We start from the raw sequence: 57,671 nt of genomic DNA, 5'->3' as shown, positions 1-57,671 counted from the left end.
ATCGTGATGCACGCCCAGGGGATCTCCGCCAACTTGCTGTCATTAGGCGGCATCGCCATCGCCATTGGTGCGATGGTCGATGCAGCGGTGGTGATGATCGAAAACGCACACAAGCACCTGGAGCACTGGCGGGAGGCGCACGGCCGGGAACCTCAGGGTGAGGAGCGCTGGCAGTTGATGGCCCGCTCGGCGGCCGAGGTCGGACCGGCCCTGTTCGCCAGCTTACTGGTCATCACCCTGTCTTTCGTGCCGGTTTTTGCCCTGCAGGCGCAAGAAGGGCGATTGTTCTCGCCCTTGGCCTACACCAAGACCTACGCGATGGCCGCCGCAGCAGGGTTGTCGGTGACCTTGATCCCGGTCTTGATGGGCTACCTGATCCGCGGCCACATCCGCCCGGAACAGCAGAACCCGATCAATCGCATCCTGATCGCTGGCTATCGGCCCATCCTGCTGTGGGTCCTCAAACATCCCGGTGTCACCTTGCTGCTCAGCGGCCTGCTGCTAGTGCTCACCTTGATCCCCTTTAGCCGGTTGGGCAGTGAGTTCATGCCGCCCTTGGAAGAAGGCAGCCTGTTGTACATGCCCACGGCCCTGCCCGGCCTGTCCGCCGACAAGGCCCGTCAGTTGCTCCAGCTCTCGGGCCGGATGATAAAGACCGTACCGGAGGTTGAGCATGTGTTCGGCAAGGCGGGCCGTGCCGAAAGTGCGACCGATCCGGCACCGATCGAAATGTTTGAGACCACCGTGACCTTCAAGCCGCGGGATCAATGGCGCCCGGGCATGACCCCCCAGAAGCTACGCCAGGAGTTGGACGCAGCGGTCAAGATTCCCGGTCTGACCAACCTATGGGTCCCGCCCATTCGCAATCGCATCGATATGTTGGCCACCGGCATCAAGAGCCCGATTGGGATCAAGGTCTCCGGACCGGATGTGGAGCAGATCGAGCGTCTGAGCCAGCAGATCGAGCAGGTGGCCAAGACCGTGCCCGGCGTGAGTTCGGCACTGGCCGAACGCGTCACGGGTGGGCGCTATGTCGATGTACAGGTGCGCCCGGAAATCGCTGCACGTTATGGATTCACTCAAGGCCAACTCCAGCGACTGATTGCCACGGTCGTTGGCGGCGATCCAATCGGGGAAACGATCGAGGGGCGCGAACGCTATCCCATCGTCTTGCGCTACCCCCGTGACCAGCGTGACTCGTTGCAGGCCTTGCAGGATCTGCCGCTGATCGCGCCAGGCGGTGTGCAACTGACCTTGAGCCAGGTGGCGGAGCTGTCAATCAGCCCAGGCCCGCCGATGCTCAAGAGCGATAACGGCCGGTTGGTGGGCTACATCTACGTGGATGTGGCCGATCGCGACTTGGGATCGGTGGTCCAGGACCTGCAAGCCGCGGTACAGACCCAGGTGAGTTTGCCTGCCGGCTATGGTCTGGCGTGGTCGGGGCAGTACGAGTATCTGCAACGGGCATTGGCACGCCTGCAATGGGTGGTGCCCGCGGCGTTGGCGATCATCTTCCTGGTCATCTGGATGGTGTTTCGCCGGCTTAGCGATGTATCCATCATCCTGCTCAGCTTGCCCTTGGCGTTGGTGGGCGGTTTCTGGTTGATCTGGGGGCTGGGCCATGCGATTTCGGTGGCCAGCATGATCGGATTCATCGCCCTGGGCGGCGTTGCGGCTGAGTTCGGCGTCATCATGCTGCTGTACCTGCGTCATGCCTGGGAGCAGCGCTTGGCCAGCGGTGCGCCGGAAGATGTGTCTACCCTGCAAGAGGCTATCTACGAAGGCGCCGTGCAACGGGTGCGCCCGAAGGCGATGACGGTAGCCGTCATCCTGGCCGGGTTGTTTCCCCTTTTCGTCGGTGCCGGTGCCGGCTCGGAGGTCATGCAACGTATCGCCGCGCCGATGCTGGGTGGCATGCTCACCGCACCGGTGCTCTCTATGGTGGTGATTCCCGCAGCGTTCTATCTGGTGCGGCGACGTGGATTGCGCGCGGCGCGGGGCGACCAATGAGAGACAGACTGAGCACTTGAGGTAAGTCCCCTCAAAAAGACGCCAGTCATGGAAGAAGTCATGACTGGCGTCAAAGGGGAGAGTACCGCCTACATGCTTACTTATCAGTGCCCGGCGTGCGGGGAAATCTCAAAGCTCAGCGACGCCCGATCCGACACAAAATCCAAACCCTTTTGTGTAGAGGGCACCATGTGATTGGTGTGGATGTACCAGGTCTTGGCGGTGGTCACCTGGAAACTGGCTTGGCCTTGGGCATCGGTGCGCAGGAGCGTAGCGCTACCGTGCCCACCCTTGACCGGTGCGTCAGCACGATGACCGACGTACACGCGTAGGTTGGGCACTGGCGTGCCCTGCTGCAGCACCTGGAACGACAGCTGTTCGCCGACCTTCACGCTTCCAGGATTGCGGGCCAAGCGGATCTCCAACGGATAGCCCAGCGAGGCAGCGAAGTCGTCGGTCAGTTTCGTGCCCACCTGTCCAATGGCACGGGCATGCTTGGTATAGCTATAGGTGACCCCTTTGGGAAACTTGCTCGCATCATAGGTGGCCAGCGTATCTGGCAAGTCTTCCAACTCCAGGTACTTACCGAACTCGCTGGCCGTACGGGTGCTGGTGGAAGCCATCGTCGAGACCCCCAGCAGATAGGTGCCCTCGCCCGCCGGATGCACGGTGAGCTGGCTCTGCTTGCCGACCTCTTTCCAACTGGCCAAGTCCGGGGCAGCCTTAGCGCCGCCCTGACTCAGCGAAACGTCCTGTAGACGCGCTCGGGTGACTGCACCTGCACTTTCATCGAAGGTGCCATTGTTCACCAACGCGGTGTTCGCCTCGCCCGCTGCGGTGCCGGGCTTGGAGAAAGCGACAAACAGGTCGTGCGCGCCGGCGCTGCCGGCCACCGCGAACAGCAGTAGTGCGGCGGATAGTTGCGTGTTTCTCATGATGTGTAGCTCCTTGGGATCGTGGCTTACCAGTGGTAACCAAAGCGGACATTCCAGCGACGACCCAGCAAGTCGTACGTCATGGTGTCGGTGTTGGCGTTGGGGTTGTTCTGCACGAACGGCGCCTTCTTATCGAGCACGTTTTCAACGCCGGCGGAGATGTCCCATTTCTTCTTTATGCCGTAGCTCAGTTGCAGGTTGTGGTACACCACGCTGGACACATGCGAGCCGATCGTGCCGGGCACGGCGATGATGTCGTCCGCGCTGCCGATGTACTGCGCCGAATAGACGCCGGTCCAACGGTTTTTGCCCATGCGCAGTGAGCCCAAGCCACGCCACTGGGTGTAGCTACCCAAGCCGCTGGTGATCTTGCCGGCGTACTCAATGGTGGTGGCACCGGCGAAGGGAGTGACGTCGTAACGCTCAAGATACGAGGCGTCCAGACTCGCGCTGGCCTGCCAGCCGGCCACATCGAACTGATACAGCACGCCGATATCCACGCCTTCGGATTCCTCGCTGGCCGCATTGACCTGCTGGGACGAGAGGTAGTTGACCTCACCGGTGACCGGATCACGGGTAAAGTTGGCCGGCGAGCAGAACGGATGGGCCAGGTTCGGTGTGGTGTAGCACGCACGCAGCTTGACCGAGCCTTCAATGCTACGGATCGCATTCTCGATGCGGATACGGTAGTAATCGGCCGTGAGCGTCAGCCCCGGCGCAAACCCTGGGGTCCACACAAAGCCTGCCGTGAAGGTCCGCGCATCTTCAGGCTTGAGGTCGGGATTGCCGCCGGTCGTGGTGAGGATGGTGTTGCCCAACTGACGAAAGTTGGTCGGCACGCCCGCGGCTTGGCAGTTGGCCCGAATGACCGAGTCGGCCGGTAACGTGCTCCAGTTGCTGCACGGATCCAGCGTAGTCAAGCTGCCTTGGCCGATGCCACCGAACAACTCCGGAATGCTGGGGATGCGAAAAGCCGTGGCGTAGTTGAGACGGATCTTGAGGGGTTCGGCCACCTGCCAATCCAACCCCACCTTGTAGTTGGTGTCGCTGCCGAACAGGTCGTAGTCCGAATAGCGGCCGGCCAGGTTCAAGGTGGCGTAGTCCACCAGCGGAATGTCCTGCAACAGCGGGACAGCGAACTCCACGAACGCTTCCTTGGCCGAGTACTCGCCTTCGATCGGATCTTGACGCACGATGTTGGCGCTGCCGTTGACCACCAGCGGGTCCGGATACAGCCAACCGCGTTCCTTGCGAAACTCCACGCCCGAGGCGAAGGCGACGCTGCCGGCGGGCAGATCGAACAGGGCGCCGGAAATGGTGCCGCTAAAGCCCTGCTGGCTGTTGCCACCCGAGCCACGCTGGGTAAACAGAATGTAGTCCAGCACTTCAGGCGTCAGATTGCCGTAGCCCAGATAGTTGCCGCAAGGAATGGCCGCGCCTGGGGTATTGCTGCACAGACTGGTATTGAGAGTGTTTTCCACCCGGTCCAGGTTGGCAATGTTGGTCGAGCTGTCGGTGGCCGAACTGCGCCCCCAGTTCAACGCCACATTCCATGCCCAGTTATCGCCCCACTGCCCTTCCAGCCCTAGCACGGTGCGGAACGTGTCTACCTCTTGCTCGGTGATGCGCGCTCCAGCCTCTTCCAGCCGACGGCGCTCCAAGGTCAGGTTTTGGCCGGTGGGGTTGGTCGGATTGGTGGCAGCAATCCGGATCGTGCGATAGACGCCCAGGGTGTTGGGCGAGGCACGCTGGTTGGACTGGCGATTGGTCGCCATCAGCTCGGTGAAAAGGCGCGTGTTCTCAGTCAGGTCGAACTGGCCAAAGCCACTAAGACCAATGCGCTTGATCGGGCTGACGGCATTGAGCAGCAGGTTGTAGTTGTAGTTGTGCTTGGCGGGATCGTAGAGCTCGTAAGAGCGCGGATCTCCATTGGGATCCTGATTGAAGTTGACTACCCGGCCATCGGCCAAGCGTGCACGACCGCCGATGGTGGATGAGTTGCCCACGCACTGCAGCGTGCCCGCCACTACGCCTAGCGGGCACGGCGCGCGCGAGGCCATCGTGATGGTGCCACTTTCGGCATAGGTCAGCGCACCGGACATCGAACTGCGCTCGCCTGTGGTGCCGAAGGCCAAGTTGAACGAGCCGATCTCGCCATCACCTTTGAAGGTTTGACCATAGCGGGTGGACAGCTCAACGCCATCCATTTCCTTGCGCGTGATGATGTTCACCACGCCGGCTACGGCATCGGCGCCGTAGATGGCCGATGCACCATCCTTCAGGATTTCGATGCGATCTACCAGGGCAAGCGGCACTACGTTCAGATCCACCGAATTGTTGGCGCCGGTGCCACCATTGACTACGCGCCGGCCGTTGAGCAGCACCAATGTGCGGTTTACGCCCAAGCCACGCAGGTTGATCTGGGTGGTGCCGTTACCGTTACCGGTCCAGAAGTTGTTGGATTGCGAGCCGGCCGCGCCGGCCGATGCAGGCAAGCGCTGCAACAGTGTTTCCACGGACACGGCGCCGGAGCTCTGGATAGTCTCGGCATCGATGACCGTGGTGGGTCCCACGCCGGACATCTGGGCACGCTTGATATGGCTGCCGGTTACTTGGACCGCATCAAAGGTGGTGGGTGCAGTGGTCGACGTCGTGGAGGCGTCGGCGCCGCCGGAGACGGTGGAGGTGTACGTGTCGGAGCCGGCTTGCCCTAGGCTGGAAGATGGTGTGCTGCGGATACTGGGCGCCGGTGCATTTGCCGCCTCGCGGACGATGGCCAATGCGCCACTTTGATCCCGCTTGACGGTCAACCCAGTGCCCGCCAGCAGACGGTTCAGCGCCGCGTCCTGGGACATGTCACCGCGCGCCCCGGAGGTGCGCCGATCGCGCACGTCTTCGCTCAGGTAGACCAGACGAACGCCCGACTGCCTGGCATAGGCCTCCAGCGCGACCTTCAGATCCCCTTCTGGAATATCAAAGGTGCTTGTTTGTGCTGCGGCCGAGGCCGCGATGACCAGACCACACATGACAGCCAACGCTGTCCTCGCCACTTTCGTACGTGCCATGCATTTTCCCCAGGTCGGCGCAAATCGGCCTTATGTCTGAGACGAGATGGCGACGCAGTTCCGGTATGAAATATTTCAGATTGATGTCTGTAGGCGATTCAATGCGGTTGCGAGACACGAATCTGATCGCCGTGTGTCTCTACGCGCAGATTGAAGCCCGTGGCCAGCAGTCGCGCGAAGGCATCCACCCCGGCAGCATCGAAGCTGCCACCCACGCGCATGTGGGCGGTTTCCGGATCCATCAGCACCAGCTGCTTTTCGTTGTAGCGATTGAACTGGGCTGCCACATCGGCCAAGGTGGATTGATCGAACTCCAACGTGCCATGGCGCCAGCTCAGGGATCGCCGCACCTTGTCCTGCGCATTCACCGCTACGAGCGTGCCGGCCGGTTTGCTGTACAGCAAACCGCCGCCCTGTACGATCACGGGCGGGCGGCCGGGCTTGGCCACCATCGGCTCGACGCGCACCTTGCCTTCCAGCACCGCCACTTCCAGGCGCTCGCGTTCTTGCCTGACGGAGAACTTCGTTCCCAAAACCACCACCTTGTGGTCGCCGGCATGGATCACAAACGGATGCGCAGGGTCTGGCTTTACGTCGAAGAAGGCTTCGCCTTTGTCCAGCCATACATGGCGCAGCGAGGGATCCACCTGCGCGCGGAGCTCGGTGTGCGTATTCAATTCCACCCGCGAACCGTCCGACAAGGCCACGACTTCCCGCCCCCCAACCTCGGTGGTGTAGCGGGTACCCGGCCCCCACCAGGGCATGTTCAGCAGTACGGCCAGCATTGCCACCGCCGCGGCCGCTGACCAACGCACCGGTGAGGCCCAACGCCGCGTGCGAGGTGATTGCACGCCGCGCACGGCCGCCAGTCGATCGGCTCGATCCCAGACCGACTTCAAACGAAGCCAGGCCACACGATGGGCCGTATCCTGCCCCAACCAAGCATCAAGCTGCCTCTGGTCCTGCGCGGTCCACTGCGAAGATTCGGCGCGATTGATCCACTGCGCAGCAACTTGTTCGATGTCGTTGTGCGGGCTCATGGGTGCGAACGTTCCTTGTTGAAGCGCCGGGCCGGGCGCTGAATCTTGCCGGTACCGCCAAGCATAAAGTCCGCCAATGCGCGCATGCCCAACAACGTCTGGCGCTCCACCGTATCTTCGGCAATGCCCAGGCGGCTGGCCACTTCGCGTTGGCTCAAGCCGTAGATCTTGCGAAGCTCGACGATCTGCCGGCATTTGGCGGGCAGTTTCTGCAGGCCTTGCTGGAGGCGCCGCAACTCATCGCGTGCGCCCAGATGCCTCTCCGGCGTCACCTCATCACTCTGCAGCACCGCCTGCTCGACATCGGCCATGGCTTCAATGGACACGATGCGTGAGCGGCGGATGCGATCAATGAGCAGGTTGCGTACGGTGGTCATGACAAAAGGTTTGGCCTGCGACGGCAGACCCCGACGCGCGGCTTCGTATATGCGTGTGTAAGCCTCCTGCCGAAGATCAGGAATCTCGCTGTCCTCATGCCCATGCCGGCGCAGAAAGGCGTGGATCAGGCCTTCCAGCGGCAAGACATGGGCGATGAACCACTCATCCAGTGCGGTGGTCACCAGGGTACTCGCTGATTCATCGGGCAGGCTCAGGCACGTCCATTCACTGGGACGAGCGCGGTCAGGAAATCCGGTACACCGCGGCGCCCGCCGGCCTGCTTGGCCGGCGGGCGCTGGGATCAGATCTTGAAGTCGTCGTACGCCACCTGGCTGTCGGGTACCCCCAGCCTGCTCAGTAGCTCTCGGGTGGCCTTGAGCATGGCCGGCGGTCCGCACAGGTAAAACTCGCAATCAGCCAGGGCCTGATGGGCTTTGAGCAGACGATCGTGGGCCACTTCGTGAACCAGACCCCTCAAGAGCGCATCGTCGTTCTGCGCTTCATCTGACAGCACCAAGTGCCAGCTGAAGTTCTCGTGCTGCTGGGCCAGGCGCTCCATCTCCTCGATGTACGGTGCCTCCTTAAGGCTGCGTGCGCCATACCAGAAGTGGATCCGCTCACCGCCCTGCCCCGCCAAGAGCGTCCGAATCATCGCGCGCAGCGGCGCCATGCCAGCGCCGCCGCCGATGAACACTTTCTCCCGCCCGTGGGGTTTGAGCGCGAAGTCGCCGAAGGGGCCGCTGAAAGAAACCCGATCCCCCGGCGAGAGCGTGTACAGGTAGGTCGATCCCCTGCCCGGCGGTTGCCGCTTCTTGTCCGATCTGCCGGGACTGAAGCGCGCCAGCAACGTCAGACGACCCTGCGCCTGATCAATGGGCAAGGCCAAGGAATAGGCCCGGCGTACCGGCTCGCGATTGATCAGCTTTTCCGGCAGATCCACGCCGGCCCAATCCTGATGGTGGTGTTCGGGTCGCACCAACTTGTGAACAGGCACGTCGTAATCGGGCACGTGCACCTGCAGGTAAGCACCGGGCTGATACTCCGGTCCGGCAGCCTCGTCGGGCTTGAGCACGATCTCGCGCAGGAACGGGGTCACTGCCGTAACCTGCTCCACGGTGGCCGCATACTCGGTCCACAGGCTGGCCCCGCCGGCCACCTCGACATCGGTGTCCTCGGTCACGGCCAGGTTGCAGGCCAGGCGATAGCCCATCTTGACCTTGCTGGCGCCCAGGTGGGCGCGATCGGCCGCGGTGGCTTTGGGCGCCGCGCCGCGGAAGCGCACCTCGCACAGACCACAGCTCTGCCCTCCTCCACAGTTGGATGGCAGTTGCACGCCCTCGCGTGCCAGCGAGACGTAGACGTTGTCGCCTGCCGACGCCCGTACGGTGCGCAGCCGTGTCCCGTCCGGACCGAATACCGACAACTCGCGGGCCGGACGCCAGCGGCGCGGCACGAACTCGCTCCAGTGGAAGCTGGCAAACAGCAGCCAGATCCCGGTCAGGGCCAACCACAGACCGCCGATCGCGGCAGTGACCACCAACGGGTTGTTGAAGTTCTTGCGCCCGGTGTAGTCCATGATGTGCAACATCCAGAACACATCGAATAGACGCCAGGTCTTGTTGCGGTGGTAGAGCACTTCGCCCGTCTGGGCAGACAGGTACACCGTGGTGTCCTGCGTGTCATCGGTGTCCACACGCCACAGACGCCCCTCGTGATCGCGCACCTCCCCGCTCCACTCCAACAGGCGCGGCGCTTTCAGCGTGCCCGGTCCGGTGTAGGAGGCCTGAGCCAGGCGGGTGGCCCAGGCCGAATCCAAGGGGATCGGCTGGCCCGTAACGGCGTTGGCCAAGGTGACACCTTGCGCATCGGCCAATTGGTACACCGGCGTGTCCAACAGCCAGCCAGAACTCACGCGGCTGATCTTCTTGTTGCCACCCAGAAAGCTGGCCGGCGATCGGGCGTTGGCGGGCCAGTCATGCGCGGCATGCGCGTGGGCCTGGAACTGATGGCCCTGCACCTGATCGTGATCCAACCAGCTCATCATCACGCCACTGGCCATCCAAAGCAGCAACTGCAGGCCGATGATCAAGCCGACCCATTTGTGCAGCGTTCTCATCCAGGGCGTCATGCTGCGGCCCTCCTGCGGAAGCTGTAGAACAACAGCCAGGCGCCACTGAGCACGAACACCAGTCCGACCGCCGAGGCCACGCGCAACAGAGTGTTGTTGACGTCCGAGCGCGCCTCGTAGTCCATGATGTGGAACATCCACAGGAAATCGAACCAACGCCACAGGCTGTGCCGGCGCGCGAGCAACTCGCCGCTATAGGGCGAGAAGTACAACGTCGTTTCACCGGCATCGGCGTAGTGCACGGCCCACATGGGAACCGGGCGGGTGGCGACTTCCTGCGGCGCCTGCGTCACCCATTCGACCCGGGCTACCGGCGCTTGGCCCTGGTACACCGCCTTGGCCAGCGCGATCGCCATCTGCTGATCGCCCGGCGAGAGCACCTGGCCGGTCGTAGCGTCGAGCAGGTAGATCTTGTCGCGGGCATGGATCTCATAGACATCCCGCTCTAGCAGGCGCTTGAGCTTGACCTGGGTCATGCCCGGGTAGCGGCGCTGCAGCTCCTCACCTGACAAGTGCGTGGGTGCGACCAGCGGTTGCTGATGCGCATGGGCCAGGTGATCGCCATGGATGATGTCCAAGGAAATGACCGTCATGTACACGCCGCTGATCATCCACAGCAGCGCTTGCACGCCGATGATCAGGCCAATCCATTTGTGGGCCTTACGCGCCCAGAAAGCCGATTTCATAGTGATCTCGTTCGACAGGAAGACGACACCTGCCCCCGTCACACGGACGGGGACAGGTGAAGCGGGCCTTACCAGTGGTAACCGACGCGTGCATACCAACGACGACCCAGCAGGTCATACGTCATCGTGTCGGTATTGGCATCGGTGTAGCTCTGGATGAACGGGGCTTTCTTGTCGTACAGGTTGTCGATGCCGAAGGACACATCGAAGGTCTTGTTCGGTGCGTACTTGAGCTGGACATTGTGGTAGGTCACGCTGGGGGCATGATCGCCAATGTCGCCGGGGCTGGCGTTGATGTCATCCGCCTTGCCGATGTACTGCAAGCTGTAAGAGCCGGACCAGGCTTCGCGCTCCATCGTCAGCGAGGTCAAGGCGCGCCAGTGAGTAAAGCTGCCACGGCCACCGGTGATCTTGCCGGCGTACTCGATCACCTCCGCGCCCGGGAACGGCCGCACGTCGTACTGGTCCAGATAGGACACATCCACACTCAAAGTCGAATCGAACCCAGCGACCGCGAACTCGTACAGACCACCCAGGTCGATGCCCCGTACCCGCTCGTTGGCCGCATTGACCGGCTGGGACGACAGGAAGTCCACTTCACCGGTGATCGGGTTGCGGGTGAAGTTGTCATTGCCGCAGAACGGATGCGCCAAGCCCGGGGTGTTGTAGCAGATCGACAGCTTGGTTGAGCCATCGATACGCTGGATGGCGTTGTCGATCTTGATGTTGAAGTAGTCCACCGTCAGCGTCAGCCCTGGCAGGAAGCGCGGGGTCCAGACCGCGCCCACGGTCAAGGATTTGGCATCTTCCGGCTCCAGGTCAGGATTACCGCCGGAGGTGGTCAGGATCGTGTTGCCCGGCTGCACGTAGCCCGCCGGTACGCCGTACGCCTGGCAGTTCTGACGCACTACCGAATCAGCCGGCAAGCTGCTCCAGCCGCTACAGGGATCGGTCGTGGTCAGGTTGCCCTCGGCCACGCCACCAAACAGCTCGGGGATGTTGGGGATGCGGAAAGCCGTGGCGTAGTTGGCGCGCACCTTCAAGGACGGCACGATCTGCCAATCCAGGCCCACCTTGTAGTTCACGTCTTCGCCGAACAGATCGTAGTCGGAGTAACGCACCGCGGCATTGAGCGTCAGGCTCTCGGCGATCACGCTGTCCTGCAACAGCGGCACGGCAAACTCGGCGAAGGCTTCCTTGGCCGTGTACTCACCGGCGATCGGATCCTGTTGGTTCGTGTTGGCAATGCCCAGCACCGTCAGCGGATCGGGATCGCGCCAACCACGCTCCTTGCGAACCTCGATGCCGGAGGCAAAGCCCACCCAACCGGCCGGCATCTCGAATAGCTGGCCGCTGATGTTGGCGGTGAAGCTTTTCTGGTCGTTGCCGCCGTTGTCGCGCGTCCTGTACAGAATGTAGTTGAGCACCTCGGGGGTCAGGTCGCCGTAGCCGAGATAGTCACCGCAGGGGATCGCCGCGCCGGGCGTGTTGCTGCACAGCGCGGTGTTGAGCGTGTCATCCACCCGGTCCAGGTTGGCCACATTGGTCGAGCCATCCACACCGGTGTTGCGCCCCCAGTTCAGCGCGGCCGACCAGTCCCAGTTCATGCCCAACTGGCCTTCAATGCCCGCGACCACGCGGAAGGTATTGGTTTCCTGGAAGAACTCGCGCGGGCCGGCCTCTTCCAGACGGCGGCGCTGCAGCAGCAGGTCCTGGCCGGTCGGGTTGGTCGGGTGGCTGGCCGCGATGTTGATCGGGCGATAGACACCCAGGCTGCCGGGCGTGGCCAGCTGATCGGACTGCCGGTTGGTGAACATCAACTCGGTGAACACGCGCGTGGTTTCATTCACCGTGCTGTCGCCGAACAGGCTGAAGCTCAAACGCTTGATCGGATTGACGGCATTGAGATAGGGATTGCCGTTGTAGTTATGTTTGGCCGCCGAATACGGTTCATAGAAATCCCCGTCACCATTGGGATCCTGATTGAAGTTCACGCGCGAGCCGTCGGCTAGCAATGCGCGACCACCGATGGTGGCCGAACTGCCCACACATTCGAGTTGCCCGTCGACCTCACCCAAGCCGCACGGTGCGCGTGAGGCCATGTTGACCGTGCCGGTCTCCGAGTAGTTGATGCCGGCCATCAGCGAACCGCGGTCTGACGTAATACCCCAAGCGAAATCGAACGACTTTTCTTCGCCATCGCTTTCGAAGGTCTGTCCGTATCGCACCGCCGCCTCGGCACCGTCGTAGTTCTTCTTGGTGATGATGTTCACCACGCCCGCCACGGCATCGGCACCGTAGATAGCGGAGGCACCGTCCTTGAGGACCTCGATCCGCTCGATCAGCGCTACCGGGATGATGTTCAGGTCCACCGAGCTGTTGGCACCGGTGCCACCATTGACCACACGACGACCATTGAGCAGAACCAGCGTGCGGTTAATGCCCAGGCCGCGCAGATTGACCTGAGTAGTGCCGTAGCCGTTCTCGGCCCAGTAGGCATTGGACTGGCTGCCCGCAAAGCCGGCCGAGGCCGGCAGGCGCTGCAGCAGCGTCTCCACCGAAGTGGCGCCGGAGCGCTCGATGGCTTCGGCATCCACCACGCTGACCGGACCAACACCGGAGAGCTGCAGTCGCTTGATATGGCTGCCGGTGACCTGGACGGTGTCCAGCGTCTTGGCCGACTCGCTCGTGGCGCCCTGTTCAGCCTGCTGAGCCAGAGCCACCGTGGAAAAACCGGCGCACAGAAGGGCACCGACGGATACCGCCAAAGGATTGCGCTTGAAGTACATGGGTTCTCTCTCCCCCGAAGGGCAATGCATGCGTATGACCCTGGTGCCCCAGACGTGGGGGCCTATGCGACATCAGGGCGTGCGTAGACGTCGCCAATCAATGGCGACCAAGCAGCATTAGCCGATGGGAGGCCGGAACAGCCGGGACACCTGTCGTCGCAGCGGCGGCAACTCAGGCGTAGGTAGGTAGGTGCTCGTCAGGGCGTGCTGGGCGGCAAAGATGACCGGCACACGCCCGGCGAAGAAGGTGAGCACACAGCTGCAGTCGCAGGAGGTGGTGCTGCAGTCGCACTGATGATCGTTCTGATCACCCTGCCCGGCTTGCTTGCCACCGGGACGAATTTTGTTGCAATCGTTACTAATCTTGGCGCGTTCATTGACACGCGCGCCGCCGTGCACCGAGTGGGTGCCATTCACCGCACCTGGGGGAGGAATATGCCGCACGGCCATCCGCGTGGTGGCCTGCGCGCTCAGGATCCCATCCGCGCAGAGCACGAGGATCAGGAACATACGCAGTAGCACGCGAAGCGACGGCATGAGCGTGTGGCGAACCCGCAGGTTGTCTATACCACAGCAATAGCACGAGGAATTTCTTAGTGTCAACTGCTTGTGCAGCACAGCATCGAAAGTGGTTGGACTGGTTGTATAGACATGTAATGCTTGGGCCATGGACGAACCCAAGCCGCACTACCAGAAGCTCAAGCACTTCATCCTGCGTCACATCACCAACGGCGACTGGCCCGCGCGCAGTCGCGTCCCCAGCGAGAACGAACTGACGGCCAAGTTCGGCTTGTCTCGCATGACAGTGAATCGAGCGCTGCGCGAGTTGACCGACGCCGGCGTGCTGACCCGAGTGCAAGGCGTGGGCACGTTCGTCGCCGGGCCAAAGGCCGAATCGGCGATGTTCGAGGTGCGCAACATTCGCGAAGAGATTCAGTCCCGCGGCCAGACACACTCGGTCCAGGTATTGATCTGCGAGACGGTCGAGGCGCGCTCCAGTGTGACGACCAACTTCGGCCTGACACCGGGCACGGAGCTGTTCCACAGCCGCCTGCTCCACCACAGCGATGACAAGCCCGTGCAGTTGGAGGATCGCTTTGTGCAACCCAGCGTGGCGCCGGATTACCTGGACATCGATTTCCACACCGAGATTCCGCATCAGTACTTGATGCGCGTTGCGCCGCTGGAGCGCGCCGAACATGTGATTGAAGCCGAGACGGCCAGCAAGCGTCTGGCTGCGCAACTGAAGATCAACGAAGGCGATCCGTTGCTGGTGCTGACCCGACGTACGTGGTCGCGCGGACAGGTGGCCAGCTTTGTGCGGCTGATTCACCCGGCATCTCGTTACCGCTTTGTGGGCACCTTCCAGGTTGGCGCCCCCCTGACCCCTTGAGGATTTGATGGATACCTTGGAACGCTCCGCTTCCCCTGCGCGCACCGTTCGCGCTCCGATCGGCACCCAGCTGCACTGCAAGAGCTGGCTGACTGAAGCGGCCTACCGCATGATCCAGAACAATCTGGACCCCGATGTTGCCGAGCGCCCGGAAGACCTGGTGGTCTACGGCGGCATCGGTCGTGCTGCGCGCGACTGGAAAAGCTTTGACCGCATCTTGGAAACGTTGCGATCGCTTGAGAACGATGAGTCCTTGCTGGTCCAGTCGGGCAAGCCCGTCGGTGTTTTCCGCACACACCCCGATGCGCCACGCGTGCTGATCGCCAACTCCAACCTCGTCCCCCATTGGGCGACGTGGGAGCACTTCAACGAGCTCGATAAGAAGGGCTTGATGATGTACGGCCAGATGACGGCCGGCAGTTGGATCTACATCGGCAGCCAGGGCATCGTCCAGGGCACGTACGAGACCTTCGTGGAGTTGGGGCGCCAGCACTACGGTGGCAACTGGCAGAACAAGTGGATCCTTACCGCCGGCTTGGGCGGTATGGGTGGTGCGCAGGCGTTGGCGGCGACCTTGGCCGGGGCCAGCAGCATCGTGATCGAGTGCCAGGAGTCGCGAATCGATTTTCGCATTCGCACGCGCTATGTCGATCACAAGGCAACCTCCATCGAGCAGGCCTTGCAGATCATTGAAAGTAGTCCAGTCCCCGTGTCGGTGGGATTGCTGGGCAATGCGGCCGAACTGCTGCCGCAGTTCGTCGCGCGCGCGCGCAATGGAGGTCCGCGTCCTCACGCCGTGACCGATCAGACCTCAGCGCACGACCTGATCAATGGCTATCTGCCCGCCGGATGGACCCTCTCACAGTGGGAACAGGCGCGCGGCGGTGACGATGGTCAGCGACGCGAGCTGGCGCAGGCTGCTGCGGCCTCGTGTGCCACGCATGTGCGCGCGATGCTCGATTTCCACGCCATGGGCGTGCCGACGATCGATTACGGCAACAACATCCGCCAGGTGGCGCTGGATCAGGGCGTGGACAACGCCTTTGCCTTCCCCGGCTTCGTGCCCGCCTGTATCCGTCCGCTGTTCTGCCGCGGCATGGGCCCGTTCCGATGGGTGGCCCTGAGCGGGGATCCAGAAGACATCTACAAGACCGATGCCAAGGTCAAAGAACTGTTTCCTGACAACACGCATCTTCACCACTGGCTGGACCAGGCCCGCAAGCGCATTGCCTTCCAAGGTCTGCCCGCACGGATCTGCTGGTTGGGCTTGGGCGAGCGCCACAAGGCCGCGCTGGCCTTCAACGAAATGGTGCGCAATGGCGAGCTCAAGGCACCGATCGTTATCGGACGCGATCACTTGGACTGCGGCTCGGTAGCCAGCCCCAACCGTGAAACCGAAGGCATGCGCGATGACTCCGATGCGGTCTCGGACTGGCCGCTGCTCAACGCGCTGCTGGCCACCAGTGGCGGGGCGACCTGGGTGAGCCTGCATCACGGAGGCGGTGTCGGGATGGGCTTCTCGCAACACTCGGGCGTGGTCATCGTGTGCGATGGCACCGAGCAAGCCGATCGCCGGCTGGCGCGTGTGCTGTGGAACGACCCGGCCACGGGCGTGATGCGCCACGCCGATGCGGGTTACGAGCAGGCACTGGCCTGTGCCCGTGAGCATGACCTGACCCTGCCGGCCATTCTGGAGTGAATCGCATGCTTACCCTGACACCGGGCCAGCTGACGTTGGCCCAGCTGCGGCAGATCGCGCAAGGGGCTGATCCCATCGCCCTGGACGCAGATTGCTGGGACAACGTCCGGGCCTCTTCGCAGACCGTGCAGGCGATCGTGGCCGCCGGCGAACCGGCCTATGGCATCAACACCGGCTTCGGCAAACTGGCCAAAGTCCATATCCCGCGCGAGCAACTGGAGCAGCTGCAAACCAACTTGGTGCGCTCGCACGCCGTGGGCATGGGATCATTGCTTGACGATGCCTGCGTGCGCCTGATCTTCGCTACCAAGATTGCGTCCCTGGCGCGCGGCTACTCGGGGGTACGCGAGCAGACGCTGGCTACGCTAGTGGCTATCTACAACGCACAGATCTGGCCCTGCATTCCTGCCCAAGGCTCGGTAGGCGCCTCGGGCGATCTGGCACCGTTGGCGCACCTGACGTTGGCAGCCATGGGCGAAGGCCACGTCCGGGTTGACGGACAGGTACTGCCCGCCAGCCAGGCGCTGGAACACGCGGGCATTATCCCGATCCGGCTGGCGGCCAAGGAGGGTCTGGCCCTGCTCAACGGCACGCAGGTATCCACCGGCATTGCATTGATGGCGCTGTTCGCGGCGGAGCAGATTTACTCGGCTGCCGTGTTGAGCGGCGCGATGAGCGTGGACTCCGCCTGCGGCTCTGATGCGCCATTCGATCCGCGGATCCATGCCGTGCGTGGCCAGCCTGGCCAGATCGCCGTGGCCGAGCACTACCTGCGCCTACTGGCCGGTAGCGCGATCCGTGAGTCGCATCGTCAGAACGACACGCGCGTGCAGGATCCTTACAGTCTCAGGTGCCAGCCTCAGGTGATGGGGGCCATACGCGACGTGATGCAACACGTGGCACAAGTGCTGCGGACAGAGGCCAATGCGGTGTCTGACAACCCCCTGGTCTTCACCGATACCGGCGAGGTGATCTCGGGTGGCAACTTCCACGCCGAGCCCGTGGCCTTTGCGGCGGATCAACTGACCATGGCAGTGTCCGAGATTGGCGCACTGTCGGAACGGCGCATCGCCTTACTCATCGATGCCACGATCTCCGGGTTGCCCGCCTTCCTGGTGGCCAACCCCGGCGTCAATTCAGGTTTCATGATCGCCCACGTGACCGCCGCTGCGCTGGCCAGCGAGAACAAAACCCTCTCCCATCCTGCCAGCGTGGATTCGTTGCCAACTTCAGCCAACCAGGAAGACCATGTCAGCATGGCGACCTTCGCCGCGCGCAAGTCGCGCGAGGTGGCCGATAACGTGCGTCGCATCGTGGCCATCGAAATGCTGGCCGCCTGCCAAGGCATTGAGTTCCGACGGCCGCTGCAGTCTTCGCAGGCTTTGGAATCGGTACACGCTCAGGTCCGGGCCCTGGTACCTCGCTACGACGAGGACCGCTATCTGGCCCCTGAAATGCAGGCCATCGAGGCCTTCATCCAACGTGGGGGCCTACAACCGTTCCTGGACTGGCCATTGCAGGAAACGCGCAGGTGAATCCCGCATGGTCTGGGCGCGTGGATCTGCCATTGTCGGCCGATACCCAGCGCTGGCATCAGGTAGTGTCGCCGGACACGGATCTTGGCGCTCCCGGCATTGCCCTGCTGGGCTTCGCCAGCGATGAAGGCATTCGTCGCAATGCCGGACGCCCTGGTGCTGCCCAGGGACCCGATGCACTTCGCAGGACGTTGGCCAACCTGCCCGTGCTACACGCGCGCCCTCTTTACGACGCAGGTAATATCGTCTGCGAGGATCGGGCCTTGGAGTTAGCACAGGCCCACTACTCCCAACGCGCGCAACAACTCTTGGATAGCGGGCATTGGGTCGTCGGCTTAGGCGGAGGTCATGAAATTAGCTATGCCAGCTATGCGGCGCTTTGCGGTCACCTCGGACCATCATCATCGCGAATTGGCATTTTCAACTTCGATGCTCATTTCGATTTGCGCGAGCAGGGGTGTGCGAGTTCCGGCACGCCCTTCCTTCAGGCATTGGAGCACGCCCACAGAAGCGGCAAGCCTCTCCACTACCACTGCATTGGCGTCAGTCGCTCCAGCAATACACCGCGCTTGTTCGCTACCGCAGAACGTGAGGGCGCCCACTACATCACCGATGACGCCCTAAGGGCGTGGAACTGGCACGCCCAAACGGAGCTGGTGAAACTCTGGTGCGATGCGGTAGATGTGATCTATCTGACTCTCTGCCTGGACGTGTTGCCGCAAAGTATCGCTCCTGGCGTCAGCGCTCCCAATCCAGGAGGTGTGAGCCTGGAGGTTGTAGAAGCATTGCTGGACCAGGTCATGGCGTCAGGCAAAGTGCGTTTGATGGATGTGGCTGAGTTGTGCCCTCCCCTGGACTTGGATCAAACAACCGCACGCGTGGCGGCTCGCCTAATTCACCGCGCCGTTGGTGCGGTAGGGACCAGCTCTGATCAAACGCAGCCACTCAGTGTTAGCGCCTGAGCGTTAGCGTGTGGCACTGGATAACCGGTCGAGCGCGGGGCAAGTACCACCCGCGGTCGCGCGGCATTCGCTCACCCACTGTTTCAAGCCGGCTTCCAGTAGCTGCAACTCTTCAATACGCTGTCGAACTTCGCTCAGTTTCTGCTCGGTAAGCAAGCGTGTTTGCTCACATGCGCTCCGACCGTTGACCTGCAGCAACCCCTCGATCTCGTCCAGACGGAACCCAGCAGCCTGTGCCCGCCGAATGAATCGAAGTCGGCTGATATCGGCCTCCCCATAACGCCGCACCCCGCCCTGCGGGCGTTCGGGCTCCGGGACCAACCCACGTCGTTGGTAATAGCGAATCGTCTCCACATGCACGTCCGCAGCGGCTGCTAGCCGACCGATCGTCATCGCATTGTTGATCACAGCTTGACTCCGTACCTAGATACGGAGAATACCATGCCGCCATGAGTAAGCAGTTTCCACCTAAATCCTCGCTGCCCGCTATTTGGGGGGCGGCAGCTGCCGCCGTCGGGGCGTCGGTCTGTTGCGTACTGCCCTTGGTGCTGGTTCTGATGGGGATCAGTGGAGCGTGGATTGCCAATCTCACCGCATTGGACGCTTGGCGCCCTTGGCTAAGCGCTCTCACCGTGCTCTGCCTGGGCTGGGCGTTCTGGACACTATATCGCTCAGATGCGCAGCGTTGCAGCACCGAAGGCGCGTGTATGGATCCAGTATTGCTGAGGCGCCGCCGTCGTTGGTTCTGGATCGCCTCAGGTGTGATCGTGTTGCTGCTGCTCTTCCCCTATTACATAGGCTGGATTTTGTAAGGAGTGCCGTATGCGCGCGATGATTTTTGGTCTACTTATGACAGTGTGGATGGCATGGGCGTCGGCCGCCACCCCACAGCAGGTCATCCTGCATGTGGAGAATCTGACGTGCCCAGCGTGCAGCATCACAATCGAAAAGGCGCTAGAGAAAGTGCCGGGGGTGACGGCTACACACGTAGATACACGTGCCGGCACGGTATCCGTTACCTATGATGCCAAACGCACAGATTCAGCAGCGATCGCAAAAGCCATCACTGACGCGGGCTTCCCCGCAACTGCAAAGACGGGACAGAAAAGTGGCTGACACACAACTAGCCAGCGAATTGACGTGCCCTGCTTGTGGACACCGAACCACAGAGACCATGCCCACGACCTCGTGCCAGTTCTTCTATGAGTGTCTGGAATGCAGCACTTTGATTCAGCCAAAATCAGGTGATTGCTGCGTGTTCTGTTCGTACGGCACAGTGCCTTGCCCTCCTATCCAACAGCAAAGTTCCTGCTGTGTTGGCGCAGGTTAGCTGGCCAGCGAAATGAGTTGGAGACAACTTGCGTTCGCGACTTTCGGTAGTTCCTGTTCAAGCGGCGACAGAGATTCGAATGCGAGCCGTGTATGCGCAGGATAAATATTTATCCAGATCAGCTTTATTGCGATCAACACAGAGAGATCCTGCGTCTAATCCTATAGCGGACGCAAAGGACTGCCGGGCGTTAGCGGGACCGCTCGGCGAGAAGCTGCTTCATTTTGGCGATCTCTTGTGTCTGCGAAGTGATGATGTCTTGGCAGAGCTTGACTAGCTCAGGATCCTTCAGGCGGTTTTCCTCGCACATCAGAATGGCGCCAGCATGATGAGGAATCATGGAGCGGATGAACTGCCGATCGGTCACCGCAGCCTGCGTGCGGATTCCCCACCAGCAGAACAGCATGAACGCCACGGTCACGCAGGCCAGGATCAGATTACGCCGACGATCAGGGTACATGTTGGACATGAGCCAAAGCTCAATCAACAGCATCGGCGCGACCATCAGCCCTGCCATGTAGAACTGATTGACGTTGTGATAGACGTTTGCCAACTGATCGACCATGGCATACATCAGTGCGTACATGGCTACGAACGACAAGACCATCATTAGCAGTAGGCGACCGTAGTGGCCTTGATGCGCCTGACCCGAACTTCCGTGCGGGGCGTTTTGCCCTGAATGCTGCGTGTGCGTGTTTTCATGCTTACCGTGCGAAGAAGACATGTCGATCTCCGTGGGAATGACAAAACATCGCCGAATCCCGGGGGCCAAGGACCCAGCCCCCGGGGAGATAGCAATTACATACCCTTGCCGGCAGCGAATTCCTGCGGGCTCAGCTTGCCGTCCTTGTTGGCATCAAGCATGCCGAAGTGCGGCGCAAGCTTGTGCTTGGCCAGTTCTTCCTTGGACAGCGCGCCATCCTTGTTGGTATCGAGCTTGGTGAAATCCGCATTGGCCGCGGCCGGCTTGTGCTGACCATGCTCCTGCTTCTTGTGATCCATCGGCTTGTGCTGACCGTGGTCGGTGGTGGGCGTAGTGGTCTGGCCGCCGGCGAAGGCCGCACCCGCGATCAGGAACAGGGCCATCATCGAGAGGGAGGTATAACGCTTCATTGCAGTACTCCTTGTGGGATATGAGCCATCAGTGACAGGAATGGCCGCGCGCAGGCTCATCGGCGCGGTCAGGGTGGGAGGTGGCAACAACGGTGGAGCCGGACAAACGCAAGGCATTGGTGACCACTGAAACCGAGCTCAGGCTCATGGCCAGGGCCGCCATCATCGGACTGAGCAAAACGCCGAAGCTGGGGTACAGCAGGCCGGCGGCGATAGGCACGCCGATGGCGTTGTAGACAAACGCGAAACCCAGGTTCTGCTTCATGTTGGCCACCGTCGAAGACGAGATGGCACGGGCTTGCACGATGCGCCTCAGATCACCCTTGACCAGGGTGAGCTGGGCGCTGGACATGGCCACATCCGTGCCCGTCCCCATCGCGATGCCCACATCGGCTGCCGCCAGGGCCGGCGCATCGTTGATGCCATCGCCGGCCATGGCCACACGACGCCCTTGGGCTTTGAGTTGCTGGACAAGTTCGGCCTTGTCCTGAGGTTTGACGCCGCCACGCACATCGTCGATGCCCAGCGTGCGCCCCACGGCCTCGGCCGTCGCCTGTGCGTCACCGGAGGCCATCACGACGTGCAGGCCATCGGCACGTAGCAGGTTCAAGGCAGGCAAGGTCGTGGCTTTGATGGGATCAGCCACCGCAATGGCGCCGGCCAAGCGCCGATTGACCGCCAAGAACATCACGCTAGCGCCTTCCTTGCGCAGACGCTCGGCGCTGCTCTGCAAGGGCGCAACATCAGCCCCTATCGATGCCATCAAGCTTTGGTTGCCAAGTACAACATCCTGATCAGCCACGCGTCCGCGGACACCTTGGCCAGTGAGCGAATCAAAATCCTGGGCGGCCGTCAGGCTCAAGCTACGTCGTTGGGCTTCAGCCACGATGGCCTCGGCCAAGGGGTGCTCACTGCCCTGCTCCAGGCTGCCGGCCAAACGAAGGATCTGATCGGCGTCGAAACCGGCGTAGGAGAGCGTGTCGCGAAAGGCTGGACGCCCCTCGGTCAAGGTACCGGTTTTGTCCACAATCAACGTGTCGATCAAACGTAGCTGTTCGATCGCCTGAGCATCGCGGAACAGGACCCCAACCTGTGCAGCGCGGCCGGTGGCGACCATGATCGACATGGGGGTAGCCAACCCCAGGGCACACGGGCACGCAATGATCAGGACCGATACGGCATTGAGGACGGCAAAGGTCCAGGACGGTTCGGGTCCAAACAGGCCCCATCCGAAGAACGTGAGCACCGCCGTGACCAGCACTGCCAGAACGAACCAGTACGCCACCTTGTCTGCCATACGCTGCATCGGCGCGCGAGAGCGCTGGGCTTGGGCCACCAACTGCACAATCTGCGCCAGTACCGTCCCGGATCCGACTTTGTCCGCCCGGATGACCAGGGCGCCCGTCCCGTTAAGCGTGGCGCCTATGACGTGATCACCGACAGTCTTCTCCACCGGAATGGGTTCACCGGTCAGCATCGACTCATCGACACTGGTGCGACCTTCGATGACTTCCCCATCGACCGGCACCTTCTCGCCCGGTCGTACGCGAAGTAGATCACCCACGTGCACGTGATCCAGCGCAACGTCCTCTTCGCCACCATCGGGTTTGACGCGGCGAGCCGTCTTGGGCGCCAACCCCAGCAGGGACTTGATAGCCGCCGAGGTTTTGGAACGCGCCCGCAGTTCCAGCAGCTGGCCAAGCAGCGTGAGCGAGACGATGACCGCTGCCGCCTCGAAGTAGACCCCTACCCGTCCATGTTCGCGGAAAGAGTCCGGAAACAGGCCGGGCGCCACGGTGGCCACCACGCTGTAGCCAAACGCAGCGGCCACGCCGATGCCGATCAGCGTCCACATGTTGGGGCTGCGATTGCTGATGGACTGTAGGCAGCGCTCAAAGAAAGGCCACCCCGCCCAGAGCACCACCGGGGCGCTCAGCACGAGCTCAATCCAGGTGCGCGCCTGCGTGGACAAGCCGGGTAGACGATGTCCCAGCATGGCCAGGACCAGGACGATCAACGTCAAAGGCAGCGTCCACCAGAAGCGTCGGGTGAAATCGCGTAACTCCGGATTGTCGTCCTCCTCCAGCGACGGCATCTCCGGCTCCAGCGCCATGCCGCAGATCGGACAGGTGCCGGGACCGGGCTGACGAATCTGCGGATGCATCGGGCAGGTATAGACCGTGGCGTGGGTATCGCTGGGCAGGGCCACCGCTACTGGGGCGGTCACTTCGACTTGCTGGGGAGCATCGTCCGTATAGCGGACGGGATTGGTGATGAACCGCTCTCGGCATTTGGCTGAGCAGAAGTGATACTTCGTTCCGCCATGCAGGGCGTGGTACGGCGTTCTAGCCGCCGAGACCTGCATGCCGCATACCGGATCGCGCACCGAGTCTGGACCATCGCTGGCACCCTGTGGCATCGCCTTGCCTGCTTCATCGTGGGAATGAGGGGACATGGATCACTCTGGGCTGGAAGAAGGGATCGCGAGCAAACTTGTCAGCTGCGTTGACCGTGCAGGACGTAAGGCTGGGTGGTGCCATCGGGCAGTACGAATTCCACCGTGTAGGGTTGAACACGTCCGTCGGGCATCTCCATACCAGGAGAACCGGCGGGCATGCCCGGTAGCACTAATCCACGGCCTACCGGGCGCTCACGCAGCAGGCGCAGGATGTCCTGTACCGGCACATGACCTTCGACGATGTAGCCATCGATCTCGGCGGTATGGCACGAGCCGCGTCCATAGGGAACGCCCAAGCGCGCCTTGATCGGGTTGAGGTCTTCGCTGTTGTGCACCTCAACCGTAAAACCTGCTTTCTCCAGATGCTCCACCCACAGTTGGCAGCAACCGCAGGTCGCACTCTTATGTACTTTGACCAACGGCAACGGACGCTGCGGTTGGGCGACCTGCTGCGCATCCGCCGATGTCGGAGATTGGGCGACCGATGCCGCCTCTGTACTGACAGCCGATTCGGGGCGCGCGCATGCGGTCAGCGACAAGGCCGTGGTCAGCAGAAAGAGACAGCTGCGTGAAGTATTCATCATGCGTCCTCAAGAGATGCCCGAGCGCCGAGGCGCTCGGGCGTGGAGCCGGGGCAGCTCCATGAAGGGATCAATGCTGGTGGTCGTGGCCGTCATCGGCCTTGGGAGCTGGCTCGGCTGAGTTGGCTGGCATGGAGGAGTGCTGATCGTGCTCACCTTCGGATTTGGCCTGCGCGGGTTGCTTGGCTGGCTCGGCCGCATGCACGTGCGTCTTGCCGTCGGCATGCACGTGCGTGGTGCCTTCCTTAGCTCTGCTCATGTCCATGTCCATGCCACCGGTTTGATGACCTTGGCCATGGCCATCACCCATCTCTGCTCCATCACCGCTGCCATGGTGGTCTGCACCCGCTTCCTCCCCATGCGAGTGCCCGCCGGTCTCACCACCGCCGTGTGAATGACCATCACTGCTGGCCACCAACGCCTGGTAGCCGGCCTTGTCCAGCGTGGGCAGCTTCTGCAGGAAGGCCGACATGTTCCAGATGAACTCATCGTCCATGCTGCCGCCCCACGCGGGCATGCCACTGGCCTTGATGCCGTGCTTGATTACCCAGAACGCCTCAGCTGGAGCCACCGGTTGTTTGCTTAGGTTCGGTGGCGCGGGGTACAGGCCCTTGCTCATCTCGGTGGCCGCCGCGTCTGGCGAAAGATGGCAGGTCACGCACATCGCGTTGTAGTTGCCCGCACCCTGGCGGATACGCTCAGGATCATCCAGGTTCGTGGGTACCTGAAGCTTGGCGGCACGCACCTCAATGGAACGCTCGCGCGCCGTTTCAAGTAGCGCATACACCGGGCGACTATGCGGATCATCGGCGGCCACGTTGTACACGCCTAGAGAGACCGTGGCGGTTGCGACCACCGCAACCAATGCCACGCCGGCACCTAGCCATACCCACATCTTCTTGTTGGATTTCATTGTCAGTTCCCCTTAGAACCAGGTACGAAGGCCGATGACCAAGCGCGTGTCTTCAAAGGACTCGCCATGCTCGCGTCGCATGTCTGCGGTATTGCCAAACGCGCGCTCGTACACCACGCCGATGTAGGGAGCGAACTTTCGGGTGAACTCATAACGAAGTCGTAGTCCCGCCTCAGCGGTACTCAGACCCGAACCTATCCCGCGCAATGGGTCGTTCTTGCCATAGGCGGTGACTTCCACCAGCGGCTGCAAGATCAGCCGGTTGGTCAGCAGCAATTCGTACTCGGCCTCGACATTGGCGGCAGTCTGGCCCCCTTCACCGAGATAGGCTGTGGCGGACACTTCGAACTTCATGGGTGCCAAGCCCTGTACGCCGATAGCGGCGAAGTTCTGCGAAGCGCCCGGCTTGAAGTCATGGCGCACACCGGCCACCACATCCCACCACGTGGAAATACTGCGGCCGTAAAGCACTTCCAGATCAGCCGACTCGGTCTGACCATCCGTGCGCTCGCCTTCACTGCGGAGCCAGACGCGATTGAGATCCGTACCGATCCAGCCCTGACCCTCCCAGCCCAGCCCGGTCCCCGGATCGGCGTCCCAGGCTTCCAGGCGATTGAGCAGTACATAGCTCTTGATCGAATTGTCATGTACCGGATGCGCGTGTGCGGGCGCGATGGCCGCCTTACGATCAGCCTCGGTCACCGCAGGAATCGGGGTGCGCGGCTGCGTTGGTGCTACAGGCCCATGCCCCATCTGACTGTGGTCCATGCCCTCTTTCGATTGCATGCCCGCTTCTGGCGTCGCGGCCGCGGGCGAACCGTGGCCCATCTTGGAATGGTCCATCCCCTGCATCGCAGGTGTGGCCGCACCAGAGGTGTCGGCTGCAGCGGGCTGTGCCATCTGACTGTGATCCATGCCCTGCATCGACTGCGTCGGCGCTTTGGGCTTTGCAGGCGTGCTCGGAGGCGAGCCGTGCCCCATCTTCGAGTGGTCCATCCCCTGCATCGCGGGCGCGGCCGTGCCGGCTGTGTCGGCTGCAGCGGGCTTTGCCATCTGGCTGTGATCCATGCCCTGCATCGACTGCGTCTGCGCTTTGGGCGCTGCAGGTGTGCTCGCGGGCGAGCCGTGCCCCATCTGCGAGTGATCCATGCCCTGCATGGCGGGCTCGGACACTTCAGCAGACGGCGCGGCGTGGCCCATCGCCGCATGATCGATCATCGCTTCGCTCGTCTTGGCCGGTGTTGCAGGCTTTTTGGCTAGCGCAGGTTTTGATGTCGGCGCCTGATGTGCAGAGTGATCCTGAGTCTGGGTCTGCGCGCCCTGCTCCATCGGCATGGAGCCGTGCTGCATGGATTGAGCGCTGGCCGCATTGGCCAGGGCCAGCGAGATAGCCAGCGTCAGCGCAGTCAGAGCGGTATCGCGTTTATTGATGTTCATTCGTCGACCCTCACCGTGCGCATCATTCCGGCTTCCATGTGATAAAGCAGGTGGCAATGAAACGCCCAGCTGCCCAACGCATCGGCACGCACGCGATACGTGCGTCGGCTACCCGGCGGCATATCCACCGTGTGCTTGCGCACCATGAAGTTGCCGTTGTCGTCCTCTACGTCACTCCACATGCCGTGCAAATGTATGGGATGGGTCATCATCGTGTCGTTGACCAATACGATGCGCATGCGCTCGCCGTAGTTCAGCCGCAGCGGCTCAACATCGGAAAACTTCTGACCGTTGAAACCCCAGGAGAACTTCTCCATGTGTCCGGTCAGATGCAGCTCGATCTCGCGACCGGGGTCGCGTCCGTCAGGGTCTTCAAAGGTGCTCTTGAGCATGGAATACGTCAGTACATGACGGCCGTTATCGCGCAGGCCATTGCCCGGATCATCCAAGCGCGAACTCACGCTCATGGCCTGGTTGTCCAGCAGGGGATTGTTGGTCTCGCTGGCAGGGTGTGATTGCATGCCCCCGTGCTGCATGCCGGCCATGGCACCATCGCCGGCGGCGGGCATCGCATGGCCTGCATGGGCCGAGGTCGCGTTACCGCTTGCAGGTGGGGTCATGCCGGGCATGCCCATGGCCGCACCACAGCCGCCTTCCATGCCCTTGCTACCGCCAGACATATCCATCGATCCATGATCCATGCCCATGTCTGCCATCGTCAGCAGCGGCCGGGGATCCACAGACGGAACGGGCGCGCGTAAACCTTCGCGCACGGCGAGCGTGCCGCTGACGTAGCCGGTGCGACCGGAATCTTGGGCAAAGATGGTGAATGCGTCCTGCCCGGAGGGCTCCACGATCACATCAAAGGTTTCTGCTACTGCGATGCGGAACTCGTCAACGGAAACCGGATGGACATACAAGCCATCTGCCGCCACCACGGTCATCTTCAGCCCCGGAATACGCACATCGAAGTACGTCATGGCAGAGCCATTGATGAAACGCAGGCGCACCTTCTCGCCACTGCGGAACAAACCGGTCCAGTTGCCCAGAGAGGTCGTGCCGTTCATCAGGTAGGTGTAGGTGTTGGCGTTGACGTCGGACAGATCCGTGGGCGTCATCCGCATCACGCCCCACATCTTGCGATCTTCCAACGTGGCCGACAGACCGTTGCGTTTCACATCGCGTGCAAAATCGCCGACCGTGCGCTTGTAGTAGTTGTCATGGCCCGGCATCTTCTTCAAACGATCGAACAGGGCCGTCGGGTCTAGGTCTGTCCAATCGCTCAGCATCACGACGTAGTCGCGATCAAAGCTGAAAGGCTCTGGCTCCAGTGGATCGATCACGATCGGTCCATACAGCCCAGCCTGTTCCTGGAACCCTGAGTGGCTGTGGTACCAGTAGGTGCCGCCCTGATGCAGGGTGAACCGGTAGTGGTAGGTCTCACCACGTCCGATGCCGTCAAAGCTCAGGCCTGGCACGCCGTCCATGTTGGCCGGCAAAATGATGCCGTGCCAATGTATGGAAGTGTCCGTGCCATGGAGGGAGTCGGCTGGCAATGCATTGGAGACACGCAGGTTGACCGTGGTGCCTTCCCGCCACCGCAGCAACGGCGCCGGAACGGACCCGTTAACCGTGATCGCGGTGCGGGTCTTGCCGGTGAAGTTCATCGGCGTCTCGCCGATGGTCAGGTCAAACTCGGTGCCCGACAGTACGTTGGGTTGTCCCGGGCCCTTGAGCGCCCAACTGGCTTTGGGCCAGAAGCCCAATCCTGCGACTGCGCCTCCCAAGGCCAAGCCCTGGACAAATCGCCGCCGCGAAGGCAGCAGCGGTCCACCGTGTGGACCACGAAAATCATCATGCGACATGAAAATGCTCCAAGCGTCGTGTTGCCACCGGCGGGCGGTGGTACAGAGCGGGCGGCTGGCCTAAACAGGCATGCAAGCCACACCAGCGGCGCCATTGCGGCGCCTAGGGACGCTTAGCCGATCGGTGGTCGGATCAGATGAGGCAAGGCAGGTGCCGCATGCCCTAGGGGCAGCGGCATGACATCCAGGCCCAAGGCCATTTGCACCGAAACATGCAGGCGCGCAGGAAGTGCGCTCGCGCACGCGTGTACGCAAGCGCACCGGCACGCAGAAGACTTGCAACAGTCGGGACCGGCATGGTCGCCATGCCCAGTGCCAGCCTTTTCAATTGAGGTGGCATCGGGATGATGCTCAGCACTGTGATGGGCGACGCAGTCTTCATCGCCCTGCGCCGCGGCAGCCACTTCGCTGGCCTGCTCTTCCATGACCGGGTTCATACTGACCGACGCAAACGCCGACCACGCGCCGTTAAGCACGAGCATGGCGATCAGGAGCAGTCGCAGTAGAAGTGAGGAGGCTGACACGGGCGACATGGTAAATCACTTTAGACAAGGCGCGCGTGTATCGGTCGTGAACAAAATCTCAAGCAGGACTGAGATGCCGCGACTTGTCAGTCGCACTAGCCACGGCCACTGCAGCTCCCGCCAGTCGCACCCGAAAGGAGGGTTGAGGCGAAGAGTGGCCCATAGGGCGAGCGCTTGTTCGGTTTACTTCTCGGGTGTGGCCTCGATCAGCTTCACCAACTCGCGCTTCTGCTGCTTGCTTAGCGAGCCCCAGCGCAGGAGCAGCTTGGCCAGCAGATCATCGTCGGTGTAGAGGAAGGCGGCGGGGATACCCAACGCTTGGGCCAACCGCTCAGCGGTCTCCAGCTTCGGCTCGTGCTTGCCACGCTCGTACTGGTTGATTCGGGGGCTGGCCACGTGAGGATCCAGACCGGCCCGGATGCCCAACTCCTTCTGCGACAAACCCGTGTGCAGGCGGGCTTGTTTGAGGCGTCGAGCGAAGGTCGGTGTTGAGTCGACGGACAAAGTCACGCGCGCACCCCATGGAGACCCCATAAGGATGGCGGATGTACCCTGCCTTGCATACTAAGATATTCTTAGCTTTGAGGCAACCGGCGACACCGGTAGCGCCGCCACCGTCAGGAGCCACGCCGCTCCCTCATCCCCGGAAACCGCATGCCCGGAACCTCGTCAATGACGCCATCTGGGGTCGCCAGCATCGAGGAGTTGGGCCTTCGTGGCACCCTTTTCCTGGCCGCACTGTTGGCCGCGCAGCTACGACGCATACCGGTGGCGCCCACACGCCGCTCCACCTTGCTAGTGCTGGACGCGCTGCGAGACTTGGCCTTGATCCAAGTTCCCTGGCCAGCGGATCGATGGCAAATCCGCCCCGATGCCGAGGTCACGCCCATCGAAGATCTGCAATGGGCTTTCGCCTGGTCTACCCACGAGCGCAGGCACCTGCTCCCTGTGCTGGAAGACCAACTCGGCGATATGGCGAACGATGTGGACTTGGCGGACGCGAAACTGGAGCTGTGGGACGAACTTGCACTCTGGGAGACCGAGCAGTTTCTGGAGCAGCAATTGCTCAGACATCACTTCGACCCCAGCTGGGCACGCGATGTGGGGTTCGTCTTTCAATCCGGGCCGCCGGGCTTGCCGATCGCGCGGTGGCGTTACTGCTGCTGGGCGGCGGTACGCCAAGGTGCCTCGGTGGCGATGCGTCTTGGCGTGCACGACAGCGCCCATGTGCGGGAAGCCATCTTTCAGGAGGTCCAGAAGCGCCTGCGCTACCTGATGACCAGTTCGTCCGAGCAAGGCATGTTCAAGCCCTATCATTTGGCACCGGAGTCGTCAGTAGCCAAACTGTTTGTAGATTGGGTCGTCCCTATGGAGTGGGCGTACTGGACAGGTGAGCGTCACCCTAGCCGCTAACAGGCAAACGAGCAGCCTCGTTAGTCGGCTTCCCCACCCTGCGTAGCGCCGCGCCGGGTTTTCTTCACCGCATTTTGTGCCGGCGTCAGTTGATTCAGGAGGGGCTCTAGCGCTCCAAGACGTGCATTGGCACGCAACGCATCAGCTTCAGCGCTCTCACGGCGCTCACGCTCCCGCGTAAGGGTGTCTTGGACTTGAGTTAGCTCGTTGCGCATGGCATCCAAGGCCTTGGCATCAGTCTTCCAGCGCTCCTGCAATGCCAAATGGTCTGTCGCAGTCTGGCGCAACGCCACGACCTCGCTGTGTTGGCCTTCGTGGGCCTGTCGCAACTGGGCAAGCTCCCGCTCAATCCGCCCGTGGCGCTCCAGCCATTGACCATTGTCGCGGTTCAGCACCAACAGTTCCTGATTCTTCGCGCCCAAGGCTTCATTGGCCTGACGCAAGGCTACTTGCAGCTCTTGGACCTGATGCTCGTGGCGGCGCAGCTCTTGCTCGCGCTGCTCTTTGGTTGAAGTGCGGTAGTGCTCGAGCGCTTCCCTGGCATGGGCATGCTTGTCCTCTAGAGAACGCGTATGCGCCTCGTGATCAGCCAGCCGCACCGTCATGCCGGCGATGCGCTCGTTCAACTGGGCGATCTCCGCGATCCTGTCACCTAGATTCTGTTGAAGGAGGGCGTGAGCAGCTTGCTCTTGGTGCAGGCTTGCTTCGGTGCGCTGCAGCTGACTGCTCAAGGCGGCTGCCTCCTCTTGGGCACCGGAAAGCGCTTGTTGCTGACGCTGAAGTTCGGCCCCATGGCGCTCTCGCTCCCGGGTGAGGATCGCCTCCGCTTCCTCCTGAAGTCGCGTCGCCAGGCGCGCGACCAAGTCCTGCAAGGCCTCACTCACGGCCACCGCGCGTGCCGGACCGCCGCCCTCCTCTTCTTCCAGTTCACGCAAGTAGCGGTGAATCGTGGTCTTGGAGCCCGTGTTGCCCAAGGCCACTCGCACCGCGTCGACCGAGGGCTTCTTGCCTTGAGCAATCAGCGCGTCGCGCGCCTTCTGGACGTCACTCTTGTAGAGCCCTGCGCGCGCCATCGTGCCACCCCCTCTTTATTTCGTAATGTATTACATACCATGTAATTACGTACTAGTAAAGCAAACAGAAAGCCGCTCGTCGGGGCAAATCTTTATGCGGGATAATGTTGAATTATCCCGCGTGATCGGCCGCCAGCCGCCTCCGGGGTGTCTCACCCGTACGAAATCCGCCCCACTGGCCCGGTTTAGTATGAACGCCATGCCGGCGTGTCCGGATGGCTCCGGGCGCCGTGCTCGCGCTGCAGTCGTACAGGGATGAACCATGCCGATCGAACGAGTCGTCATCGAGAACTTCAAGGCGTTTGGCCACCTGGATTTGCCGCTCAACCCCCACATGAACCTGATCGTGGGCAACAACGAGGTCGGCAAGTCCACGCTATTGGAAGCTATTCATGCTGTCGTGACCGGCCAATTGCACGGACGAGGCATCGCCTACGAAATCACCCCCTACCTGTTCCACCAACCGGCTGTCGACGAGTATCTGGCACGTCTGCGGGATGGACAGCCTGGTTCGCCTCCGCGGATCGTGATCGAGGCTTACCTCGGACGGGATGCCACCCTGGCTTCATTGCGGGGTACCAACAACTCCCTCGGCGCTGACATGGCCGGCATTCGGCTGCTGATCGAACTCAACGAAGACTATCGCCCCGAGTTCGATGCCTATTTGCGCGAGCACCAGGGGGGCAGCTTGCCGGTGGAGTACTACACCGTCCGCTGGTATTCCTTCGCCAACAATGGCGTCACCGCCCGCAGCATCCCATTCGACTCCACGATAATCGATACCACCAGTGCCAAGACCTTTTCAGGCACGGATCGCTACATCGGCAGCATCATCGACCAGGTGCTTTCTCCGGCTCAGCGCGTGGCCTTGTCGCTGAGTTATCGCCGCATGCGGCAGAGCTTTTCCCAGGAAACGGACGTGGCGGCCATCAACACGTTCCTGGCCGAAAATGCGGGCGATGTCAGCAATAAGACGCTGACCGTGGGTGTGGACACCTCGGCGCGGTCGACGTGGGAGGCCAGTCTGTCTCCCTACCTGGACGATCTTCCTTTCACCCACGCCGGCAAAGGCGAACAGAGTGCGGTCAAAATGAAACTGGCCATGCGCGCGGCCGGTGCTGCGCACGTGCTGCTGGTAGAAGAGCCCGAGAATCATCTGTCCTTCTCCAGTATGACCCAACTGATCGACAAGATCGCAGCTCTGTCCACCGCCCAGCAAGTCATCATTGCAACGCATAGCAGCTTCGTGTTGAACAAGCTCGGCGTGGACAACGTGATCCTCTTCAGTGCACGCGGACACATAAAACTGGACCAACTGCCGACCGATACGCACGACTACTTCATGAAGCTGCCGGGTCATGACACCCTGCGGTTGATCCTGGCCAAGCAGGCGATCCTTGTCGAGGGCCCCTCGGACGAGTTGATCGTCCAGCGAGCCTTCAAGGATCACCACGGCGTGTCGCCGTTGGCCCGTGGCGTGGACGTGATCTCGGTCAACTCCCTGGCCTTCAAGCGATTTCTGCAGATCGCCCAACGCCTGGATATCCCAACCGCTGTCGTTACCGACAACGACGGCGACGTAGCCCTGCTGCAGGAACGCTACGCTGATTTCCTGAACTACATCTACTATGACTCCGATGAGGACGCACCCTCGCTGGAGCAACAATTGATCAAGGCAAATACGCTGGCGCAATTGAATCTGGTGTTGGATAAAACGTTCGCCGATGAGGCGGCGCTGTTGAAGTTCATGAAGGGCAACAAGACCGATACAGCGTTGGCCATCTTCAATAGTCCCCACTCGATCGTGTTTCCGGACTATGTCCAGCGTGCCATCGCCTAATCAGGTACTGCTCTCGGCGGCCGGTTCGGGCAAGACGACGATGTTGGTGCGCCAGTCCCTGGCGCGCCCGCAACGCCGGATCGCCATCCTGACCTACACGCTTGAGAACCTGGAAGAGATCAGGCGCGCGTTTGAACGGCAGGCTGGCGCCGTGCCGGCGCACGTGTCGCTCTACAGTTGGTACAGCTTTCTGCTGCGCGAGTGCATTCGGCCCTATCAGGCGGCGCTGTGTGCCCAGCCCCGCGTGGAGTCCATCCTCTTCGTTGAGGGCAGGACCAACAATCGTGCTCCCCGTAGTCAGGTGGCTCGTCACTATCTGGCCGGCGATCGAATATATTCCGATCGCGCCGCTGACTTTGCCGTGCGCTGCGATGAGCTTACCCAAGGCCGTGTCATCGAGCGTTTGGCGGCCATGTACGACGAGCTCTACATCGATGAGGTCCAGGACTTGGCCGGCTACGACCTGGACCTGGTCGAGCGCCTGCTCTCCAGCGGCATCGAGATCACGCTGGTGGGTGATACCCGCCAGGCGACCTACGCCACCAACCATTCTCCGCGTCACCAGCAATACCGTGGTGTGGCCATGATGGGGCTTTTCCAAGCCTGGCAGGCGCGGAACTTGTGTCAGATCCAGCATCGGGTGATCAGCCACCGCTGTGCGCAGTCGCTGTGTGATCTGGCCGATGCGCTGTATCCGCAGATGCCGCGCACCGAGTCAGGAAATAGCGAGCTGACCGGGCATGAGGGCATTTATGTGGTGGCACCCACTCTGGTGCAAGAATATGTACTGCAGTTCGCGCCCACCGTCCTGCGTTACGACCGGCGGGAAGCCTGCGATGGCTATCCTGCGGTCAACTTTGGACAAGCCAAGGGACGGACATACTCCCGCGTGCTGATCTATCCCAATGGCCCCCTGGCCCAGTTCCTGCGCACCGCTGACGCCTCCCGTATCACCTCACCGGCGAAGTACTACGTGGCGTTCACGCGGGCCCGGCAAAGCGTGGCCTTTGTCCTGGCAGGCGCCTGCGCCTGGCCAGGGCACCAAGTCTATGAGTCCCGAGACTAGTCGGGTGCTGCTCCCACGCTGCCGGCGCGCCCGGTGGGCTGCACAAGGCGTTGGTGTTCGGCCTGGCCTTTGGCCTGCTGGCGCTCTCTGGCGCACTGCTATGGCGAGCACGCGCTCCTCCGTGCCCAGCCGACCCCAGGCTGGCCGCCACCTGCACGCGATTGCGACGGATCAGCGTTTGGGTTGTGGGGCGTAGCAGCGCTCAGCACGACCTTGGGAACGGTGTTTGCCTTCGGTTGGATTGGTTGAGGGTTCGGAGGGCGGCAATGCCGCCCTCCGCTTTACCTCTTTTCGATAGGCCCACGGGTCGGTTGCGCCGGTGCCGGCCCGGGATCGTTGAATGTCAGGTGTAGTTCTGTTACGCCGAACTGAGTGGCGAGAATCTGGCCCACGACGGCCTGCACTGTGGCCAGGTCCACCGCCGATGAGGCCACTGTCACCGTGGCCTGAATGCCCAGCCCGGATGCGGCAGGCATCCACCGCAGATCGTCGACCGCCTTCACCCCGGGATCGGCGAACATCGCCGCACGCACAATTTCCAGGTCAGGCTTGGGCATGATGCTGCCTCATGCGAGCGCCGTGGTCGGGAGAACGGGCCGGTCGCGCTCTCGGTGTAACCACCGGTACAGCACGGGCAATACAAACAGGGTCAAGGCGGTCGAGGACAAGATGCCACCGATCACCACGGTCGCCAGGGGCCGCTGGACTTCCGAACCCGCACCGACATTGAGAGCCATCGGCAAGAAGCCCAAAGAAGCCACCAGCGCGGTCATCAGCACCGGACGCAGCCTGCCGAGCGCACCATCGCGCACGGCCTCATCCAGCGGATCGCCTTGTTCGCGCAGGCGTCGGATGAAGGCAATCATGACCAAGCCGTTCAACACCGCCACGCCCGATAGGGCGATGAAGCCCACGCCGGCGGAGATGGACAACGGAATTCCGCGCAGCGCCAGCGCGATGACGCCGCCGGTCAGCGCCAGCGGTACCCCGCTGAACACGATCGCAGCGTCCTTTGCCGACCCAAAGGCCATGAACAGCAGAGCAAATATGAGAGCCAAGGTGACCGGAACGACTACGGAAAGGCGCTGGCTGGCGGAGATCAATTGCTCGAACGTGCCTCCATAGGCCACCCAGTAGCCTTCCGGCATCTTCACTTCCTCGCCGATTTTGGTGCGCAAATCTCCCACGAAACTTCCCAGATCGCGTTCGCGCACATTGGCCGTGATGACCACGCGTCGCTTGCCGTTCTCGCGGTTCACCTGGTTCGGTCCACGCTCGACTTGGATGGTAGCGACCTCACGTAACGGCACGGTCCGAGGGCTACCGCCACGCCATGTCGCCTCACGGCTGGACTCATCGGGACTATTGTCCTCGGGCAACGGAATCGGCAGGTCTGCCAGCACCGCCGGATCTGAGCGCAATGTTTCGGGTAGCCGGACCACGAGAGCGAAGCGACGATCGCCTTCAATGAACTGGCCCGCTACCTGACCACCGATAGCGGTGGCCACCGTCTCCTGCACATCTCCTGGATTCAATCCATACCGTGCCAGCGCTACCGGGTCTGGGGTTACCGTGAGCAACGGCAGTCCGCTCACTTGCTCAGACTTCACGTCCTCAGCACCAGGCACTTCACGCATTGCCCGCTCGATGCGGCCAGCAAGTCGTGCGAGCTGATCCAGATCATCGCCATAGACCTTGATCGCCACGTCCGAGCGGACGCCGGAGATCAGTTCGTTCGTGCGCATCTGGATGGGCTGGGTGAACTCATAGTTGCTACCGGGGATTTTCTTGGCGGCTTGCTCCAGTTCTTCGATCAACTCTGCCTTGGGCTTGCGGGGATCTGGCCACTGATCCCGCGGCTTGAGCATGAGGAACGTGTCGGCCATCGAGGGGGGCATCGGATCGGTGGCTACCTCGGCGGTACCGATCTTGGAGAAAATGTTGGCCACCTCGGGAAACTGCGCCAATCGCTTCTCCAATGTTTCCTGCATCGCCACCGATTGCTCCAGACTCGTGCCTGGAATCCGCATCGGCTGCAGCGTGATGTCGCCCTCATCCAGGCTGGGCACGAACTCCGATCCCAGCCGCGTGGCCAGGATGCCGCACGCGACCACCAGTACCGTGGCGCCGCCCAGTACGGCCAATCGACGGCGTAGCGCCCAATCCAGCAGCGGCGTGTAGCGAGCTCGTGACCAGCGCATCAGTCGGTTATCGTGCTCGGCCACGCGTCCACGCAGGAAGGTTGCAATGGCCGCTGGCACGAACGTCAGCGACAGCATCATCGCGCCGGTCAGCGCCAGGACGACGGTAATGGCCATGGGGTGGAACATCTTCCCCTCGACGCCGGAGAGGGCAAAGATCGGCAGATAGACGGCCGCGATAATGCCCAGGCCGAACAGGCTCGGTCGAATGACTTCCGCCGTTGCCGAAGCCGTCAGGTCATATCGCTCTTGATCGTTGAGTTGCCTGCCCAGCGCATTCTGCGCCTCGCCGAAACGACGCAGGCAGTTCTCGATGATGATGACCGCACCATCCACGATAAGCCCGAAGTCCAACGCGCCCAGGCTCATCAGATTGCCCGATACGTTGCCTCGCACCATGCCGATGATGGTGAACAGCATGGCCAGCGGGATCACAGCTGCGGTGATCAACGACGCCCGGACATTGCCCAGTAACAGGAACAACACCACCACCACCAGAAGCGCGCCTTCGATCAGGTTCTTGGCAACGGTCCCTATGGTGCGATCTACCAACGCCGTGCGGTCATACACCGCCTTGGCGTGCACACCTTCGGGCAGACTGGCGTTGGCAGCCTCCAGCTTGGCCACAGCGGCCCGAGAAACGTCGCGACTGTTGGCGCCAAACAGCATAAAGGCCGTACCGACGACCACCTCATGCCCGTTCTGCGTGGCCGCGCCGGTGCGCAGCTCCTTGCCTTCGCCAACGGTGGCGACATCGCGCACGCGGATCGGGACGCCATCACGACGATCCAGCACGATGCTGCCGACCGCGTCCACATCCCGTAGCTGGCCCGGTACGCGCACCAGGAACTGCTGCCCGTTGCGCTCGATGTAGCCGGCTCCCACGTTCTGGTTGTTGCGCATCACCGCGCCAACAACGTCTTGGAGCGTGAATCCCAGGGCTACCAGTTGCGCTGGATCGGGAGTGATGTGGATCTGCCGTTCAAAGCCACCGATGGTGTTGACCTCGGTCACCCCAGGCGTGGTGCGCAGTTGCGGGCGGATCACCCAATCCTGCAGCGTCCGCAGGTCCGTGGCCGTGTACGGGGAGCCATCGGGCTTGCGGGCATCGGGCTCGGCTTCCACCGTGTACATGAAGATCTCACCTAGACCGGTAGAGATCGGCCCCATCTCAGGATCTAGCCCCTCAGGAAGCTGAGACGTGATTTGCTGCAGGCGCTCGGCGACCTGCTGGCGCGCGAAGTACAGGTCCGTCCCATCCTTGAAGACGACCGTCACCTGCGATAACCCATAGCGAGACAACGAGCGGCTGTAGTCCAACTGGGGCAAGCCGGCCATCGCCGTTTCAATGGGGAATGTCACCCGTTGCTCGGCTTCCAGCGGCGAGTAACCTGGCGCCTGGGTGTTGATCTGGACCTGGACGTTGGTGATGTCGGGCGTGGCGTCAATGGACAGCTGACGATAGCTCCACACGCCGAGCGCAATAAGCGCTGCGGTCAGTACCAGCATCAGCCAGCGATGGCGAATGGAAAAATGGATGAGGCGTTCGAGCATGGCGGGCCTCACTCTTCTTCTTCGACGGTGGACTTCTCGATGTCGGCCTTGACCAGGAAGCTCTGGGCCACCACCACCTGCTCACCGGCCTTCAGGCCTTCTAAGACTTCCACCCGTTCGGCGTCGCGTCGGCCTAGCTTCACCGGGCGCGTGTGATAGACCTCGCCCTGTTGCACGTACACCACGTCCCGATCTTCGGCGGTCTGCAGCGCGGTCACGGGGACTACCAGATCCGCTTCTGCGCGATCAACGGTAATGCGTGCTTTAACGGCGGAACCTGGCCGCCAGCGTCCATCGGCATTGCGCAAGCTCGCGCGTGCGATCGTGCTTTGGCTGGCCGTGGCGGTGCCGGGCAGCACGCGTTCCAAGGTCGTCTGCTCGGAAACGCTATCACTCAATCGGCTCACGGTCACCGGCACACCAGCTTCGATGTGCCCGGCGTCCCGTCCGAAGATATGCAGATCTACCCACAAGGTGGACAGATCTGCGATCTCGAACAAGGGCGCGCCTTCGGCGGCAGACGTGCCGACCGAGGCGGTCCGCGCCATCACCACGCCGCTTATGGGGGCGGTAACGGAATAGGTCGTCAGGCTCAAGTTGCTCTCCACCGTCGCGAGCACCTGTCCTGCCTTGACCTGGTCGCCCACGCCTACGCGAACGGCACGCACAGGACCGGGGAAACGTGCAGTCACCAGGGCGATGCGACCTTCGACCGGCGTAAGCAGCCCTTGGACTTCCTGCTCATCGGCGATCTGGCCAGGACCCACGCGGGCGGCGCGGATGCCGGCGGACTGTGCCGTTTGGGCCTCGATCGTGGTCTGTTGGGGCAGTTCTTCGTGCTCGCCTTGTTCTTCGGCCTCATGGCCTTCTTCGGCCTCGCCACGGGCATTGGGTGCCGGGCCACTACAAGCCGTCAGGGCCAATGTCAGGGCCAGCGCGATCCAGGGGAAACGGCTCATGGGGTCAACTCTCCGGAGGTGGCGGCAGCGGCAGAGGCAACCATGGCCTGGCCGGTGAGCCGTTGGATTTCGATGAGGGCACGTTGCGCATCGAGCGCGACGTCCAGTTGTTGCTGCAGAGCTGCGGTCCTTTCGGACTGCAGCTGCGCCCATTCCAGATAGCTGATGGCTCCAGCGCGATATGCACGCTCGGCCGCTTGCTCAGCCTTGGTCAGCTTGGGCAGCACATCGTCTTGAAGACGGGCCACTTCGTCACGGGCGACGGTGTAACGGCCGTGGGCTTCGACCAGGGTGGAATACAACGCCATTCCCTGCGCCTCACGTTCGATCGAAAGCACTTCCAACTCCGCCTCAGCGGCACGAATCTCTGGTTGCGCCCGGCTTCGAGCACCCAAAGGCAGCGAGATGCCCCCCACGAGCGCGGTGTCGCTTGTGTCCTGCATCCGACGCACGCCGACTTGCCAAGCCAGATCCGACGTGCCTGCTGTGCGAGCCAGATTCAAACGTGCTTCGGCAATGCGCCGCTCGTCGACAAACTGGGCCAGCTCGGGAGAACGCTGCAGTTCTGAGGAAAGGGTTTCCAGAGAACCGATCGCCGGTAGTGCGAGCGGGTTGCCAGCGACCGGCGCCGACACGGGTTCACGCTCCCCCCAGAGGGCGGCCAGATGCTGGCGTGCAGCGCTGGCTTGCTGGGAGGCCCTTGCTTGGGCCAGCTCGGCTCTTGCCAAGGCAGCCTGTGCAGTCAACAGCACCGACTCGGGTGAGGCGCCGGCCTGCACACGTTGACGAGCAGCGGCCACGGTACGCTGGCGCTGTTGGATATCGACTTGGGCAATCTTGGCGGCCTTGTCCGCTGCAACCAATGCCAGATAGCGCCGCGCCGTTTCAGCCAACAGATCCAGCCGACGAGCTTCCCGCTGAACAGCCAGCGCATCGATGCGGCTCTGCGCCAGGGCCCTGCGCGCATCCAGTTTCCCGCCTCGCTCCAGCACCGAGCTCAGACTCACGGTGAACTCGGCGCTGTCCAAGCCTCTCGCATCTCCGGTACCCAGGGCATTCTCCACCTCGGCACCCAATGTCCAAGGCGGGCGCTGATTGGCGCCCTCGTGCTCGGCCGCCAGTACCGCGGTACGTGCCTGCACCAGGCGCAGGTCTGGATGGGCTTGGGCAACGCGGTCGAATGCGTCGTCCAATGTCATGGGGTCGACCGCCCAGGCAGGTATCCCTGCACCCAGCAGCAACCAAGCGGCCAGCGCCGCACGTCGCACTTGCATAGCAACACTCCAGAAGTTCAGACCAAGGGTTAAGGACTGGCCTACGCCAGCGCTTGGCCCGCAATAGGCGGTCGGAACGGATCGACCAATGGCCCTGTGGGCACCGTCTCCACCGCGTGTGGCTCTACGGCCTGCTGCTGCGGAGCAGGAGGTGGCGCCCAAGTCATCGCCGGAGCGGCGACTGCGTGCGCGCAGCAATGCGCGAGTTGATGCAACTGATGGAGCGATTTGCCCAAGGCGCTCTCATCAGCGGCCGCGTGGGACGTCATCAGCACTGCGTGAGCGCCGGACCACGTATGGGCTGCCTCGTGCATTTCGCCCACCGCCGTAAGCACCGGGTGCCATATGGCACCCAGTGCCAGGCTCAGCGCCAGCAGCCAGCGGAACGCGGGCAGAGCTCGCACACGCATCTTCACGCGGTCGGCTTGCCCACTTGCGTGCTGGCCCGACGTGCGTCACGCAGGATCTCGATGGCTTCCTTGATCACGTACAAACCGACAAGGGTGCCAATCACATAGTCGGGATAGGGATTGGCCAGCCACCACACCAGTACGCCCGCAAGAATGACGCCGATGTTGGCCACCACGTCGGCTCGGGTAAACAGCCACGTTGCTCGCAGATGGACCTCCCCGGACTTCAGCGGCGAGAGCATGCGCAACACGATGACGTTGACTACAAGCGATAGCAGCGCGGTGCCGATCATCCATCCGCTGAGTGGTTCGGCGCCCTGTAGTACCCGTCGTCCGACCTCCACCAGCACGCCAATACCCAGCACCAGCAGAATGCTGCCACTGAGCCAAGCGGCATTGGCCTTGAAGCGGGCCGTGCGTCCGATGGCCACCAATCCAATGGCGTACGCGGTGGCATCAGACAGCATATCCAGCGCGTCAGCCAGCAGACCTGTGGAATGGGCAATCCAGCCGGCGATGCCACCAATGACGGCCATGGCCGCGTTGAGGACCAAGGCAATCCACAGTACACGTCGCTCCTGGGCGTTCTTGGCCTCGTGATGGCAGCCACAGTCACTCATCGGGTGTTCTCCATGTAATTACGCAGTTCTGAAGGAATCGGCATCGTGCGCAAGGCGTTTACCCGAGCGCCACCGGTATTGCCTTTAGGCATCCACACCCATGTCAGGGTCGCAGCGGCCATCAGGCGCAGCAGTTGTCCAGCCATTTCGCGCATGTCGTGGGCTTGCCACGCCCATCTTGCGAACGCCCAATGACTACGCACGTGCAAGCGCGTGCGGTGCTGCGAGAGCACGTGGGCCAATTCGTACCGTTTGTAGGCCGTCGTGAGATCGCCTTGTTGTAGCGCTTGATCGCCTTGCCAAAGATATTGCGCAAAGGCCGTATCCCGTTGATCTGGAGCCTCGTTAAACGGCCAGCACATCTGCGCCCAATAGCTGGCAGGCATCGTTTCCTCGCGCAACCCGACCTCGCCGGCGCGCAGCGTTTCAGGGCGATCAAGGAAGGTGCCGCACAGACGATCCCAGATCATGAAGAACTCGCCGAAGTTGACCTGGGCATCTTCATAGTCACGCTTGTGATGCCACCGATGTACTTCGGCCACGCCTAGCCAGCGACGTAGCGGGCCAACGCGGTAGTCCAAGTTGGCGTGTTGGAAAGCCAGTTGAACACTCATCAGTGTCAGCCACGCACTGATCACCAGCGGCGGCGCACCCAAGGCGACAGTCAACCCCAAGCCCGGGCCGGCCATCAGCAGTGCACTCAACGGGTGACGACGTTCTCCATTGAGCCAATACAAGCGCTCAGCGCTGTGGTGGATAGCGTGCAGTTTCCATGCCCATCGCACCCGATGACTGAAGCGGTGCATGGCATACAGGCCCAAGTCGATCACCAGCCCCGCCAGCAGCATCTGCCCGATCAGGGGCCACTGGGTCGGCCATAGGCTGCCGGCGGGCAGCAGGCCGCGAAAGGCATGCAATCCATAGGCGGTGCCGGCCAGCAGGCCAAAGTTGACGGCGCCATGCATCAAGTCGGCTTTGAGGTCGCCTTGGCTATGGCGCCAAGACGGCTCGTAGGGCTGCAGCCACTCCAGCAGCGCCACCATGGCAATGCCCGCGGTCGCCAGGATCGCCAAGGTTGGCCAAGCCGGCAGGCCATCGGCCAATACTGCGGCCGTGCCGGCCAGAACCGCGCCCATCAGGGCGGGATACGCGGCATACCGGATCAGGCGTGAGCGCAACATGGAGAGCTCCGGACACGGGTAGAGGCGCGCGGGCGGGAGGCTGGCGGCTGGACAGGGGGCAAGGTAAAGTCCGTAGCTACTACAGAGTCAAGTCGCCACATGAAGATCAGTCAGGCCGCCGAGGCCAGTGGGTGCCATCTGGAAACCATCCGCTATTACGAGCGGATCGGCCTGTTACCCCAACCTGGTCGCACCGGCAGCGGGTATCGCGTTTACGAGCCTGCCGATATCGAGCGTTTGCGCTTCATTACCCGCGGCCGGGATCTGGGTTTCAGTCTGGAAGAGATCCGCAGCCTGCTGCAGTTGTCCGGGGACGACCAGATGTCCTGCATGGACGTAGATCGGCTGGCACGCAGTCATTTGGCTGATATCCAGGCCCGGATGGAGGATCTGCGCAGGATGGCCCGGGAACTGGAGCGGGTGATCGCCAGTTGCCATGGCGGACAACGTGCCGAGTGCACGATCCTCTCTACGCTGCGACAACCGGCCGGTTGCGCGTCGGCGGAGTGCTGCCAGGCGTGAGCGATGTGGACCGCTACCTCGAAGCGGCCACGCGTCAGAACACGCAGCGCAGCTATGCCTCGGCGCTGCGCCACTTCGAGGTCGAATGGGGTGGCCATCTGCCGGCGACGCCCGATAGCGTGGCCCGCTATCTGGCCGAGCAGGCCCCCAAGGCAGCAATCAACACGCTGAAGCAACGACTGGCAGCACTGGCGCATTGGCACGCCGAGCACGGGTTCGTCGATCCCACGCGTACGCCGCTGGTACGCAAGGTCCTCAAGGGCATTCAGACGCTACACCCCCGAATCGAAAAGCAGGCCACGCCGTTGCAGCTGGCCCAGCTGACCCAAGTAGTCGGGTGGCTGGACCAAGCCACGCTGGCGGCCCAGGAGCGCGCCGACCACGCGTATGCCTTGCGTGCCATGCGCGACAAGGCGCTGGTGTTACTGGGCTTTTGGCGAGGATTCCGCGGCGATGAGTTGATCCGGCTGCAGATTGAGTACTTGGAACTGGTACCCGAGCAGGGAATGATCTGCTTCCTGCCGCGCAGCAAGGGCGACAGACAGTCGGCAGGCAATACGTACAAGGTGCCCGCTCTGTCGCGCTTGTGCGCGGTCAGTGCCACGCAGGCCTGGGTGCAGGCAGCCGCGCTAACTCAAGGCCCGCTGTTCCGGCGTGTCGATCAATGGGGCAACGTCGGCAGCCAAGGGTTGCATCCGAACAGCCTGATCCCCTTGCTGCGCGACCTGTTTCAGTCCGCAGGTCTGGAGGCCGTGGGAGGCTACAGCAGCCATTCCCTTCGCCGGGGCTTTGCGGGCTGGGCCAATGACAACGGCTGGGACGTGAAAGCCCTGATGGAGTACGTCGGATGGCGAGACGTGCACTCGGCCATGCGTTACATCCAGGGCCGCGATCCGTTCGCCCGCCAACGCGTTGAAGCCGGCCTCCAGGCCGCGCCGCCCCCCGCGCTCGCCTCGGCGGCGCTGCCAGCGCCGGCCGCGACCGTGAGCCTGACGCTGCGCCTGCTAGTGAGCCCGTTTACGCCCCGAGGCAGGGGCGCTGGCCGCGCTCGGGCACGCATTGAGGCGATGTGCCTATCCCCGTTTCAAGCCCATCGGCTTGATGCCGAGGGAAGCGAGTACCGACTCACGATGCCGGTGGTCGACGCCGCGGACATGGACGAGAGGATGGCCATGCTGCTGGATGAGATGCATCGCGTTGCCGATAACCACCACTGCTTTCTGGAAGCCTCCGTGCGCGCCGAGGACGGGCGTCACTGGGATTGACCTCAACCCCGACCAGGGCACTGCATGGCGACGCTGCACGAGACCGCGTATCCGCGCCTGAAACCTGATCCCACGGCCAAGGAACTGGACGAGATTTACACGCCCAGCGGCGGCGAAGTGCGCCTCGCACGTAGCATGGCGACCCAGCCAACCACTCAGTTGGCTGTGCTCATTCACCTGAAGATGTTCCAGCGGCTGGGCTACTTCGTGATCCTAGCCGATGTCCCAGAACGGATTCGGCAACATATTGCCCAGGCAGCCGGGCTGCGCCGGGCGCTATCCATCCGAGACTTGAATCGCTACGACGTCTCCGGCGCTAAACGCGCCCATATGGCGCGCCTGCGAAAGTTCCTGCGCGTTCGTCCGCTGGATGTCAGCGGGAGGGAATGGCTGGCAACGGTGGCCCAGGCCGCCGCTCAAACCAAGCATGTCATCGCCGACATCATCAACGTGCTGCTGGAGGAGCTGGTTCACCATCGCTTTGAGCTGCCGGGCTTCAGTACGCTGGAGAAGATTGCGGTTCAGGCCCGCGAGCAGGTGCATGAGCAGTATTACCGCAGCATCAATGAGGCCTTGACCGCGCCAGCCAAGAGCTTGATCAAGGAACTGTTGGCCGCACCGGCCAATGCCACATATACCGGCTGGAATGCGCTAAAGCGCGAGCCCAAACGGCCCACCAATAAGGAAGTGCGCTTTTATCTGCAACATATCCAACGCCTGCAACATCTGGCCCAGCAGTTGCCGGCCGTGGATATTCCGGTTCCGAAGCTGAAGCAGTTCCGCGCCATGGCGCGTGCGCTCGATGCCAGCGAACTGGCCGAACTCAAGCCGGCCAAGCGCTATGCCTTGGCGACGATCTTCATTCGGTCCCAGTACGCCAAGACATTGGACGATGCGGCCGACCTGTACATCCGGCTGATGCAGAACCTGGAGAACACGGCCCAGCAAAGACTGTTGGCCTACCAAGTAGAGCACGGCAAGCGTGCTGATACGCTTATCGCGCAGCTCAAGGAGATCCTGCAGGCTTATCAGATCGACGGAACGGACACACAGCGTGTGGATGCCATCGGACTGAGTCTGGTGGCGGACATTTCCACACTGCTGGCCGAATGCGATGAACATATGGCGTACGCAGGCCGCAACTACCTGCCATTCCTGATCCAGCCTTACAGCGTTGTCCGCCCGTTGCTGTTCAACTGCCTGGAGATCATGCAACTGCGCTCCACCAGCCAGGACGCGGGCATGGAACGCATGATCGCTGCTCTGCTGTCGCTCCGCGGTCAGCGGCGGGACATGATTGAGGCCAGCTCGATCGGTCTGGATGTTGAAAAGGATCTGGGCTGGTTGTCAGTCAACTGGCGCAGGCACGTCTTCGGCCGCAAAGCGGACTCGCTGGGGCCGGGCTGGGTGCATCGCAAGTACTTTGAGCTAGCTGTGCTGGCCCAGATCAAAGACGAACTCAAATCCGGTGATCTGTTCATTCCCCACGGGGAGCGCTACGACGATTACCGAGAGCAACTGGTGGATGAGGCCACATTCGCCCAGGAACTGGAGGCCTACGGTGAGGTATCTGGTCTGGCCACCGAGGCCAGCGAGTTCGTGCGCCATTTGCAGCAAGAGCTGAGCTCACTGGCCGACACGGTGGATGCACGTTTTCCGGAGAACGTCCACGCCGATGTGGTGGATGGGCGCCTGGTGCTCCGGAAGCTGCAACGGCCTGAGATCTCCAGCGCCATTGCCACGGTCGATGCTCTTATCACCGAGAGGCTGCCGGCGATGAGTATCGTAGACGTGCTGATCGATGCGGCTCAATGGCTCAAGCTGCACCGTCATTTCCGGCCGATTGCGGGCACCAATGCGCGCGTGGACGATCTCATGCGCCGGGTGATCACTACGCTGTTCTGCTACGGGTGCAACCTGGGCCCGACCCAGACTGCGCGCTCAATCAAGGGCTTCAGTCGGCGCCAGATTTCCTGGCTTAACCTCAAGTACGTCACTGAAGACACGTTGGACAAGGCGATCGTGCAGGTGATCAATACGTTCAACAAGTTCGATCTGCCTGGCTACTGGGGCTCGGGCAAGAGTGCGTCGGCCGATGGCACCAAGTGGAGCATGTACGAGCAGAACCTGCTCTCGGAGTACCACATCCGCTACGGTGGTTATGGCGGCATCGGCTACTACCACGTCTCTGACAAGTACGTGGCGCTGTTCAGTCACTTCATTCCGTGCGGTGTGCACGAAGCGATCTACATTCTGGACGGATTGCTGGCCAACACGTCTGATATCCAGCCTGAAATCGTGCATGGGGATACCCAGGCCCAGAGTTATCCGGTCTTTGGTTTGTCCTACCTGTTGGGCATTCAGTTGATGCCACGTATTCGCAACATCAAGGATCTGACCTTCTTCCGCGCGGAGGCGGGTCGCCCGTACAAGAACATCCAGGCGCTGTTCGGCGACAGCATCGACTGGGGCCTGATCGAAACGCATCTGCACGACATGCTGCGGGTCACGGTGTCGATCAAGTTGGGCAAGATCACCGCTTCGACGATCCTTCGCCGGCTGGGAACCTACAGCCGGAAGAACAAGTTGTACTTCGCCTTCCGGGAGCTTGGGAAGGTCATTCGCACGCTGTTCTTGCTGCGCTACATCGATGACGTGGACATGCGTCGGACTATCCAGGCGGCCACCAACAAAAGCGAAGAGTTCAATGGCTTCGTCAAATGGGTTTTCTTCGGCGGAGAAGGGATCATTGCCGAGAACGTGCTTCATGAGCAGCGAAAGGTCGTGAAGTACAACCAGCTCGTGGCCAATATGATCATCCTGCACAACGTAGACCAGATGACACGCACGTTGGCCAGCCTGCAGGAGGAGGGGATGGAGTTGAATCCCGAGGTTCTGGGCGGCTTGTCGCCGTATCGGACCAGCCACATCAATCGGTTCGGAGACTACACGCTCGACCTGGAACGTAAGGTCGCGCCTCTCCAATTCACCGAGATCGTTTTGGAGCCCCACTGGACGCAGATCGCCGAGCCGAGAGGGTAGCGGACTCTGTCTATTCAGTTTCGACGCGAAGTGCTAATAGGCCACTTCGTGGCCTCAGCGGCGTATGAAGAAGAAAAGCACGCAACATCAAAAACTTAAAGCGGATTCGGCTGTATTTCTCACGAATCCCTGCCGACCCTCGGCTTGGTTCCAGGGCCGCTTCGGCCAGCCGATCGCGCTGCCGGTGCCCGAGCCGGCCGTGGTCCAGTTCGTGGTCGACCATCTGGCCCGGCGCGGCAAAACCGGGCTGGCCTGGGAGCTGCCGCCGGCGCTGGATGCGCAGCTGATCGCCGCCGGCCTGAAACAGAAACCCGGGGCCTTCAAGCTCAGTACCGTCGTGCACCGCGTGGCCGTGCTCTCGGCCGCCCACCAGGCGCATAAGGCCGCCAACCCGTGCGAAGCGCCGGCGGTGCGCCAGCTGCTCAAGCGGGGGCGCCGGGCCTCGGTCAAACGCGGCGAGCGGCCGCACAAGAAGACCGCCATCACCAGAAACGAGCTCGAGGCGTTGCTGGCCACCTGCGACGACTCGCTGGAGGGGCTGCGCGATGCGGCGCTGTTGCTGTTCGGCTTCGCCAGCGGCGGGCGCCGGCGCAGCGAGATCGCCGCGGCCGACTGGCAGGATCTGCGCCGCGTTGGCGCCGCCGCCTTCGTCTACCGGCTGGAGCACAGCAAGACCCAGCAGGCCGGCCCCAGTGCCAACGCCACGCCGGATAAGCCCGTGCTGGGCCGCGCCGGCGCCGCGCTGGAGGCGTGGCTGCGCGCGGCGAACATTTCCGAAGGTCCCCTCTTCCGCCGCCTGTGGGGCGACCGGGTGGGCCCGGCGCTCTCGCCCAAGGCGGTGGCCGCGATCGTGCAACGGCGGGCGGTGCTGGCCGGGTTAAATGGGGACTTTGCCGGCCACAGCCTGCGCTCGGGCTTCATCACCGAAGGTGGCCGCCAGGGCGTCGCCCTGCCCGCCCTGATGGCGCTGACCGAGCACCGCTCGGTGGCCCAGGCGATCGGGTATTTTCAGGCAGGAAGCGTTGCGGAGAATCCTGCGGGTCGCCTCCTTGAGTGACGAACAAGGTTGATGCCAGCGTCATGGGCTGCTTCCACGCCCTCGTTGGGATTGTCGAAGATCTGGTTGCGCGACTGAAGAAACCTGGACAGTGCACTTACGCGAGCATTGAATGGCATCCGAATCGACCACGCGCTTCACCATCGACACCGCCGACCTCTCAAAGCCCATTGCGGAATGGAAGCCGTTACTCGCGGATCGTGGCCGCCGGCGGCACTTGAGCTACAGCTTGGACTTCGATACGCGCGCCCACCTGTTGGCGGAGCCGGGCGAGGAATGGACAGAAGAAGTGCGGCGCCTTCACTTGGAGAATCGAGAGCGCGTTAAGGCGGGACTTGGGCGTGAGTTCGGAGCACTCAACCTCGACAAGAAAATCGAGAATTTTGCTGCGATCGGGTTCAAGCCCTTCTCCGTCCTGGCCCATCACAATGACTTCTTCGACCAGATCCGGTGCTCGTTCGTTGTCGGTGCCTACTATCCCGCGCTCGTAGGCGCCTGCACGCTTGGCGAGCGAATCCTGAACCACCTCGTCCTGGATCTTCGCGACGACTACAAGAATACGCAGGAGTACAAACAGGTCTACCGCAAGAGCTCCTTCGACAACTGGCAACTTCCGATCGAAACGCTGGAGGCTTGGGGTGTGCTTTTGCCGGGAGCAGCAGCCGAGTTTCGAGCACTACAGCCTCTCCGACACCGATCCGTGCATTTCAATCCGGGAACCTATGCCTCGCTGCGGGAGGATGCGCTCGCAGCTGTTGTCCACCTGCGTGAAATCATCGATCAGCAATTCACGACCCACGGCAGGCGACCCTGGTTCATCGAGGGGACGCGCGGCCACTTGTTCATCAAGCAGGACTGGGAGACGCATCCTTTCATCAAGACCTACTTCCTGCCGACTTGTCCGTTTGTCGGGCCGAACTTCACCATCTCGTTCGAACATGGCGTGCGATTCAATGACCACGCCGACTATGGAGATGGCGACTGGAGCGATGATGAGTTTGCGGAGGCTTTCAATAACAAGATGAAATCTGCACCAACCGAACCCGAGGCAACTTCGTGATGGCGCACGATCCAGAACAAGTCCCACCTGCTCCGGTCTCGCCAAGGGATGCCAGCGACCGTACGCTCGGGCTCATCAACATCTGGCAGGTGCTGAGGAAGTTGTGCTGGGAGGTGGAGTTGCTCAGGGCGATCCCAGAGCAGATCCCTTTGGGCGCGCGGCCCCGCGACATCCTCCATGTCCAGGACGCGAGGCTTTACGCAGCCATCAATGCTGCGTCTACCAACATTGCGCTGGTCGACTGGCTCTATCATTCGATCCGGGACGATCGCGATCTAATCGAACGTGCAAAGGTCGTCTTGGCGGGCATCCAGACAGACTCCGACACGAACTTCATGCGCTCGCTCCGTGAGATCAGCACGATCGTCAATGCCTGTCATCAGATCTGCAACGCCAACAAACACTTCCATCTGCGTAGGCCGCAACAGGACTTCAAGATCATGGTCGGGGAGATTGTGCTGGAGCAGGCCGACGGGAGCGCTCAGTTGGCCACCGTCGCCCATGTCGTACAGAACGGAGTTGGCCAGGATGGCAGGGGCTCGGTTGACTCGATGCTGGCCGACTCGGCACGTTGGTGGGAAGACGTCCTCAGCAGGATCGGAATCCCCGGCCGCGATCTGCATTTCTCCGCTTTCCACGTTTAGGCCAGTGATGCCCTTGGGTACCACCCTGCCTTGTCTCTCAAATCGCAGCCACGGAGTATTTGCGGACGCACGTCATGACTGATCCGACTGCTGTTATCTGCTACTTGTGCGGGCTGCCGATAAAGGACGGATCGTTCAGCGATGACCATGCGGTCCCGGTTGCGCTGATGGCGCGGACACAGCCAAAGGCAAAGGGTTTCGATTACGGTGGCAAGCTGCCAACGCATGCTGAGTGCAACAACCGCTTCGGTCCCGAGACTTACGTGGCCAAGGCAATCGATCTTCTGGAGTTCCTGGCCGGTACCGAGGGCCATCACGACTACCAACATCGCACACATCCCCACATCACGATCAAGGCACTGGATTCCTCGAAACTTCCCAAATTTGCACGAAGGGACATGGCATTCTTCAAGTTCCTGGATGTCCGCGACAAGGACTATGCCGAGTTCTCTGATCCGGAGTTCTTCGTTGGAAAGCCGAAGACAAATCCAACAAGGGATGCGTTGTATGTCGCGATGTCAGTGCTGGCAAAAAGTGCGGCCGCATTGTTGATAAAACGCGACCTGCACGCGGTACCCTCGGCGTGGCGGATTTATGCTGTGCCCTACTCGGGCGCCACGGACGCCATCAGCTTCGACGAACCTCTTGGACTAACGAAATCCTTTGATACAGGCATTCACGTCTGGCGAAAGCAACTGGGTGATACGGAGTGGTTCGTCGCCTTCCGCGCAAAATCCATCCTGCTTTACCTAGTGTTCGTACTCGCCGACAAGGATATGGGGCCAATGATCAGGCAAATCTTTAACGACTCTCAAGTGCATGAGTTCACCGGATCTTGCCTTAACGATCTTCTGACTACTGGCTGGCGGCAGCTATAGAAGGCCTACGGTTGATGCGATCAGAGCGCCCACTGACGGCTTCGTTGCTTCTGACTACCCTCCGACCTCTGCGCCCCAGCCGCTGGGCTGGTTAGGGTGGATGCAAGAGTTCTTGACCGTGTGCTCATAGCTGTGTCATATGCGGGATGGGTCGACGGACGCTTAGATGGAGAGCCATGGATAGCATCTCGGGAAAGGCAGTGGTTCTGGGTGCACTTCGTGCAATTGGCAGACTCCATAAAGAGAGTCGTGAAGGGAAGCGGTTGACGTTTGAGCGCCACGTGGCACCCGTCTACCGCATGATCGAAGCCGCTCACAAAGATTACGTCGACGGCTTCCTTGCGACTAAGAAGGCGATCAAGTCGTCGACCGCGCCAAGCGAGGTGATCGATTTCCTCCACGATGTTCGCCGAGGCGCGCTCATGGTGCGTGGGCAGGCACTGGTGAAGATTGAGCAGATGCTCGATGAAGATACGCACGGCGGAAGAGGGCTGCCAGCAGGCTGGAAGTCCACAAAAGACTTCTACGAGGTAGCGCACGAATACTTCTACGGAGCGACTGCGCCGGCAGCGGTTTCCTGGTACTCGGATTACGTGCGGTTTGTTGAAACAAGTGCCAAATACCTGCCGGGAGACTGCTGGGAGCAAGAGGTCTTCGGCAATGATCCTCGTAGCGACCTTACATTTGCCATAGAGCGCGTACTGGACCGGATCGAAATCAAATTTCGTGCAGTGACGCAGCAGTACCTCGTTACGCAGCGAAATCTAGTGTCCTAGATTTCTCATGGCTTAGCGCAATGCAACTGCCGGCAAGCTCTCTTCCGCGGTCTTAACTGATGTCGAGGCCTAATGCCCCCCTGCCCTCTAGTATCTGAGGACTCATTGGTTTCCGTCACGGGCACTGGCTAGCTAGGTCTTTTCCATGGCCATGGGCGCCAGTATGACGCGGCAGGCGGTACCGACACACTTCTTTGGTATCAGGCGCACGAGCTCACCCATCGGAGCTCCGTTGATCGTCGCTAGCGAGTCGTCGGCTTGCGTGTAGTTGCCGCCTTCTCGAGGCTCTTCAGTACGTCCTTTTTTTGACGAAGCGAGAGCCCATTCCATTGCAGCAGAAGCTGCGCCAACAACTCGTCTTCGGTGTAGAGAAATGCTGCAGGTATGCCCAGTGCCTCAGCCAGTTGCTTGGCGGTCTTGAGCTGGGGCTCATGCTTGCCCCGTTCGTACTGGTTGATGCGCGGAGAGGCCACGGCGGGGTCCATGCCGGAAAGGATGCCGAGCTGTTTTTGCGACAGCCCGGCACGCTCGCGCGCAAACGCGAGCCGTTGTGCGAAAACCGGGTGTTCTGCTGTCCGCCTGGCCACTTTTGCCCCCTCAAGGAAGCAATAAGGATGGCGGAAGTGACGGGCGCTTGGATACTAAGATATTCTTAGAGGGTAGGCAACGGCCCTCCCGGGTCGGCAGCCCCGAGATCGATCGGCCTGGGTGCCTTTGTCGGATCATGAACAGCACAGAGCCGCTCCCGGCTGACGCACGCCGCCCCGATGCGCCGATCATCAGCGATGTCCGGCACTTGGGCGCCCGTGGCGCTCTCTATTTGCTCTCGCTCGTGCATGCGCACAATACGCGCGTTCGGCTAGCGCCCACGCCTCAGGCAACCCACGCCCTGCTTTCCGTGCTGGTGATGCTGGGCCTGATCCGCATCGACCCACAGTCGCAGCCCGACAGCAATATCGTGGCTGGCGAGAAGGTCGCATGGACCTACACGTGGACCCAGACCCCCTTCACGGAATTGGAGGGTTGCCTTAAGCACTACCTGACGACCGATGGTCGTCAATCGGCATACGCGAGGAGTTGGTTAGAGATATGGCAGGAGCTGATGCCCCAGGAAGTAACGGCCTACCTCCAGCATCAGTTGCGTATCCACCAATTCAGTGACGTTTTTCTCTCTGAGTTGGCTCCGATCCTGACGCGTGACGAAAGCCAGTACAGTTTGGGTCACTGGCGCTATGCCTGTTGGGCGGCCGTGCGCAGCATGGCCTCGGTGTCGTTGCAGTATCCAGGCAATGCGGAGATATTGAAGTTCACTCTTAGCAGTGAGCTGCCGCGCCGGCTCAGGTACGCTCAGGCCGCGATGGAGGGCAAGTTATGCTTCTCACCCTCGCATTCGCTCCCCGACAGTGCGCTTACCCGAGTGTTTTCCACGATGGCTACTGATCTTGGCGACACCTTTTGGATGTCGTCACCGGCACTGGAGTTGATCTGAGGCAGAGCCTTGCAAAAGAGGGTGTCACGATTGCCCCGCCATACTTGATAGGGGGCAGCTCTTGTATTTGCCTGGTCTATGCTGACTCCTAGGTCTAGCCCGACCTCAAGAATCTTTCTTCCCAAGAGTTAGCGGGGAAGTCCTTTAGGCCATAATCCAGGCCTGCGGGAAGTGCTGGCATGGCGAAAGGAGACGGTCCATGGTGGCCCATCGACAAGAGATTGTGCCCTGGCAAACGATTCGTGATCGATTCCAGGATGGCCTGATTGTGGGCAATGGCGGCAGCATGGCTGTGGATGCGCGCTTTGGCTACCGCTCGCTCTACGCTGCCGCCAGCGATTACGGGCGTCTGTCCCCAGAAGTGCAGGAGGTTTTCGCGCGATTCCAGACGCAGGATTTCGAACTGGTATTGCGTCGCCTATGGCAGGCTCAACTCGTCAATGTGGCGTTGGGCATCGCTCATGGACCTGTCGAGCAGGCTTACCTGCAAGTACGCAGTGCGCTGATCGAAACCATCCAGGCTATTCATGTCACCTATGAGGAAGCTTCGCCCTCTCTGATACCGATTGCCGAGTTCTTGAGGCAATTTCGCATCGTGGTGTCGCTGAATTACGACTTGATCATCTACTGGGCAGCCATGCGCGGCAACCAGGTGTTTGGCAACTGGTTCAAGGACGGCTTTGGTCCTATTCGATTCTCCGAAAACTGGCGCCGACTCCAAGAGCCTTATGGAGCGCCGGGGGCCACCTTGTACTTCTATGCCCATGGGAATCTGGCGTTAGCACGCACAGGCACGGGGCACGAAATCAAGATCCTCGCGCAGGAGCAATCCGACTTGCTGGCCACGGTGCTACGGCGATGGACCGAAGGTCAGGCGGTTCCATTGTTCGTGTGCGAAGGCACGAGTGCGCAGAAGCGGGAGGCGATCAGCACCTCCGGCTATCTGCAGGAAGTGGCGGACGGGCCACTCTGCGAGCTTGGCGATTCTTTGGTGATCTATGGCTGGGCCATGGGTGAGCAAGAAGATCACTTGTTGAGCACTTTGCGACGGAGTCCCCCCGACCGGATCGCGGTATCTGTGCACGGCAATGATCATGCGTACATTGACCATGTCCAGCGGCGCCTGCGCTCCTTTGCACTTAGTGAGTTGAGTTTCTTCGTCGCAGACAGCCCAGGGTGTTGGAATCAACCTGGCCCTGACCATGAAGCAGAGGGGTAAGTCGTGAATGAGAATCCGGAGTCCGATCCCGCCATCGCGAAGGACAATGCACAGTCGAATTTCGACCGCCTAGTTGCCGGCATTCCGAAGGAAATTCAGCAACGAGAAGAACGAGTGGCCGAACATCTTGCGCGGCTGCCGGGCAGCTCGCTCAAACGGCTGCGTGCCCTTCACAAGGAAATGGAGATCTTCTCGGCCGCGTTGGCGCCATACGTCGCGTGCAAAGCCGGGTGTACCTCCTGCTGCCACTATGAGGTACACCTGTATCCCATTGAGGCCGAGCTGATCGAGAAGCGTACGACGCATCGACGATTGCCGACCCAGGAGGCGCCCGCCAGGTTTCATGGCACGCCCTGCCCCTTCCTGCATGAGGGACACTGCGGCATCTATGACGCGCGCCCGATGAGTTGTCGCCAGCATGTGGCCCTGACACAGTCCGCCTACTGGTGTGACCCGGCCCGGTCAGACACCGTCCGGTTGCCGATGGCCCAGCTGTCCCGCGTGCAGGAGGCGTTGCTGCAAATTGTCCACGCGGATGGGCGGACCGATCCGGTGGACATCCGCCAGGTGTTCGGCGCCAGCCCGCGCACTCCCCTGCGCTGAGCGGTGTAAGCGATTACATCGACGGCCCCCCCTCTCCTCCCCCTTCTAAGCCCCAAAAATACCCTTGAAAGTGTGATGACCACCCCAAGCTTGGCACGAAGGGGGCAGCGGTAGGCGTCGCATCCAGTGAGACGACGTCCTCCCAGACTGCCATCAGCAAGTCATTGGCCAGGGGGACAGGTGAGTCCATCATCGAGCGAAGACGCAGCACAGCCAGCCCTCGTGCCGACGCACGATCCGGCGCGTTTCCAGATCTTGGCCTTGTCCGGTGGCGGCTACCGCGGACTGTTCACCGCCAAGATCCTGGCGGACTTGGAACAGCATCTGGGCGCGCCTATTGCCAGTCGTTTCGACTTGCTCGCCGGTACGTCCATTGGTGGCATCCTGGCGATGGCCCTGTCGCTGGAAGTGCCCGCCGAACGTATGGTGCGGCTGTTCGAGCAGCATGGCGAAGACATTTTTCGCTCGCGCTGGTCACTGTGGGGAATCCTACGTGCGCCCTATACGCAATCGGCCTTGCGCGATTTGCTTGCTGACGACGCGTTGTTTGGCCAGCGCACGCTCCAGGCGTGCAAGCATCCGGTGCTGGTGCCGGCGATCAACTACAGCACCGGCAATCCAGTGCTGTTCAAGACCCCGCATCACCCGGATCTGGTCCGTGACTGGCGCTATCGTCTGGTCGATGTGGCCTTGGCCACCAGTGCAGCGCCGGGCTACTTCCCCCGCCACTCCTTCGACCACTGCCAGTACATCGACGGCGGCTTGTTTGCCAATGCGCCCGGCATCTTGGCGGTGCACGAAGCCCAGCACTTCTTGGGCTGCAAGCGAGATCAACTGCATGTCGTAGCGGTCGGCACGATGTCCTCCCGATTCACGGTGAATCCGCATCGAAATCGCGGCGGGGGCACGCTGGACTGGGGGGGATGGAACCCTGCGGCTACTCCCAAGCGATTGTTTGGAATTGCCATCTCTGCACAAGAATCACTCGTGCACCACCTCCTGCGACATCGCCTGCCGGAAGGGCAGTACCACCATATCGACGAGGATCTGACCGACGAGCGTGCGCGTGCGGTTGCCTTGGACAAGGTCGATGTGAACGCGCAAGAAGTTCTGCTGGGCTCAGCGACCCAGCAAGCGAAGGGATGGCTCGGAAAACCGGCGTTCCGTGAACTGCTGCAGCACCAACCTCGCCCGCCTCATTTCTATCACGGGACCGATTTCCACCCTTCTGGAGCTAGTGCCCATGCTGAGCCTGCATAAGCTGTTCCTTAACGACGGAAGCCCGGAAAGCTTCGATAGGCGTATTGCGCCTACCGACGCTCAGCGCAAAGCGCTCATCCTGGCCAAGAACACCATCCGCGATCATCTGTTGAAAGATATACAAGCTGCCACCACGACCATTCTGGGCATGGAACGCGCCGTCAAACCCAAGTTCCGTAGCCAGGGTTCCTGGGTCTATGGCACCTGCATTCAGGGCGCACATCAACCCCCACAGCAAATGGATTGGGACTTCGGCGTTTATCTGCCGGTGACGGTGTGGTCCGAGAATGCACCACCACGAGCGATGGCCAAGCTGTACTTTGACTTGGTTGAGACCTCGTTGAAGCGGCTGTGTGGTGAGCACGGATGGCATTTGGACCCCAAGACTGAGCGATGTGTGCGGGTACATATCGCGAGCTGGGCACACATCGACATCCCGCTGTACGCCGCGCCCGAGGAGAATTTCGTAGAGGTGATGGAGAAAGCCCTGGCCTCGGCGACCAATCAGGTCCACTACTTGCGAGAGGCCGCCGCGCTGGATGAGAGCGTGGACTTCGGCGAAATGCCCGAACAATTCTGGGAGCTGATGGAAGACATCCATGTAGCCCGCCGGGATGGCACGTGGACACCCTCCGATCCCGAGGATGTGGCCAAGTGGTTCGAAGATCGCATTCTGGAGCACGGAGAAGGTGGCCTCCAGCTCCGACGCCTGTGCCGCTACTTCAAGGCCTGGCGCGACTATCACTGGCGCGATGGTGGCGGCCCGAGTTCGGTCCTTATCATGATCATTGTGGCCCGCAATTTTTCGTATGCGCCACGCCGCGAGGATCTGGCACTGGAGAGCGCCGCTGCTCACCTGGCACGAGAGCTGGCAGGGGATGTGGTCGAACTGGGTATCGGGAAGGAGAACTTCAATCGCATGGACGCAGCGGATCGCAGGCTTGCCAGTGAACGGGCCACCACACTTCATCATGAACTCGACAAGAGTCGTCACTATGGCCCAGGCCTGCGCCAGGCTGCGGTGGACAACGTGCGCGCCCAATTCGGCACTCGTATTGCCAATGACCCCGCGTTGGTGCTGAACGACGATAGTGGTGTTGTACGTAGTACCGAAGCCAAGAAGGTAGCCGCCCCCTTCGTGGGAGCGTCGCACTCAGGCTGATGCATGGGCTCCGAGCATGATCTAACAAGGATGGGGGCCGCGCTTCGCCTGTTGAGGGACCGCGGTTTCACCGACCTGCCCAGGAAGGGGGCGACTCGCCGCTTCGAAGGTCCCCTTCCCTATGCCCGCGGGAGTGTGAGAATCCGACTGGAGATTGACGACTGGGACTTTGTTGAGTATCCGCGCATCGTGCTGTTGGAGGCGCCGGAGGATACGCCGGCATTGTTGCCGCACATCAACGCGATCGGCGGATTCTGCTATC

General features: G+C 61.7%; 51 protein-coding genes (1 of these 51 running past the window's edge). 25 read left to right on the top strand and 26 right to left on the bottom strand.

Annotated elements, in window-relative coordinates:
- Nucleotides 1-2,010 carry the 3' portion of a CusA/CzcA family heavy metal efflux RND transporter gene (locus V7060_RS16785; protein ID WP_334180379.1) on the top strand. The gene continues 1,131 nt to the left of window position 1, outside the view, so the window shows 2,010 of its 3,141 coding nt (coding positions 1,132-3,141); the start codon falls outside the window, past its left edge; its stop codon occupies nucleotides 2,008-2,010.
- Between the two features lie 104 nt (nucleotides 2,011-2,114).
- Here V7060_RS16785 and V7060_RS16780 read toward each other — a convergent pair whose 3' ends face one another.
- The 8 genes from V7060_RS16780 to V7060_RS16745 form a co-directional block, all read right to left on the bottom strand.
- The gene (locus V7060_RS16780; RefSeq protein ID WP_049395152.1) at nucleotides 2,115-2,945 is read right to left on the bottom strand and encodes a DUF4198 domain-containing protein; all 831 of its coding nucleotides are present in this window, start codon (nucleotides 2,943-2,945) and stop codon (nucleotides 2,115-2,117) included.
- Between the two features lie 26 nt (nucleotides 2,946-2,971).
- Nucleotides 2,972-6,010, bottom strand: a complete 3,039-nt coding sequence (locus V7060_RS16775; RefSeq protein ID WP_334180378.1) for a TonB-dependent receptor — start codon at nucleotides 6,008-6,010, stop codon at nucleotides 2,972-2,974.
- Between the two features lie 98 nt (nucleotides 6,011-6,108).
- The gene (locus V7060_RS16770) at nucleotides 6,109-7,050 is read right to left on the bottom strand and encodes a FecR domain-containing protein (protein WP_334180377.1); all 942 of its coding nucleotides are present in this window, start codon (nucleotides 7,048-7,050) and stop codon (nucleotides 6,109-6,111) included.
- Nucleotides 7,047-7,610 (bottom strand): sigma-70 family RNA polymerase sigma factor, encoded by a 564-nt coding sequence (locus V7060_RS16765; RefSeq protein WP_334180376.1) that lies wholly within the window; start codon nucleotides 7,608-7,610, stop codon nucleotides 7,047-7,049. The genes V7060_RS16770 and V7060_RS16765 overlap by 4 nt, the downstream gene beginning before the upstream one ends.
- 119 nt (nucleotides 7,611-7,729) lie before the next feature.
- Nucleotides 7,730-9,556: a PepSY domain-containing protein gene (locus tag V7060_RS16760; protein WP_334180375.1), complete on the bottom strand. Its 1,827-nt coding sequence runs from the start codon at nucleotides 9,554-9,556 to the stop codon at nucleotides 7,730-7,732.
- Entirely contained in the window at nucleotides 9,553-10,242 is a 690-nt protein-coding gene (locus V7060_RS16755) for a PepSY domain-containing protein (RefSeq protein ID WP_334180374.1), read from the bottom strand. The genes V7060_RS16760 and V7060_RS16755 overlap by 4 nt, the downstream gene beginning before the upstream one ends.
- A gap of 68 nt (nucleotides 10,243-10,310) precedes the next feature.
- Nucleotides 10,311-13,031 (bottom strand): TonB-dependent receptor, encoded by a 2,721-nt coding sequence (locus V7060_RS16750; protein WP_334180373.1) that lies wholly within the window; start codon nucleotides 13,029-13,031, stop codon nucleotides 10,311-10,313.
- 117 nt (nucleotides 13,032-13,148) lie between these two features.
- Nucleotides 13,149-13,700, bottom strand: a complete 552-nt coding sequence (locus V7060_RS16745; RefSeq protein WP_334180372.1) for a CopL family metal-binding regulatory protein — start codon at nucleotides 13,698-13,700, stop codon at nucleotides 13,149-13,151.
- On the opposite strand from V7060_RS16745, the gene hutC reads away from it, so the two are divergent.
- Genes hutC through hutG form a run of 4 tightly spaced genes read left to right on the top strand, consistent with a single transcriptional unit; the run spans nucleotide 13,699 to nucleotide 18,620 of the window.
- Entirely contained in the window at nucleotides 13,699-14,424 is a 726-nt protein-coding gene (gene hutC, locus V7060_RS16740) for a histidine utilization repressor (protein ID WP_046932594.1), read from the top strand. The genes V7060_RS16745 and hutC overlap by 2 nt on opposite strands.
- A 16-nt stretch (nucleotides 14,425-14,440) precedes the next feature.
- Nucleotides 14,441-16,123, top strand: coding sequence for a urocanate hydratase (gene hutU, locus V7060_RS16735; protein WP_334180387.1), 1,683 nt, complete (start codon nucleotides 14,441-14,443; stop codon nucleotides 16,121-16,123).
- The gene (gene hutH / locus V7060_RS16730; protein ID WP_334180371.1) at nucleotides 16,120-17,658 is read left to right on the top strand and encodes a histidine ammonia-lyase; all 1,539 of its coding nucleotides are present in this window, start codon (nucleotides 16,120-16,122) and stop codon (nucleotides 17,656-17,658) included. Before hutU ends, hutH begins: the two co-directional genes overlap by 4 nt.
- Entirely contained in the window at nucleotides 17,655-18,620 is a 966-nt protein-coding gene (gene hutG, locus V7060_RS16725; RefSeq protein WP_334180370.1) for a formimidoylglutamase, read from the top strand. Before hutH ends, hutG begins: the two co-directional genes overlap by 4 nt.
- 3 nt (nucleotides 18,621-18,623) lie before the next feature.
- Here hutG and V7060_RS16720 read toward each other — a convergent pair whose 3' ends face one another.
- The gene (locus tag V7060_RS16720; RefSeq protein WP_334180369.1) at nucleotides 18,624-19,028 is read right to left on the bottom strand and encodes a MerR family transcriptional regulator; all 405 of its coding nucleotides are present in this window, start codon (nucleotides 19,026-19,028) and stop codon (nucleotides 18,624-18,626) included.
- A gap of 41 nt (nucleotides 19,029-19,069) precedes the next feature.
- Here V7060_RS16720 and V7060_RS16715 point away from each other — a divergent pair, with 41 nt between their 5' ends.
- The 3 genes from V7060_RS16715 to V7060_RS16705 are packed head-to-tail and all read left to right on the top strand — an operon-like array spanning nucleotide 19,070 to nucleotide 19,950.
- Nucleotides 19,070-19,432 carry a mercuric transporter MerT family protein gene (locus V7060_RS16715; protein ID WP_334180368.1) on the top strand — a complete coding sequence of 121 codons (363 nt, stop codon included), beginning with the start codon at nucleotides 19,070-19,072 and terminating at the stop codon, nucleotides 19,430-19,432.
- Nucleotides 19,433-19,442: 10 nt separating this feature from the next.
- A complete protein-coding gene (locus V7060_RS16710) occupies nucleotides 19,443-19,736 on the top strand; it encodes a heavy-metal-associated domain-containing protein (protein ID WP_334180367.1) in 294 nt (97 codons plus the stop codon).
- Nucleotides 19,729-19,950, top strand: coding sequence for a GDCCVxC domain-containing (seleno)protein (locus tag V7060_RS16705; RefSeq protein WP_287998565.1), 222 nt, complete (start codon nucleotides 19,729-19,731; stop codon nucleotides 19,948-19,950). Before V7060_RS16710 ends, V7060_RS16705 begins: the two co-directional genes overlap by 8 nt.
- Before the next feature lie 190 nt (nucleotides 19,951-20,140).
- On the opposite strand, the gene V7060_RS16700 is transcribed toward V7060_RS16705, so the two are convergent.
- The 9 genes from V7060_RS16700 to V7060_RS16660 all read right to left on the bottom strand — a co-directional run bounded on the left by V7060_RS16700 (nucleotide 20,141) and on the right by V7060_RS16660 (nucleotide 29,375).
- A complete protein-coding gene (locus V7060_RS16700; protein ID WP_287998563.1) occupies nucleotides 20,141-20,674 on the bottom strand; it encodes a DUF305 domain-containing protein in 534 nt (177 codons plus the stop codon).
- A gap of 74 nt (nucleotides 20,675-20,748) precedes the next feature.
- A complete protein-coding gene (locus V7060_RS16695) occupies nucleotides 20,749-21,063 on the bottom strand; it encodes a hypothetical protein (RefSeq protein WP_334180366.1) in 315 nt (104 codons plus the stop codon).
- A 28-nt stretch (nucleotides 21,064-21,091) separates the two neighbouring features.
- Entirely contained in the window at nucleotides 21,092-23,482 is a 2,391-nt protein-coding gene (locus tag V7060_RS16690; protein WP_334180386.1) for a heavy metal translocating P-type ATPase, read from the bottom strand.
- A 77-nt stretch (nucleotides 23,483-23,559) separates the two neighbouring features.
- Entirely contained in the window at nucleotides 23,560-24,102 is a 543-nt protein-coding gene (locus V7060_RS16685; protein ID WP_334180365.1) for a DUF411 domain-containing protein, read from the bottom strand.
- Between the two features lie 70 nt (nucleotides 24,103-24,172).
- Nucleotides 24,173-25,015, bottom strand: a complete 843-nt coding sequence (locus V7060_RS16680; protein WP_334180364.1) for a cytochrome c — start codon at nucleotides 25,013-25,015, stop codon at nucleotides 24,173-24,175.
- A gap of 12 nt (nucleotides 25,016-25,027) precedes the next feature.
- Nucleotides 25,028-26,452, bottom strand: a complete 1,425-nt coding sequence (locus V7060_RS16675) for a copper resistance protein B (protein WP_334180363.1) — start codon at nucleotides 26,450-26,452, stop codon at nucleotides 25,028-25,030.
- Nucleotides 26,449-28,317 carry a copper resistance system multicopper oxidase gene (locus V7060_RS16670; RefSeq protein ID WP_334180362.1) on the bottom strand — a complete coding sequence of 623 codons (1,869 nt, stop codon included), beginning with the start codon at nucleotides 28,315-28,317 and terminating at the stop codon, nucleotides 26,449-26,451. The genes V7060_RS16675 and V7060_RS16670 overlap by 4 nt, the downstream gene beginning before the upstream one ends.
- Nucleotides 28,318-28,430: 113 nt before the next feature.
- Nucleotides 28,431-28,850, bottom strand: a complete 420-nt coding sequence (copL, locus tag V7060_RS16665; RefSeq protein WP_334180361.1) for a transcriptional regulator CopL — start codon at nucleotides 28,848-28,850, stop codon at nucleotides 28,431-28,433.
- A gap of 174 nt (nucleotides 28,851-29,024) precedes the next feature.
- The gene (locus V7060_RS16660) at nucleotides 29,025-29,375 is read right to left on the bottom strand and encodes a helix-turn-helix transcriptional regulator (protein WP_005996633.1); all 351 of its coding nucleotides are present in this window, start codon (nucleotides 29,373-29,375) and stop codon (nucleotides 29,025-29,027) included.
- Between the two features lie 120 nt (nucleotides 29,376-29,495).
- On the opposite strand from V7060_RS16660, the gene V7060_RS16655 reads away from it, so the two are divergent.
- Entirely contained in the window at nucleotides 29,496-30,254 is a 759-nt protein-coding gene (locus V7060_RS16655) for a hypothetical protein (protein WP_334180360.1), read from the top strand.
- A gap of 20 nt (nucleotides 30,255-30,274) precedes the next feature.
- Here V7060_RS16655 and V7060_RS16650 read toward each other — a convergent pair whose 3' ends face one another.
- Nucleotides 30,275-31,327 carry a DNA-binding protein gene (locus V7060_RS16650; protein ID WP_334180359.1) on the bottom strand — a complete coding sequence of 351 codons (1,053 nt, stop codon included), beginning with the start codon at nucleotides 31,325-31,327 and terminating at the stop codon, nucleotides 30,275-30,277.
- Between the two features lie 262 nt (nucleotides 31,328-31,589).
- On the opposite strand from V7060_RS16650, the gene V7060_RS16645 reads away from it, so the two are divergent.
- Together V7060_RS16645 and V7060_RS16640 are read left to right on the top strand one after the other, a co-directional pair.
- Nucleotides 31,590-33,167 carry an AAA family ATPase gene (locus tag V7060_RS16645; protein ID WP_046932181.1) on the top strand — a complete coding sequence of 526 codons (1,578 nt, stop codon included), beginning with the start codon at nucleotides 31,590-31,592 and terminating at the stop codon, nucleotides 33,165-33,167.
- Nucleotides 33,145-34,233, top strand: coding sequence for a UvrD-helicase domain-containing protein (locus tag V7060_RS16640; RefSeq protein WP_334180358.1), 1,089 nt, complete (start codon nucleotides 33,145-33,147; stop codon nucleotides 34,231-34,233). The genes V7060_RS16645 and V7060_RS16640 overlap by 23 nt, the downstream gene beginning before the upstream one ends.
- A 281-nt stretch (nucleotides 34,234-34,514) precedes the next feature.
- Here V7060_RS16640 and V7060_RS16635 read toward each other — a convergent pair whose 3' ends face one another.
- The 6 genes from V7060_RS16635 to V7060_RS16610 form a co-directional block, all read right to left on the bottom strand.
- Nucleotides 34,515-34,790 carry a hypothetical protein gene (locus V7060_RS16635; RefSeq protein WP_046935218.1) on the bottom strand — a complete coding sequence of 92 codons (276 nt, stop codon included), beginning with the start codon at nucleotides 34,788-34,790 and terminating at the stop codon, nucleotides 34,515-34,517.
- A 9-nt stretch (nucleotides 34,791-34,799) separates the two neighbouring features.
- Nucleotides 34,800-37,988 carry a CusA/CzcA family heavy metal efflux RND transporter gene (locus V7060_RS16630; RefSeq protein WP_046935219.1) on the bottom strand — a complete coding sequence of 1,063 codons (3,189 nt, stop codon included), beginning with the start codon at nucleotides 37,986-37,988 and terminating at the stop codon, nucleotides 34,800-34,802.
- Between the two features lie 8 nt (nucleotides 37,989-37,996).
- Nucleotides 37,997-38,947, bottom strand: a complete 951-nt coding sequence (locus tag V7060_RS16625) for an efflux RND transporter periplasmic adaptor subunit (RefSeq protein WP_080948168.1) — start codon at nucleotides 38,945-38,947, stop codon at nucleotides 37,997-37,999.
- On the bottom strand, nucleotides 38,944-40,221 hold the full coding sequence (locus tag V7060_RS16620) for a TolC family protein (protein ID WP_056878741.1): 1,278 nt from the start codon (nucleotides 40,219-40,221) through the stop codon (nucleotides 38,944-38,946). Before V7060_RS16620 ends, V7060_RS16625 begins: the two co-directional genes overlap by 4 nt.
- 412 nt (nucleotides 40,222-40,633) lie before the next feature.
- Nucleotides 40,634-41,251, bottom strand: coding sequence for a cation diffusion facilitator family transporter (locus V7060_RS16615; RefSeq protein WP_334180357.1), 618 nt, complete (start codon nucleotides 41,249-41,251; stop codon nucleotides 40,634-40,636).
- Entirely contained in the window at nucleotides 41,248-42,432 is a 1,185-nt protein-coding gene (locus V7060_RS16610; RefSeq protein WP_127170488.1) for a DUF3703 domain-containing protein, read from the bottom strand. The genes V7060_RS16615 and V7060_RS16610 overlap by 4 nt, the downstream gene beginning before the upstream one ends.
- Nucleotides 42,433-42,531: 99 nt before the next feature.
- Here V7060_RS16610 and V7060_RS16605 point away from each other — a divergent pair, with 99 nt between their 5' ends.
- The 8 genes from V7060_RS16605 to V7060_RS16570 all read left to right on the top strand — a co-directional run bounded on the left by V7060_RS16605 (nucleotide 42,532) and on the right by V7060_RS16570 (nucleotide 51,676).
- Nucleotides 42,532-42,954, top strand: coding sequence for a helix-turn-helix domain-containing protein (locus V7060_RS16605; RefSeq protein ID WP_046932166.1), 423 nt, complete (start codon nucleotides 42,532-42,534; stop codon nucleotides 42,952-42,954).
- Nucleotides 42,951-44,219: a site-specific integrase gene (locus V7060_RS16600; protein WP_046932193.1), complete on the top strand. Its 1,269-nt coding sequence runs from the start codon at nucleotides 42,951-42,953 to the stop codon at nucleotides 44,217-44,219. The genes V7060_RS16605 and V7060_RS16600 overlap by 4 nt, the downstream gene beginning before the upstream one ends.
- A gap of 24 nt (nucleotides 44,220-44,243) precedes the next feature.
- A complete protein-coding gene (locus V7060_RS16595; RefSeq protein ID WP_046933271.1) occupies nucleotides 44,244-47,261 on the top strand; it encodes a Tn3 family transposase in 3,018 nt (1,005 codons plus the stop codon).
- A 64-nt stretch (nucleotides 47,262-47,325) separates the two neighbouring features.
- Nucleotides 47,326-48,318 carry a site-specific integrase gene (locus V7060_RS16590; RefSeq protein ID WP_334180356.1) on the top strand — a complete coding sequence of 331 codons (993 nt, stop codon included), beginning with the start codon at nucleotides 47,326-47,328 and terminating at the stop codon, nucleotides 48,316-48,318.
- A 112-nt stretch (nucleotides 48,319-48,430) separates the two neighbouring features.
- Complete coding sequence (locus tag V7060_RS16585) at nucleotides 48,431-49,378, top strand: hypothetical protein (protein ID WP_334180355.1); 948 nt, start codon at nucleotides 48,431-48,433, stop codon at nucleotides 49,376-49,378.
- Complete coding sequence (locus V7060_RS16580) at nucleotides 49,378-50,022, top strand: hypothetical protein (protein ID WP_334180354.1); 645 nt, start codon at nucleotides 49,378-49,380, stop codon at nucleotides 50,020-50,022. Before V7060_RS16585 ends, V7060_RS16580 begins: the two co-directional genes overlap by 1 nt.
- 74 nt (nucleotides 50,023-50,096) lie before the next feature.
- Nucleotides 50,097-50,900, top strand: coding sequence for a hypothetical protein (locus tag V7060_RS16575; protein WP_334180353.1), 804 nt, complete (start codon nucleotides 50,097-50,099; stop codon nucleotides 50,898-50,900).
- 176 nt (nucleotides 50,901-51,076) lie between these two features.
- Complete coding sequence (locus V7060_RS16570) at nucleotides 51,077-51,676, top strand: hypothetical protein (RefSeq protein ID WP_334180352.1); 600 nt, start codon at nucleotides 51,077-51,079, stop codon at nucleotides 51,674-51,676.
- Nucleotides 51,677-51,918: 242 nt separating this feature from the next.
- On the opposite strand, the gene V7060_RS16565 is transcribed toward V7060_RS16570, so the two are convergent.
- A complete protein-coding gene (locus tag V7060_RS16565; protein ID WP_334180351.1) occupies nucleotides 51,919-52,263 on the bottom strand; it encodes a helix-turn-helix transcriptional regulator in 345 nt (114 codons plus the stop codon).
- 137 nt (nucleotides 52,264-52,400) lie between these two features.
- On the opposite strand from V7060_RS16565, the gene V7060_RS16560 reads away from it, so the two are divergent.
- From V7060_RS16560 to V7060_RS16535, 6 genes are all read left to right on the top strand, one after another.
- Nucleotides 52,401-53,165: a hypothetical protein gene (locus V7060_RS16560; protein ID WP_334180350.1), complete on the top strand. Its 765-nt coding sequence runs from the start codon at nucleotides 52,401-52,403 to the stop codon at nucleotides 53,163-53,165.
- A 199-nt stretch (nucleotides 53,166-53,364) separates the two neighbouring features.
- Nucleotides 53,365-54,384: a DUF4917 family protein gene (locus tag V7060_RS16555; RefSeq protein WP_334180349.1), complete on the top strand. Its 1,020-nt coding sequence runs from the start codon at nucleotides 53,365-53,367 to the stop codon at nucleotides 54,382-54,384.
- A 3-nt stretch (nucleotides 54,385-54,387) separates the two neighbouring features.
- Complete coding sequence (locus tag V7060_RS16550; RefSeq protein WP_334180348.1) at nucleotides 54,388-54,987, top strand: YkgJ family cysteine cluster protein; 600 nt, start codon at nucleotides 54,388-54,390, stop codon at nucleotides 54,985-54,987.
- Nucleotides 54,988-55,167: 180 nt separating this feature from the next.
- Complete coding sequence (locus V7060_RS16545; RefSeq protein ID WP_334180347.1) at nucleotides 55,168-56,247, top strand: CBASS cGAMP-activated phospholipase; 1,080 nt, start codon at nucleotides 55,168-55,170, stop codon at nucleotides 56,245-56,247.
- Nucleotides 56,231-57,409: a CBASS cGAMP synthase gene (locus V7060_RS16540; protein ID WP_334180346.1), complete on the top strand. Its 1,179-nt coding sequence runs from the start codon at nucleotides 56,231-56,233 to the stop codon at nucleotides 57,407-57,409. Before V7060_RS16545 ends, V7060_RS16540 begins: the two co-directional genes overlap by 17 nt.
- A 3-nt stretch (nucleotides 57,410-57,412) precedes the next feature.
- A partial coding sequence (locus tag V7060_RS16535) for a hypothetical protein (protein ID WP_334180345.1) occupies nucleotides 57,413-57,671 on the top strand: 259 nt, incomplete at its 3' end.

This window comes from Pseudoxanthomonas sp. (assembly GCF_036845285.1).
GTDB lineage: Bacteria > Pseudomonadota > Gammaproteobacteria > Xanthomonadales > Xanthomonadaceae > Pseudoxanthomonas_A.
This window is presented reverse-complemented; position numbering and strand designations above follow the sequence as displayed.

Excerpts from the sequence above, each read along its gene's own strand:
- V7060_RS16755 (WP_334180374.1), bottom strand. The coding sequence starts at position 10,242 with ATGAAATCGGCTTTCTGGGCGCGTAAGGCCCACAAATGGATTGGCCTG.
- V7060_RS16745 (WP_334180372.1), bottom strand. The coding sequence starts at position 13,700 with ATGGCCCAAGCATTACATGTCTATACAACCAGTCCAACCACTTTCGAT.
- V7060_RS16590 (WP_334180356.1), top strand. The coding sequence starts at position 47,326 with ATGAAGAAGAAAAGCACGCAACATCAAAAACTTAAAGCGGATTCGGCT.
- V7060_RS16685 (WP_334180365.1), bottom strand. The coding sequence starts at position 24,102 with ATGAATACTTCACGCAGCTGTCTCTTTCTGCTGACCACGGCCTTGTCG.
- V7060_RS16710 (WP_334180367.1), top strand. The coding sequence starts at position 19,443 with ATGCGCGCGATGATTTTTGGTCTACTTATGACAGTGTGGATGGCATGG.
- V7060_RS16715 (WP_334180368.1), top strand. The coding sequence starts at position 19,070 with ATGAGTAAGCAGTTTCCACCTAAATCCTCGCTGCCCGCTATTTGGGGG.
- V7060_RS16585 (WP_334180355.1), top strand. The coding sequence starts at position 48,431 with ATGGCATCCGAATCGACCACGCGCTTCACCATCGACACCGCCGACCTC.
- V7060_RS16620 (WP_056878741.1), bottom strand. The coding sequence starts at position 40,221 with ATGCAAGTGCGACGTGCGGCGCTGGCCGCTTGGTTGCTGCTGGGTGCA.
- V7060_RS16630 (WP_046935219.1), bottom strand. The coding sequence starts at position 37,988 with ATGCTCGAACGCCTCATCCATTTTTCCATTCGCCATCGCTGGCTGATG.
- V7060_RS16655 (WP_334180360.1), top strand. The coding sequence starts at position 29,496 with ATGCCCGGAACCTCGTCAATGACGCCATCTGGGGTCGCCAGCATCGAG.
- V7060_RS16615 (WP_334180357.1), bottom strand. The coding sequence starts at position 41,251 with ATGAGTGACTGTGGCTGCCATCACGAGGCCAAGAACGCCCAGGAGCGA.
- V7060_RS16690 (WP_334180386.1), bottom strand. The coding sequence starts at position 23,482 with ATGCCACAGGGTGCCAGCGATGGTCCAGACTCGGTGCGCGATCCGGTA.
- hutC (WP_046932594.1), top strand. The coding sequence starts at position 13,699 with ATGGACGAACCCAAGCCGCACTACCAGAAGCTCAAGCACTTCATCCTG.
- V7060_RS16780 (WP_049395152.1), bottom strand. The coding sequence starts at position 2,945 with ATGAGAAACACGCAACTATCCGCCGCACTACTGCTGTTCGCGGTGGCC.
- V7060_RS16595 (WP_046933271.1), top strand. The coding sequence starts at position 44,244 with ATGGCGACGCTGCACGAGACCGCGTATCCGCGCCTGAAACCTGATCCC.
- V7060_RS16770 (WP_334180377.1), bottom strand. The coding sequence starts at position 7,050 with ATGAGCCCGCACAACGACATCGAACAAGTTGCTGCGCAGTGGATCAAT.
- V7060_RS16580 (WP_334180354.1), top strand. The coding sequence starts at position 49,378 with ATGGCGCACGATCCAGAACAAGTCCCACCTGCTCCGGTCTCGCCAAGG.
- V7060_RS16625 (WP_080948168.1), bottom strand. The coding sequence starts at position 38,947 with ATGAGCCGTTTCCCCTGGATCGCGCTGGCCCTGACATTGGCCCTGACG.
- V7060_RS16540 (WP_334180346.1), top strand. The coding sequence starts at position 56,231 with ATGCTGAGCCTGCATAAGCTGTTCCTTAACGACGGAAGCCCGGAAAGC.
- V7060_RS16660 (WP_005996633.1), bottom strand. The coding sequence starts at position 29,375 with ATGGGGTCTCCATGGGGTGCGCGCGTGACTTTGTCCGTCGACTCAACA.
- V7060_RS16560 (WP_334180350.1), top strand. The coding sequence starts at position 52,401 with ATGAACAGCACAGAGCCGCTCCCGGCTGACGCACGCCGCCCCGATGCG.
- V7060_RS16635 (WP_046935218.1), bottom strand. The coding sequence starts at position 34,790 with ATGCCCAAGCCTGACCTGGAAATTGTGCGTGCGGCGATGTTCGCCGAT.
- V7060_RS16650 (WP_334180359.1), bottom strand. The coding sequence starts at position 31,327 with ATGGCGCGCGCAGGGCTCTACAAGAGTGACGTCCAGAAGGCGCGCGAC.
- V7060_RS16750 (WP_334180373.1), bottom strand. The coding sequence starts at position 13,031 with ATGTACTTCAAGCGCAATCCTTTGGCGGTATCCGTCGGTGCCCTTCTG.
- V7060_RS16775 (WP_334180378.1), bottom strand. The coding sequence starts at position 6,010 with ATGGCACGTACGAAAGTGGCGAGGACAGCGTTGGCTGTCATGTGTGGT.
- V7060_RS16670 (WP_334180362.1), bottom strand. The coding sequence starts at position 28,317 with ATGTCGCATGATGATTTTCGTGGTCCACACGGTGGACCGCTGCTGCCT.
- V7060_RS16575 (WP_334180353.1), top strand. The coding sequence starts at position 50,097 with ATGACTGATCCGACTGCTGTTATCTGCTACTTGTGCGGGCTGCCGATA.
- V7060_RS16610 (WP_127170488.1), bottom strand. The coding sequence starts at position 42,432 with ATGTTGCGCTCACGCCTGATCCGGTATGCCGCGTATCCCGCCCTGATG.
- copL (WP_334180361.1), bottom strand. The coding sequence starts at position 28,850 with ATGTCGCCCGTGTCAGCCTCCTCACTTCTACTGCGACTGCTCCTGATC.
- V7060_RS16675 (WP_334180363.1), bottom strand. The coding sequence starts at position 26,452 with ATGAACATCAATAAACGCGATACCGCTCTGACTGCGCTGACGCTGGCT.
- V7060_RS16680 (WP_334180364.1), bottom strand. The coding sequence starts at position 25,015 with ATGAAATCCAACAAGAAGATGTGGGTATGGCTAGGTGCCGGCGTGGCA.
- V7060_RS16700 (WP_287998563.1), bottom strand. The coding sequence starts at position 20,674 with ATGTCTTCTTCGCACGGTAAGCATGAAAACACGCACACGCAGCATTCA.
- V7060_RS16605 (WP_046932166.1), top strand. The coding sequence starts at position 42,532 with ATGAAGATCAGTCAGGCCGCCGAGGCCAGTGGGTGCCATCTGGAAACC.
- V7060_RS16555 (WP_334180349.1), top strand. The coding sequence starts at position 53,365 with ATGGTGGCCCATCGACAAGAGATTGTGCCCTGGCAAACGATTCGTGAT.
- V7060_RS16645 (WP_046932181.1), top strand. The coding sequence starts at position 31,590 with ATGCCGATCGAACGAGTCGTCATCGAGAACTTCAAGGCGTTTGGCCAC.
- V7060_RS16570 (WP_334180352.1), top strand. The coding sequence starts at position 51,077 with ATGGATAGCATCTCGGGAAAGGCAGTGGTTCTGGGTGCACTTCGTGCA.
- V7060_RS16640 (WP_334180358.1), top strand. The coding sequence starts at position 33,145 with ATGTCCAGCGTGCCATCGCCTAATCAGGTACTGCTCTCGGCGGCCGGT.
- V7060_RS16695 (WP_334180366.1), bottom strand. The coding sequence starts at position 21,063 with ATGAAGCGTTATACCTCCCTCTCGATGATGGCCCTGTTCCTGATCGCG.
- V7060_RS16760 (WP_334180375.1), bottom strand. The coding sequence starts at position 9,556 with ATGACGCCCTGGATGAGAACGCTGCACAAATGGGTCGGCTTGATCATC.